Origin of the sequence: Streptomyces sp. NPDC020845 (genome assembly GCF_044334165.1) — a bacterium.
In the GTDB taxonomy this organism is placed as follows: domain Bacteria; phylum Actinomycetota; class Actinomycetes; order Streptomycetales; family Streptomycetaceae; genus Streptomyces.
This window is the reverse complement of the sequence record NZ_JBIRSJ010000003.1, coordinates 396,851-454,521: the sequence shown is the minus strand read 5'-3', so window position 1 is coordinate 454,521 and position 57,671 is coordinate 396,851. Positions and strand designations below refer to the sequence as shown.

27 protein-coding genes (1 of these 27 cut by a window edge) are annotated in these 57,671 nt (G+C 71.9%); 12 read left to right on the top strand and 15 right to left on the bottom strand.

The window, feature by feature from the left end; translation table 11 throughout:
• On the bottom strand, positions 1–347 hold the beginning of the coding sequence (locus tag ACH4U7_RS09195) for an alpha/beta hydrolase (RefSeq protein ID WP_398527330.1). 610 nt of this gene lie to the left of the window's left edge; the window shows 347 of its 957 coding nt (coding positions 1–347); it begins with the start codon at positions 345–347; its stop codon lies beyond the left edge, outside the window.
• A 187-nt stretch (positions 348–534) separates the two neighbouring features.
• Here ACH4U7_RS09195 and ACH4U7_RS09190 point away from each other — a divergent pair, with 187 nt between their 5' ends.
• Entirely contained in the window at positions 535–2,631 is a 2,097-nt protein-coding gene (locus ACH4U7_RS09190) for a hypothetical protein (protein ID WP_398527329.1), read from the top strand.
• Between the two features lie 31 nt (positions 2,632–2,662).
• Here the strand turns inward: ACH4U7_RS09190 and ACH4U7_RS09185 are convergent, their stop codons facing one another.
• From ACH4U7_RS09185 to ACH4U7_RS09165, 5 genes are all read right to left on the bottom strand, one after another.
• Complete coding sequence (locus tag ACH4U7_RS09185; protein WP_398527328.1) at positions 2,663–4,711, bottom strand: RICIN domain-containing protein; 2,049 nt, start codon at positions 4,709–4,711, stop codon at positions 2,663–2,665.
• Between the two features lie 74 nt (positions 4,712–4,785).
• Positions 4,786–6,873, bottom strand: coding sequence for a beta-galactosidase (locus ACH4U7_RS09180; protein WP_398527327.1), 2,088 nt, complete (start codon positions 6,871–6,873; stop codon positions 4,786–4,788).
• Positions 6,874–7,009: 136 nt separating this feature from the next.
• On the bottom strand, positions 7,010–8,356 hold the full coding sequence (locus ACH4U7_RS09175; protein WP_398527326.1) for an ABC transporter substrate-binding protein: 1,347 nt from the start codon (positions 8,354–8,356) through the stop codon (positions 7,010–7,012).
• Positions 8,357–8,388: 32 nt separating this feature from the next.
• On the bottom strand, positions 8,389–9,336 hold the full coding sequence (locus tag ACH4U7_RS09170; RefSeq protein WP_398527325.1) for a carbohydrate ABC transporter permease: 948 nt from the start codon (positions 9,334–9,336) through the stop codon (positions 8,389–8,391).
• 3 nt (positions 9,337–9,339) lie between these two features.
• Positions 9,340–10,263: a carbohydrate ABC transporter permease gene (locus ACH4U7_RS09165; protein ID WP_385612990.1), complete on the bottom strand. Its 924-nt coding sequence runs from the start codon at positions 10,261–10,263 to the stop codon at positions 9,340–9,342.
• A 308-nt stretch (positions 10,264–10,571) separates the two neighbouring features.
• On the opposite strand from ACH4U7_RS09165, the gene ACH4U7_RS09160 reads away from it, so the two are divergent.
• Positions 10,572–11,588, top strand: coding sequence for a LacI family DNA-binding transcriptional regulator (locus ACH4U7_RS09160; RefSeq protein ID WP_398527324.1), 1,017 nt, complete (start codon positions 10,572–10,574; stop codon positions 11,586–11,588).
• A gap of 17 nt (positions 11,589–11,605) precedes the next feature.
• Here ACH4U7_RS09160 and ACH4U7_RS09155 read toward each other — a convergent pair whose 3' ends face one another.
• The 4 genes from ACH4U7_RS09155 to ACH4U7_RS09140 all read right to left on the bottom strand — a co-directional run bounded on the left by ACH4U7_RS09155 (position 11,606) and on the right by ACH4U7_RS09140 (position 33,431).
• Entirely contained in the window at positions 11,606–13,885 is a 2,280-nt protein-coding gene (locus ACH4U7_RS09155; RefSeq protein WP_398527323.1) for a WD40 repeat domain-containing serine/threonine protein kinase, read from the bottom strand.
• Positions 13,886–13,983: 98 nt separating this feature from the next.
• Complete coding sequence (locus tag ACH4U7_RS09150; protein ID WP_398527322.1) at positions 13,984–18,960, bottom strand: beta-ketoacyl synthase N-terminal-like domain-containing protein; 4,977 nt, start codon at positions 18,958–18,960, stop codon at positions 13,984–13,986.
• On the bottom strand, positions 18,953–31,483 hold the full coding sequence (locus ACH4U7_RS09145; RefSeq protein ID WP_398527321.1) for an amino acid adenylation domain-containing protein: 12,531 nt from the start codon (positions 31,481–31,483) through the stop codon (positions 18,953–18,955). Before ACH4U7_RS09145 ends, ACH4U7_RS09150 begins: the two co-directional genes overlap by 8 nt.
• A gap of 88 nt (positions 31,484–31,571) precedes the next feature.
• The gene (locus ACH4U7_RS09140) at positions 31,572–33,431 is read right to left on the bottom strand and encodes an acyl-CoA dehydrogenase family protein (protein WP_398527320.1); all 1,860 of its coding nucleotides are present in this window, start codon (positions 33,429–33,431) and stop codon (positions 31,572–31,574) included.
• Between the two features lie 369 nt (positions 33,432–33,800).
• Between ACH4U7_RS09140 and prcB the strand changes: the two genes are divergently transcribed.
• On the top strand, positions 33,801–34,646 hold the full coding sequence (gene prcB, locus ACH4U7_RS09135; RefSeq protein WP_398527319.1) for a proteasome subunit beta: 846 nt from the start codon (positions 33,801–33,803) through the stop codon (positions 34,644–34,646).
• Between the two features lie 143 nt (positions 34,647–34,789).
• Positions 34,790–36,406, top strand: coding sequence for an FAD-binding oxidoreductase (locus ACH4U7_RS09130; RefSeq protein ID WP_398527318.1), 1,617 nt, complete (start codon positions 34,790–34,792; stop codon positions 36,404–36,406).
• A 117-nt stretch (positions 36,407–36,523) separates the two neighbouring features.
• Here the strand turns inward: ACH4U7_RS09130 and ACH4U7_RS09125 are convergent, their stop codons facing one another.
• Positions 36,524–36,805, bottom strand: coding sequence for a DUF1876 domain-containing protein (locus ACH4U7_RS09125; protein WP_398527317.1), 282 nt, complete (start codon positions 36,803–36,805; stop codon positions 36,524–36,526).
• A 113-nt stretch (positions 36,806–36,918) separates the two neighbouring features.
• Positions 36,919–37,182, bottom strand: a complete 264-nt coding sequence (locus ACH4U7_RS09120; RefSeq protein ID WP_398527316.1) for a hypothetical protein — start codon at positions 37,180–37,182, stop codon at positions 36,919–36,921.
• Positions 37,183–37,350: 168 nt separating this feature from the next.
• On the opposite strand from ACH4U7_RS09120, the gene ACH4U7_RS09115 reads away from it, so the two are divergent.
• The 6 genes from ACH4U7_RS09115 to ACH4U7_RS09090 all read left to right on the top strand — a co-directional run bounded on the left by ACH4U7_RS09115 (position 37,351) and on the right by ACH4U7_RS09090 (position 48,278).
• On the top strand, positions 37,351–37,920 hold the full coding sequence (locus ACH4U7_RS09115) for a hypothetical protein (protein WP_398527315.1): 570 nt from the start codon (positions 37,351–37,353) through the stop codon (positions 37,918–37,920).
• A gap of 176 nt (positions 37,921–38,096) precedes the next feature.
• Positions 38,097–40,340: an MMPL family transporter gene (locus ACH4U7_RS09110; RefSeq protein WP_398527314.1), complete on the top strand. Its 2,244-nt coding sequence runs from the start codon at positions 38,097–38,099 to the stop codon at positions 40,338–40,340.
• A gap of 115 nt (positions 40,341–40,455) precedes the next feature.
• Positions 40,456–41,706, top strand: a complete 1,251-nt coding sequence (locus ACH4U7_RS09105) for a sensor histidine kinase (protein ID WP_398527313.1) — start codon at positions 40,456–40,458, stop codon at positions 41,704–41,706.
• Positions 41,707–41,850: 144 nt separating this feature from the next.
• Complete coding sequence (locus ACH4U7_RS09100) at positions 41,851–46,080, top strand: FtsK/SpoIIIE domain-containing protein (RefSeq protein ID WP_398527312.1); 4,230 nt, start codon at positions 41,851–41,853, stop codon at positions 46,078–46,080.
• Between the two features lie 142 nt (positions 46,081–46,222).
• Positions 46,223–46,510, top strand: coding sequence for a hypothetical protein (locus tag ACH4U7_RS09095; RefSeq protein ID WP_398527311.1), 288 nt, complete (start codon positions 46,223–46,225; stop codon positions 46,508–46,510).
• A gap of 43 nt (positions 46,511–46,553) precedes the next feature.
• Positions 46,554–48,278, top strand: coding sequence for a protein kinase (locus ACH4U7_RS09090; protein ID WP_398527310.1), 1,725 nt, complete (start codon positions 46,554–46,556; stop codon positions 48,276–48,278).
• Positions 48,279–48,378: 100 nt separating this feature from the next.
• Here the strand turns inward: ACH4U7_RS09090 and ACH4U7_RS09085 are convergent, their stop codons facing one another.
• Together ACH4U7_RS09085 and ACH4U7_RS09080 are read right to left on the bottom strand one after the other, a co-directional pair.
• Entirely contained in the window at positions 48,379–49,329 is a 951-nt protein-coding gene (locus tag ACH4U7_RS09085; protein ID WP_398527309.1) for a helix-turn-helix domain-containing protein, read from the bottom strand.
• Positions 49,330–49,583: 254 nt separating this feature from the next.
• A complete protein-coding gene (locus ACH4U7_RS09080) occupies positions 49,584–50,552 on the bottom strand; it encodes a helix-turn-helix domain-containing protein (RefSeq protein WP_398527308.1) in 969 nt (322 codons plus the stop codon).
• A 215-nt stretch (positions 50,553–50,767) separates the two neighbouring features.
• On the opposite strand from ACH4U7_RS09080, the gene ACH4U7_RS09075 reads away from it, so the two are divergent.
• Together ACH4U7_RS09075 and ACH4U7_RS09070 are read left to right on the top strand one after the other, a co-directional pair.
• Entirely contained in the window at positions 50,768–55,507 is a 4,740-nt protein-coding gene (locus tag ACH4U7_RS09075) for a putative T7SS-secreted protein (protein WP_398527307.1), read from the top strand.
• 19 nt (positions 55,508–55,526) lie between these two features.
• Positions 55,527–55,949, top strand: coding sequence for a hypothetical protein (locus tag ACH4U7_RS09070; RefSeq protein WP_398527306.1), 423 nt, complete (start codon positions 55,527–55,529; stop codon positions 55,947–55,949).
• A 38-nt stretch (positions 55,950–55,987) separates the two neighbouring features.
• Here the strand turns inward: ACH4U7_RS09070 and dacB are convergent, their stop codons facing one another.
• The gene (dacB, locus tag ACH4U7_RS09065) at positions 55,988–57,574 is read right to left on the bottom strand and encodes a D-alanyl-D-alanine carboxypeptidase/D-alanyl-D-alanine-endopeptidase (RefSeq protein WP_398527305.1); all 1,587 of its coding nucleotides are present in this window, start codon (positions 57,572–57,574) and stop codon (positions 55,988–55,990) included.
• Positions 57,575–57,671: the final 97 nt, after the last annotated feature.

Genomic DNA, 57,671 nt, shown 5'->3' with positions numbered 1-57,671 from the left:
GGGGAGACCACCACGGCGGCAAGGTCACGGCACAGCCGCAGGTTGAAGGCGTGGTCCACGTCCGGCGAGCCCAGCATGAAGCCACCGCCGTGGACGCTGTAGACGGCGGGCAGCGGCCCGGCGGCGCCCAGCGGCCGGTACGTACGCAGCGCCACATCCGGCGCGCCCTCCCGTCCGGGCGCCACCGCCTGTCCGACCTCCACCCCGGTGCTGTCCACGGCCGCGAGCCGCCCGGCGACCTCCCGCGCCTGCGCGGCCCGCGCGGCGGCCAGGTCGGAGAGGTCGACCGGGGGGATCAGGGCGACGGCCGCGGCGAGTTCGGAGTCGAACGGGTAGTCGTGGGCCATGTCCCACACCGTGCCACGAGGTGGCCGCACGGGTCATCAGACAGGCGTCGGGACAACAGCCCCCGTCACCCGACTTCCGTGCGGCCCCATGGGCCACATCCGCCCCAGGCGTTCATGGAGCGGCGGCTGGTCGTCCGGCGGGGGAATTCACTCGGCGCCGGCCCCGCCGATCAGGCACCATGGCCCGGTGACCAGCAGCTCCCCGACGCATCCGGCTCTCCTGGAGCGCTTCCAGGCCGTGCTGTCCGACATCTCCGAGGGTACGGAGGGGTCCATCGACGACGTGCTCAACGCCCTGACGCACCTCGACGCGACCGGCGACGCCGCCGACGCCACGGCGGCGCTGCGCATGCTCGGCGAGCGGCCGGGCGTCGTCCTGCGTCTTGACGGGCAGGTGCGGTGGTCGCAGTTGCGCGGGGAGTGGTCCAACTCCGGGCACCCGGGGGCGACGGCTCCCCCCGCGCCGCCGGCGTACGACCGGCCCGTGGCGCTGGCGTTCGCCTGCTCGCACAGCGACGGGCGGGTCCGCGAGCGCGCGGTCCGCCGGATCGTGGAACGGCCGAGCCCCGAGCTCATGCCCTTCCTGGTGCTGCGCACCGGCGACTGGGTCCGTCAGGTGCGCGAGCGGGCCCGGGCGGGCCTGACTGACCTGCTGTCCCGGGACCCGGCGCGGTTCGTCCCGGCCGCCGCGCCGACCGCGCTGCTCGCCGACCGCCGCCGACGCGGCGACTTCGCTCGCCGACAGCTCCTCGCCGCGCTGCTGTCCGCCCCCGGAGCGGCCCTGTTGCAGAGGCTGCTCGCCTCGCCGCTGCCCGAACAGCGGCGGTTCGCTCTCGAGGTGGCGGGCGCGACGGGCCGCCTCCCCCTCCGGGCCCTGGTCTCCCTGGCGGAGGGCGACACCGATGTGCGGATACGGGCCCGGGCGGCCGAGGCGGCCGCCCGCGAGGCGGTCTGGACCGACCGGGCCGATCTGCTGCGGCGGTTGGCCGCCGCGCGCCACCGCGAGGTGCGGGCCACCGCCCTGACCGGGCTGATCCGCACGGGACACCCGGACGAGGCCACGGCGGCGCTGGACGACCCGGCGGGCCTGGTCCGGGCCGTGGCGCGGGACGCCGCCCGCCGCACCGGCGCCGACCCGCTGGCCCACTACCGCGCGGCGGTGAGCGCCCCGCAGCCGCCGGCCGGGGCCGTCGACGGGCTCGCCGAAACCGGAAGCGCCGCCGACGCCCCGCTGCTTCTCCCCCTGCTCGACCACCCACAGGCCCCGATCCGCGCCCATGCGCTGCACGCGCTGCGGACCTTCGGCGCCGCGCCGGTCGACCGTGTCATCCCCCTGCTGCGCGACCCCTCGGCCAAGGTGATCCGCCAAGCCGTCACCGCACTGCGCCCGCACACCGCAAAGCTGCCGCCCGGCCTGGCCACCGCGCTGCTCACCGACTCCCGTGCGGCCGTACGCCGCGCCGGCCACCGGCTGCTGTCCGAGCCCGACCCGGTGTCCCGGCTGCGTACGCTCCTGCCACTGGCCGCCGACCCCGACCCCCGGCTGTCCGCCCGCGTGACCGCGGACATCACGGCCCTGGCCCACGGGCTGCATCCGAGGCCGGAACGCGGGCGCTGGGTGGCGCCCCTCGACACCACGGCCGAACAGCGCGCCGATCTGCTCGCCCTGACCGACGCGGCCACGGCCGCCCTCCCCCACCGCACCCGCCAACTGCTGTACGAGGGGCTTGACCCGACCTCGTGGACGGCAGAGTTGCTCAGGGCCCGCCACGGCCCGCATCCCGATACGGTCAACCCGCTCCTCGAGCTGAGGGCCACGTACACCTCCCAGGATCCCTGGGCCACGGCCGAGCTGATCCGGGACGTGCTGGATGCCGTCCTCGAACACGCCACGGCCCCGGCCGGGGAGTGGCCGACCGGGGACGAGTGGCCGACTCTCCTCCCCGAGTGGTTCGTCCAGCGCTGCGCCCCCGAGCCCCCGCCCCCGCCGGAGCGGGCGGATCCCGCCACCTGGCTGGCCCGGTGGCGCGGCCTGACGCAGCGTCAGCGACAGGCCGAGGCGATCGCGGGCGCCACGGCGGACTGGCGGCTCGCCGACTGGCTCGACCTCTTCGACCCCGAAGGGCTGGCCGACTCCCGCAGCTGGCGCTTCTGGGACGTCGGCACCACAACAACGACCACCGGCTGGGTACGGGTGGGCGTGGACGGCCATCCGTACGGTGGCCGGAGGGCGCTGTTGTGGCTCATCGAGGCCGCCGGGGGCTATGACATCGATCTGCCGTGACCGCGTCGGCCCGCGCTGACGGGGACGCCGGTCAGCTCACGTCGGTCACCTTCCAGCGCTGGTTGGCGCCGGAGTTCGGCTGCCAGGTGGAGACGGTGGCTCCGTCGTGCGTGGCCTGGCCGGAGACCTCCAGGAGGGTGCCGGTGGCGGCGTTGACGAGGGTCCAGGTGCCATCGCCGGTCGTCGACATGATCCACTGGGTGGCCTTGTCGCGGTCGCCCTGGTCTGGCTCCAGGACGGCGGCGCCGTTACGGACGGCGAGGCGCTTGCCGTCCGTCAGGTTGGTGAACACATACCGCTGCCGGTTGCCCTCGCCGCTGATCTGACGGAGCTGCCAGCGCTGGGTGGTGTCGGCCGCGTCGGCGCTCGCGGTCCTGATGACGAGGCCGGTGCCGCCCTCCGCGACGGTGAGCTCCTTGCCGCTCTGCGCGCCGGTCAGCCGGTAGGTGTGGCCCTCGCGAAGCAGCGCGGCGTCCTTCGCGGTGCCGGAGACCCCCTTGACGAGGAAGGAGGTCACCGATTGGGCCGGGACGATGAAGGTGGCGCGCCGGTCGGTGACCCGGATCGGGCGGTGCCGCTCCAGCTTGCCCTCGGCGCTGGTCACAACGGGGGTGACGGTGGCGCCACGCGCGACGTCGGCGAACTTGGACAGGTCGATGGTGACGGTGCGCTCGGCGGTGGTGCTGTTGACGTGGACGACGGTGGCGCCGTTGCCCCGCTGGGAGACGGCGGCGGCGCTGGAGGTGTCGTCGACCTTCACCAGCCGGTCACCGGGCTTGATGTAGTGGGTAAAGTTCCGGGCGGTGTCGAACTTGGTGTTGGTGCGGATCGGGCAGGTCTTGAGGGTGTCCTTCGAGGTGCAGCTGAACGGGAGCTGGATGCTGCCCCAGTTGCCGCCCTTGGCGGACTCCCCGCCGGGCTTCATGTTGTCGTAGTCCTCGACCGGCTGCCAGAAGACCCAGGCCCGGGGCTCGAGTTCGCGCAGGTCGTCGACGATGTGCTGGGCCAGTCCGAGGCCGGGGCGCATGTCCTGGAAGTCCTGGCCGTCGCCCCAGTCGCCTTCGACCTCGCTCATCCACAGCGGCTTGTCGGCCGCCTTGGCCAGGTCGCGTACGGCGGTGCGGCCGCCGGTGCCGTAGGTGTGCACATTCATCTGGCCGACCAGGTCACGCACCTCCTTCGGGTACGTGTTCCAGTTCTGGGCGAAGATGTTCGGGTTCGTCTCGTCCATCGCCGAGATCTTCGCGCCGGTCCTGGCCTGCTGCAGGGCAGGGGCCAGGGCGCGGATCACCTTCTGCTGGAGCTCGGGGCCGATATGGGCCCCTTCCTGACGGCCGCCGACCGGCTGGCCGTCGGCGCCCAGGCGGGTGCTCCAGTAGCCGGTGTTGGGCTCATTGAACGGGTCGACGGTGTCGACCTTGATGTCGTGCGCCTTCTCCAGCCGCTTGGTGGCACCGGCCAGATAGGCGGCGAAGTCGTCGACGGAGTCGGACTTGAGCTGGTCGGCGGTGGCGTTGAAGCCGCCGGAGACGTAGCCGCTGGTGGTCATGAACCACGGCGGGGAGTTGCTGAACGTCTCCCAGTGGTCGATGTCGCCCTTGATCCGGTCCACCCACCAGCGCTGGTTGGCGTCGGCGTCGGGGTTCCAGTCGGCGGGGTCGTCGGCGCTCCACCAGTCGGTGTCCTCACGGGTGGTGCCCTCGGGCGCCTTCCACCAGCCCGGGACCGCCCCTCCGGCGCGGAGGTAGTCCTTGACGTCCGGGGCGTTGCCACCGCCGATGTTGTAGCGGGCGATGTTCAGGGCCAGGCCGTCGTCGCCGAAGAGGAGCGAGGCCAGCTTCTGGCGTATCTCCTCGGGGTAGCCGCCGGTGACATTGGCGAACCACACCAGGCTGGTGCCCCAGCCCTCGAACTTCTGCTGCTGGTAGGAGGGGTCGGGCCGGACGGTCACGGCGGAGGCCGCGGCCGCCGTCTGGGCCTGGGCCTGCGGGGAAGGTGCGCTGATCAGGGCGGCGCCCGTGGCCAGGGCGGTGACGCCGACGGCCCCCAGGAGGCGTCTTGTGCGGGTACGGCGTTCCATCGTGTGCTCCCAACTGGTCGGTGGTCGCTTCGGTGGGACGGCATGCCCAACGGACATGCCCGTGTGGGGGTTTGTCAGGAGGCGGGCTGTCGCACCACGGCGACCTCCCGCGGCCGCAGGGTGAGCGAGCCGTCGGCCGCCGTGGCGCCGCCGGTCAGCGGCTCCCCGGTGAGGGCGGGCAGGCTCACCTGCTCGTCGGTGCGGTTGACGAGGAACAGATAGCGGGCATCGGCGGTGCGGCGCACCGTCAGCTCGACGCGCCCGCGCACCTCGGCGGGCAGTTCGCTGTGGACTCCGGCGCCCTCCAGCAGGCCCGGCAGAAGGCGGGCGAGCCCGTCGGGGCCCAGCCGGGTGGAGACATACGCGGCCGAGCCCTGGCCCGCCGCGCGGCGGGTGATGGCGGGGCGGCCGGCGTAGCTGCCGGTGCGGTAGTGGGCGAGGGTGTGCACCTCGGGGTCGGTGACGGTGATCTGGTCGGTCCACAGGGTGCCGGTGGCCGGGGTTTCCGCACCGTCCAGGCCATCCCCACCGTCCAAACCGTCCAGTTCGACGGTGTCGTCGGCGAGCAGCGGGCCGAACTCCTCGATGCGGATGCCCAGCAGTTCGCGCAGGGCCCCGGGGTAGCCGCCCAGCCAGACGTGGTCGTTCTCGTCGACGACGCCGGAGAAGTACGTGGTGACCAGGTGGCCGCCAGTCTCCACGTACCGCGTGAGCTCCTTGGCCAGGGCCTGGGGCACCACATGCAGTACGGGAGCGATCAGCAGCCGGTACTCGTCGAGCTCGGCCCGGGTGGTGATGACATCGGCGCGGATGCCCAGCGCGAGAAGAGCGGAGTACCAGTCAAGGGCCTCCTGGCGGTAGTTGAGCCGGGAGCTGGGGTGGGAGTCCTGCTCGCTGGCCCACCACGAGTCCCAGTCGTATACGATCCCGACCCGCGCCCGCTCGCGTTCGGCCCCGGCGACCGGCGCCAGCGCCTGAAGGGTGGCGCCCAGCTCGGTCACCGCGCGGAAGACATCGCTGTCGGCCCCGGCGTGCGGCACCATCGCCGAGTGGTACTTCTCGGCCCCGGCCGCCGACTGCCGCCATTGGAAGAAGCAGACCGCGTCGGCGCCGTGCGCGACGTGCAGCAGGGAGTCGCGCGCCAGGTCGCCCGGGCGCTTGGCCACGTTGATGGGCTGCCAGTTGACCGCGCTGGTGGAGTGCTCCATGAGGAACCACGGGCGCCCGCCCGCGATACCGCTGGTGAGGTTGGCGGAGAAGGACAGCTCGTCGCGGTCCTGGGGGCCGGGGAGGACATAGTGGTCGTTGGAGACAAAGTCGATCTCGTCGGCCCAGTCGGGGTAGTTCATCCCCTTGGTCTCGCCCATCACCATGAAGTTGGTGGTCACGGGCACGCCCGGGGTGATCTCGCGCAGGATGTCCCGCTCCGCGCGCAGATACTCCTTCAGCGCGTCGGAGGAGAAGCGCTTGAAGTCGAGCTGCTGGGTGGGGTTGGGGTGGGACGCGGCCAGCCGGGGCGGCAGGATCTGCGCCCAGTCGCTGTAGCGCTGGGACCAGAAGGCGGTGCCCCAGGCGTGGTTGAGCGCGTCCAGGGTCCCGTAGCGCGCCCGCAGCCAGTCGCGGAAGGCGCGGGCGGCGTCGTCGGAGTAGTCGTAGATGTTGTGGCAGCCCAGCTCGTTGGACACATGCCAGGCCACCAGGGCGGGGTGGTCGGCGTAGCGCCGGGCCATCTCGGTCACCAGGCGCAGCGCGTGCTCGCGGAAGACCGGCGAGGTGGGGCGCCAGTGCTGGCGCGCCCCCGGCCACACCGTCTCACCGGAGGCGGTGACCGGCAGGATCTCCGGGTGCGCGGTGGTGAGCCAGGGCGGCGGGGACGCGGTGGCGGTGGCCAGGTCGACCCCGATGCCGCCCGCGTGCAGAAGGTCCATGACCTCGTCGAGCCATCCGAAGTCCCACTGGTCCGGGGCCGGCTGGATGCGGGCCCAGGAGAAGATCGCCACGGAGACGGCATTGACGCCGGCCTGGCGCATCAGCCGGACGTCCTCCTCCCACACCTCGCGCGGCCACTGCTCGGGGTTGTAGTCGGCGCCGAAGACCAGTCGGGGGGAGGCGGGGTCACCGTCCGCCCCGTGCGGCAGCCGGGAGAGGAGGGTGGAGATCATGGTGGTCCTTCCGGTGTACCGCACGGGACGGCGCGGCGTTGGTGCTGGTGGTGCCGGTGGAGCTGGTGGTGCCGGTGATGCTCAGGGCGTACGGCAGCAGGGACCGCGGCATCGCGTTCCCTGCTGCCGTAGGGCCTTACTCGGAGACCGTGAAGCCCTGCTCCTTGCCGTACTTGACGGAGGCGTCCTGCCAGGCCTTCAGCCCCTTGGTCAGCGGGGTGTTCGAGACGTAGGACTTGCCGACGCTGTCGTTGAAGATCGAGTTGGCGTACACCTGGTAGGGCAGGTACGACCAGCCGCTGCCGACGTTCGCGGCCGACTCGGCGAAGATCTTGTTGGCCTTCTGCCCGCCGAAGTACGGGAACTCGGTGTTCTGGAACGCGTCGGACTGGAGGTCGGCCGTGGTCGCCGGGAAGGCGCCGCCCTTGAGCCGGGTCTGCACGCCCTTGCCGGCGTTCGCGTACTCGACGAAGGCGTAGGCGAGCTCCTTGTTCTTGCCCGCCGAGGGCAGGGCCAGCGAGCTGCCGCCGTTCTCCGCGGTGGTCTTGTCGCCCTTGGTCCACTGCGGCAGCGGGGCCACGCGCCAGTCGCCGGAGGCGTTCTTCACACCGGAGACGAAGTTGGCGGGCATCCAGGCGCCGGTGGTCAGGGTGGCGATGTCGCCGTTGCCCAGCCCCTTGTACCAGTCGTCGGTCCAGCCGTTGACGGGCGCGAGAAGCTTCTCGTCGATGAGCGTCTGCCAGGTCTTGGTGTAGGTGGCGGCGCCCTTGTCGGAGAAGTTGATCTTCACCTTGGTGCCGTTGTCCTCGACCTTGTACGGGCGCGAACCGGCCTGCCACAGCAGGCTGGTGGTCATACCCGCCTCGCCGATGTCGCTGGTGATGTAGACCTTCGGGTCGGCCTTGTGCAGCTTGCGCGCCGCGTCGACGTACTCGTCCCAGGTGGTGGGCACCGCGACCTTGTACTTGTCGAAGACCTTCTTGTTGTAGAACAGCGCCATCGGGCCGGAGTCCATGGGCAGGGCGTAGATGGCGTCGCCGGACTTCACCGAGTTCCACGGGCCGGGCGAGTAGGTCTTGGAGAGCTTGTCGGCGCCGAAGCCGGACAGATTGTCCAGCGACTTGGTCAGCGCGAACTGGCCGAGCGCGTAGTACTCGATCTGCGCGACGTCCGGGACGCCCTTCTTCGCCGCTATGGCGTTCTGCAGGGCGGTGTACTGGTCCTTGTTGGTGCCCGCGTTGACGAGGTTGACGTGGACCTTGGGGTGTTCCTTCTCGAAGTCCTTCACGACCTGCTTGAGCGTGGGCTCCCACGCCCAGACGGTGATGGAGCCACCCTTCTTCAGGGCCGCCTGGATGTCCCCGGCGGACACCTTCTTGTCGCTGGAGCCGCCGTCGTCGGAGCCGCCACAGGCGGTCGCTCCCAGGGCGAGGGCGCAGACGAGGCCGATGCCGCGCAGCAGGCGGCGCGTGTTCTTGGGCATGGTGCTTCCACTTCTTCGTGGTGGGGTGAGGGTTATTCCTTGACGCTTCCGGCGGCGAGTCCGGACTGCCAGTACTTCTGCAGCAGCAGGAAGGCGACGATCAGGGGGAGGATGGTGATCAGCGAGCCGGTGATCACCAGATTGAAAACGACATCGCCACCGGCCGTCTGGGCCTGGGCGTTCCAGCTGTTCAGCCCCACGGTCAGCGGATACCAGTCCGGGTCCTTGAGCATGATCAGCGGCAGGAAGTAGTTGTTCCAGGTCGCGACCATCGTGAACAGCAGCACGGTCACGATGCCCGGTGCCAGCAGCGGCAGGCTGACCCGGAAGAAGGTCCGCAGCTCGCTCGCGCCGTCGATGCGGGCGGCCTCCAGCAGCTCGGTGGGGATGGCCTCGGTGGCGAAGACCCACATCAGATACAGACCGAAGGGCGAGACGAGCGAGGGGACGATCACCGCCCAGGGGGTGTCAGTCAGCCCCATCTTGCTGAACATCAGGAAGGTGGGGACGGCCAGCGCGGTGGTCGGTACGGCGACGGCCCCGATGACGACGGCGAACACGGCGCGTTTGCCGGGGAAGGTGAACTTGGCCAGGGCATAGCCGCCCAGGACCGCGAGGAAGGTGGCGCCACCGGCGCCGAGCCCCACATACAGCAGGGTGTTCAGCAGCCAGCGGACGAAGACCCCGTCGTTGTAGGTGAAGGTCTCACGGACGTTGTCCCACAGGGCGAAGTGGTCGGCGAACCACAGCCCGGAGGAGTCGGCCAGCCCTTCCTGGGTCTTGGTGGAGCTGATGACCAGCCATATCAGCGGCACCAGGGAGTACAGCAGGACCAGACCGGTCAGCACGGTCAGCAGCACACTGCGGCGGGGGCGGCGCCTTCCGGCGGCCTTGCGCGGGGTGCGCAGCCGGGGCGCGTGGCCGGAGGATCCGGCCCGTACGGGCGTGGGCTTGGAAGCGGTGGTGGCGGGGCTGCTCATGGTTCACGCTCCCTTGCGCATGCCGCGCAGCTGGACGACATAGGCGACGACCATCGTGATCAGCCCCATGACGATGGCGACCGTCGCGGAGTAGTTGTACTGCTGGCCCCTGAAGGACAGCGTGTACGTGTAGTAGTTCGGGGTGTAGTCCGTGGTGACCGCGTTCAGCGCCAAGGGCCTGAGGACGCTCGGCTCGTTGAACAGCTGGAAGCTGCCGATGATCGAGAAGATCGTCGCGATGACGAGGGCGCCGCGGATCGCGGGGAGTTTGATGGCGGTGATGACGCGGAGCTGTCCGGCGCCGTCGATCTCCGCGGCCTCGTACAGGGAGTGCGGGATCACCCGTAGCGCCGAGTAGAAGATCAGCATGTTGTAGCCGACGAACTCCCACGTGACGATGTTTCCGATTGACGCCAGGATCAGATCGGGCGAGAGCGGATCGGGCAGCGAGACACCGAAGGTGTCGTTGATGTCCCCCACCAGGCCGAAGCGGGTGCCGTACATGAAGGCCCACATCAGCGTGGCCACCACGGCGGGCACCGCATAGGGCAGGAAGATCGAGATCCGGAAGAAGTCCTTGCCGTACAGCCGCCCGCTGTCCAGCGCGAGTGCGACCAGCAGGGCGATGCCCAGCATGATCGGTACCTGGACCGCCAGGAACAGCCCCACCCGGGTCACTCCGGACCAGAACTGATCGTCCTGGAGCGCCTGCTGGTAGTTGTCAAGACCGACGAAGGTGTTGCCGCCGATCAGCTTGTCCTGGAAGAGGCTGAGGTAGATCGAATACCCGATGGGAGCCAGGAAGACCAGGGCGAAGACCGCCACGAAGGGGCCGACGAACCCCCACCCCGTCCAGGACCGTCGGTCCCGTTTCAGCGAAGCCCGTGCCGTGCGGTCCACGGCCGCCGGCGGTTGCAGCGTCGTCATGTCGATCCTCGTTCATCCCTCTCGGAGCCCGGAGGCCCGGCGCCCACGCAATGTTTACGCAAACACCACGCCCTGGAAAAGACCTTGACTGGTGTTATGTTTACGTAAACATCTGGTGGCGGCATGTCTACACTGCCCGAATGTCGACGGTCAAGGGTCGTCGTACGACGATTCCGCAACACTGCGGATGAAAGGGGGCAAGAGTGGATACAACGGACAGCGAATCGGCGAGTACACCGCAGATCCGGGCTGGCGCTGGGGCGGGGGCCGGGACCACGCGCGCCGACCGGCGGGTCCAGCGCGCTTCCATGGCGGATGTCGCCCGCCTGGCCGGTGTCTCCTCGCAGACGGTCTCCCGGGTCTCCAACGGCTACTCGGGGGTGACCGAAGAGACCCGGCAGCAGGTGCTCGCGGCGATGAAGGAGCTGGGCTACCGGCCCAACAGCGCCGCCCGGGCGCTCAAACGCGGCGAGTTCCGCACCATCGGCGTCATCACCTTCTCCCTCGCCACCACCGGCAATGTGCGCACCCTCGAGGCCATCGCCACCTCCGCGGCCCACGAGGGCTACGCCGTGACGCTCCTGCCCGTCGCGGTCCCCACCCAGGACGAGGTGCGCGGCGCCTTCTCCCGGCTCGGGGAGCTCGCCGTCGACGCCGTCATCGTCATCATGGAAGTGCATCTCCTCGACACCGCCACCGTCTCGCTGCCGCCCAACGTCCAGGTCGTCGTGGCCGATTCGGACGCGGGCGACCGCTACAGCGTCGTCGACACCGACCAGGCCGGCGGCACCCGCGCCGCCGTACGCCACCTCCTCGACCTCGGCCACCGCACGGTGTGGCACCTGGCCGGCCCCCAGGAGTCCTTCGCCGCGCAGCGCCGCGCCGACGCATGGCGCGTCACCCTCACCGACGCGGGGTGTCCGCCACCGCCCCTGGTCCGGGGCGACTGGTCCGCGGAGTCCGGCTACCAGGCCGGACTCCGCCTCGCCGACGAGGCCGACTGCACGGCGGTGTTCGCCGCCAACGACCAGATGGCGCTCGGCCTGCTGCGGGCCCTGCACGAACGCGGCCGGAGAGTGCCCGAGGACGTCAGCGTCATCGGCTTCGACGACATCCCCGAGGCCGGCTCCTTCCTGCCGCCCCTGACCACCGTCCACCAGGACTTCGCGGAGGTGGGGCGGCGCTGTGTCGAGGGGGTGCTGCGGCAGATGCGGGAGGACGGGGAGGACGTGGCGGGCCCTGGCACCACGCTGGTCCCGACCCGGCTCGTGGTGCGCGGCAGCACGGCGTCACCGCCGCCGCAACAGCAGCAGCGGCGGCGGTAGGGGCAAGGTGAGCAGGGTCAAGTGAGCTTCCAGAGGGCCAGGTAGTAGTCCAGGGATTCGACCAGGAGCTTGTTGTCGGGGCTGAAGGCGAGGGCGTCCGCGAAGGCATCACCCGCCCCGGCCTCCGACAGGGCCTCCGCTGCCGACTCGATGGATCTGTCGAACGTGCGGATGGGGTTCCAGGTGGCGGTGGACCAGACCTGGACCGCCCCGCCCCGCTCGCTGGCGGCCAGGGACTTGCCGTCCGGGCTGAAGGCCACGGACCCGATCATCTGCGAGGTGAAAGTCAGGGTCTCGATCTCCTTGCGGCTGCCTGTGTCCCACAGCCTGACTCCTTCGGTCCCGGCGTCGGCCGCGACGACCTTGCCGTCCGGGCTGAGCGCGAGGTCGTACAGGCCGTCCTTGCCCCCCTGGACGGTGGCGGTGATGCTCCGCCGGCTGATGTCCCAGAAGTGCAGCTTGTTTTCCGTGGTGGAGGCGATAAGGGTGCGGCCGTCCCGGGTGAACACGACGGACGCCACCCATCCCTGGTTCACATCCGTCGTGGGGCCCATGGGGTCGACGAGGGTGGCGACCTTGTCGCGGGACCTGACATCCCACACCGTGATGGTGGTGTTCGAGCTGTACGCCAGGGTCTTCCCGTCCCGGCTGAACGCCACCGAGTCGTACTCGGAGTCCTTCTGGTACTTGTCGCCGTGGAGCGTGGCCACCTTATTGCGGGACGCGACGTCCCACAGCGTGATCGTCGCGTAGTCGTCGATGGCGGCGAGGAGCGAGCCGTCCGGGCTGAACGCCACGTCGCCGATGGAGTTGTCGGCCCCTCCCACGCCGGGAAGGATGGCAGCCGTCTTCAGGCTGGGGCTGTGCCGCAGCTCCACGCCGCCGTCCAGGTCCCCGATGGCGATGAACCTGCCGTCCGGGCTGAACTCCACGGCGGTCAGCATGGAGTCGAACTTGTCGGACAGGGTGACCAAGGGCGTCCGCCCGGCGGCGGTGCCCCCGGACCCCGACGGGCTCGGGCTTTTTGCTTGTGATGGCGATGTGCTCGACGACTGGGACCCCCCGGAACCCCCCTTGGCCGAGGACCCGGAGAACCGGTCCACGGCGAGCGGGACGGCGACGGCGGCAGTGACACCGGCGCCCAGCGCGCCGAGCAGGAAAACGCGACGACTCGCGCGCCGAGCCCCCGCAGCAGGGTCCGCCGGAGGGGCGGCTGGAGGAGCGGGGTGCGGTGGGGCCACGGGCGGGTCCGCCGGGCGGTCGGGGTGCTGTGGGGCCGCGGTCGGGACCACGGGCGGGGCCGTGGGAGGGTCTACGGGCAGGCGCGCGGTGCCGTCCGCTCCTGGCTCCGCCCGCAGGACGACCGTCCCGGCCCCGGATTCCACAAGCGCGCCCCCGTCCTCGGGCAGACCGAGGACCCGGGCGATCTCGGCCTGCTGCGCGTCGATCAGGTCGTGTACGGCGGCGGGCCAGGGCCGCGCGGACGGGGCGAGTTGCCCGATGAGCTCAAGGATCCCGGCCGGAGTGGGCCGCTGGGACGGATCCTTGTCCAGACACCGTTCGACGAGCCCTCGCAACTCGTCCGGGACCGGGGCGAGATCGGGTTCGCTGTGCACGACGTTGTAGAGCATCTGCAGCGTGGAAGAACCGGCGAACGGGGCCCGCCCGGTGCACGCCTGGAACAGCACCGCACCGAGCGAGAACACATCGCTGGCCGGGGTGAGTTCACGGCTCTCCGCCTGTTCCGGGGACATGAAGGCGGGTGAGCCGACCAGCCAGCCCGTATGAGTGATCTTGGTGATGTTCTCGCTGTCGATCGCCCGTGCGATGCCGAAGTCGATGACCCGGGGCCCGTCGGCGGCGAGCAGCACATTGGACGGCTTGAGGTCGCGGTGGATCAGCCCGGCCCGGTGGATCTCGGCCAGGGCCGCGGCGAGCCCCGCGGCCAGGCGCACCGTCGACTCGGGCGGCAACGGAGCGACGTTTTCGACGACTTGCCCCAGGGCTGGGCCCGGTACGAACACCGAGGCCAGCCACGGCAGCGGCGCGTCCGCGTCCGCGTCGACCACGGCGGCCGTATACGCCCCGGACACCTTGCTGGACGCCTCCACCTCGCGGCGGAAGCGCGTACGGAACCCGTCGTCCTCCACGAACTGCGAGCGCACCACCTTGACCGCGACCAGGCGCCCGTCCGGCGCGACACCGAGCAGCACCCGCCCCATGCCGCCCCGGCCCAGCTCGGCCACCAGCCGGTACGGACCGGCCACCGGCCGGTCCGCCTCCCCCATCAGCTCCATCGGCCCTCTCCGACTCGTCGTTGCCTGCGGACAGTGGATCCTGTCACGCCCCATGTGTGCAAGGGATGTTGTCGCAGGCAGGCGCAGGCAGAGGCCGCTCAGCTCCCCGGGTTCTCCGGGCGCCCCGGGCTCTCCGGGCCGTCCAGGGCTCGGCGCACCTGGTGGGCCAGGGCCGAAGCGTGGGGCTCGGTCAGCATGGTCCAGTGCTTGCCCGAGCACGGCAGTACGGTCAGCCCGCCGGGGTGCAGCGCGCTCAGCCAGGTGCGCAGCCGCGCCTCGGTCCGGTGGGTGAGCCCGGCCTTGAACAGCACCGTACGGCACGCCACCGGCCTCGGCCGATAGCCCAGCATGGCCCGCAGATAGGCCCGGAAGACCCGGCTCGCCCCGGGCACCGACCGCACCGCACGGCCCGCGGGCCCGACCTGGAGGGCGACCAGCGCCTGGTGCCACAGGCCCGCGGCGAGGTGCTGGGGAGCGGAGCCCAGGGGGCGGCCGCCGCTGTCCGGCGCGAAACCGTCGAGGAACAGAAGCAGTTCCACCCGCTCACCGGCCCGCTCCAGCTGCGCCGCCATCTCATGGGCCACCAGACCGCCCACGGACCAGCCGCCCACCGCGTACGGGCCGTGCGGCCGCACCGCGCGCAACACGCGGACGTGGTGGGCGGCCAGCTCCTCGACGCGGTCGGGGGTGGGCGCGCCGCCCAGCAGCCCCGGGGCGTCGATCCCGTATACGGGCCGGTCCCCGCCGACGGCCCGGGCGAACTCGCGGTAGCACAGCGCGCTTCCGGCGGCGGGGGCGGCGAGGAAGAGGGGCGTGCCGTGGCCACCCTCCCGGAAGCGGACCAGTTCGCGGGGGCCTGATGGGGTCCGCCGCGGCCGGGTGTCCCCGGTCTCTCCCACGGCCCTGGCGTCCTGGGCGTCCTGGGCCAGCGCGGCCAATCGGCCAAAGGTCGGCTGTTCCAGGAACTCCGCGAGCGGGACGGCGATCCCCAGGTCTTCGTGGACCCGGCCGCGCAGCCGTACGGCCATGAGCGAGTCGCCGCCCAGGGCGAAGAAGTCGTCCTCGTCACGGGCCGAGGACGTGCCCAGGAGCCGGTTCCAGATGGACGCCAATCCCGCCTCTGCGGCCGGAACTTGGGCGTCCGACACCACTCGCGGACCCTGCACGGTGTGCGGGTGCCGGCCTGGCCCGCCGGAGGGGTCCGATACCTCGTCGACCGCCGCTTCGTCGACCGCCGCTTCGTCGACCGTCGCTTCGTCGACCGATGCCAGCAGGACCGCGTGGTCCGCCGAGGGCCGCTGCGCCACCGCCACATCCGAGAACCCGGCGTCATCGAGCGCCCGCCGCCAGCCGTCGGCGGGCAGATGGACGGAGTCGGTGCGCAGGTCGTCCGCGAAGTCCCACCAGCCGGGCGCCAGGCCCCACATGAAGTGGGTCCACAGCGCCACCCGGGTGACCTCGACGGCCCCCAGCCAGCCGCCCGCGGCCAGCAGCCCCCGCAGCCGACGCAGCGTCGCGGGCAGATCGGGCACCACATGGAGGGCGTTGTAGGCGAGCACGACGTCGAAGCCACCGGCGGGGAACCCTTGGGCGCCGAGGTCCTTGCCGAGGTCGAGCCGGGCACACCGGACCTGTCGCTGCCCCAGCTCGGCCGCGCGTTCCCGGGCCCGGCGCACGGCGAGGCCGCTGATGTCGGTGAAGGTGTAGAGGTCCTGGGGGTGGGCCGACCAGGACTCCAGCACCCGCCAGGTGAGTTCCCCGCTTCCGCCGCCGACCTCGAGCACACGCAGCGGCCGGTCCGCCCCGCGCGACCCCCGACTCGTGGCCACGGCCGCCGCCAACCGGTCGAGGCAAGGCCCCGCGTCGGCGACGTCAACCGAGTTGTCCATCAGACAGGCGCGCAGAAATGTGTCGTTGCCGTCCGGATAGAGCACGGAGACCGGCTCGCGGTCGCCGGCCAGCACCTGGGGGTACGTGTCCGCGCAGTGGTCGAGCATCCGGCGCAGCCCGCGCACCTCGTCGAGACCGGCCGGGTCGAGCGCTGGGCGCAGCCGCTCCTCGATGTCGTCGGGGACCAGGAGGCGGCGTCCGCCCGGGGCCGTGTTCGTCGCGTCCGTCGCCTCCGCCGTAAGGGAGCCGTGTTCGGTCATGGCCCGGACCATCAGCCGGGCCGGGCCGGTCAGCTTTCCGTCCCCGGCGAGGCGATCCGTCAGCTCCGCTTCGCCCACGGCGTCGCCGGGCGCGAGGCGGCCGATCCGCAGCCCGAGCCGGGTGGCCAGGGCCGCGGTGTACGTGTCGAGCCGGTGCACCAGGTCGGGCCGCTCGGACAGCGTGGGCCGGTCCGCGGCCGGTGGGTCCTGCAGGCCCTCGGCGAGCCGCCGCGCTGTCGCCGCGTACGCCTTCGCCACGTACGGCAGGCGCGGGGCCGGGCCCGATACGGCAGGAGTCCGTACGACCTCGCCCGCGGGCCGGCCGATGCCGGTACCGGTGCCGCAGGGCCTGGAGTCCAGGGGGTGGGGCGGCAGGGAGCAGCGCTGCCGGGACCCGCCCGCGAACTGCCCGGCCGCCACGCTCAGCCCGGCCTCCCAGAGCCTGCCGACCGCCTCCAGGACCCGCGCCTCGGCGTCGTCCGTCGCGCCGTCGAGCAGCGGGACCATGCGGTGGCGCGCGGTGCGGCGGGGGTGGTCGCGCACCGCCCGGCTCATGGAGGCGCCCGGACCCAGTTCGACGAACACCTCGGCGCCGCCCGACAGCAGCGTGTCCAGGCCCTGTCGCAGCCGTACGGTGTCCGTCAGCTGGGCGGCCCAGTAGTCGGCCGATGCCATCTCCTCGGGGGTGGCCCAGCCGCCGGTCACGTTGGACACCAGGGGTGTCCGCGGTGCCTTCGCGGTCAGCCGCGCCACGCGGGCGCGCAGCGCGGCGGCGGCCGGGGCCATCTGCGGGGAGTGGAAGGCCCTGCGGGTCTCCAGCAGGCGGATGGGCCGGCCGTCCAGCAGTTCGGCGAGCCGCTGGACCGCCTCCGGCGAGCCGGAGAGGATGAGTCGGTCGTGGCCGTCCACGGCCACCGCGGGCCGGGGCCCGGGCAGTTGGGCCAGCGCCTGGGTCACGGCCTCGCGGGCGCCGTCTCGTATCAGCTCGACGGCGAGCATCCGGCCGGGGGCGGTGTCCCGGGTGGCCAGCGCGCGGGTGTGCACCAGGCGCAGCGCGTCGGGGAGTTCCCACACCCCGGCCGCGAGGGCGGCGGCGTACTCGCCGATGCTGTTGCCCATCACGGCGCTCGGCCGGATGTCCCAGCCGTCCAGGGTGCGGGTGAGGGCGTGTCCGAGGGCGAAGAGACCGAGCTGCTGGTGGACGGGGTCGTGGTACCACTCCGCCGGTGTCCGTGGGCTCAGCAGGGGCGACAGGTCCGTATCGGCCTCCTGCCGGGCCCATGCGCGTACCTCGTCGAATGCCTCGGCGAACGCGGGCAGCACGGCGTACGCCCCGGCGGCGGCTCCGCCCGGGCGCAGGGTGCCCTGCCCCGGGTAGAGGAAGGCGACCCCGGTCGGCTCGGGTGTCGCCGGACCGTCCGGCAGGGGCTCCCCGAGCGCTTCGGCGGCCCGCGCCACATCGCGGGCGACGACGGTGACGCGGTGTACGTACCGGCGCCGGCCGTCGGCGAGGGTGCGCGCCACCTCGTCCAGCCGCGGCATCGGGTCGTCCCGCAGCCGCTGGGCCAGCTCGGTCCGGGCGGTGCGCAGCGCTTCGGGGGACGCGGCGGACAGCGCCAGCAGGCGCGGCCCGCGTGCGCCCGTGCGGGTGGCGGGCGGTGTCGGGGCGGCCTCCAGGACGGCGTGCGCGTTGGTCCCGCCGACGCCGAAGGAGCTGACGCCGGCGAGCGCCGGCCGGCCCTCGGGCCATGGGCCGTGGCGGTCGGCGACGGTGAACGGTGTGGTTTCGAGCTTCATCAGCGGGTTGGGCCGCCGGAAGTGCGCGGTCGGCACCAGCTCCCGGTGCCGGAGCAGCAGCGCCGTCTTGATCAGGCCGCTGACGCCGGAGGCCGAGCCGGTGTGCCCGATGTTGCCCTTGACCGCGCCCAGGACACAGGTCCCCACCGCGTCCGTGGTGGTGCGGAACGCGGCGGTGAGCGCGGCCACTTCGACCGGGTCGCCCAGCCGGGTGGCGGTGCCGTGTGCCTCGACGTGGCCGATGTCCGCGGGGTCGACATCGGCCCGGCCCAGGGCCGCCAGGATGACATCGCGCTGCCCGCCCGGCGAGGGCGCGGTGAACCCGGCCTTGTCTCCCCCGTCGTTGTTGATGGCCGTGCCCCGGATGACGGCCACCACCTGGTCGCCGTCGCGCAGCGCGTCCTCCAGCCGGCGCAGCACCACCACGCCCGCGCCCGAGCTGGAGACGGTGCCCGCGGCGTCGGCGTCGAACGGGCGGCAGTGTCCGTCGGGCGACAGGATGCCGCCCTCCTCGTACACATAGCCCGTCACCTGCGGGAAGAAGAGCCCCACGCCCCCGGCCAGAGCGGCGTCGCACTCGTATCCGAGCAGGCTCTGCACCGCCTGGTGCACCGCGACCAGCGAGGTGGAGCAGGCGGTCTGCACCGTCAGCGCGGGACCGGTGAGCCGGAGTTTGTACGCGGCCCGGGTCGCCAGGAAGTCCTTGTCGCGACCGAGGGTCTGGCTGACGAGCTCTTCCTGCGAGGCGCCCAGGGGCACGGCGTCGCATCCGGCGAACACCCCGATCGGGCCCGGGAAACGGTGCGGGTCGATGGCCGCGTCGTCCAGGGCGGTGCTGGCACACTCCAGGAACACCCGCTGCTGTGGGTCGATGCCACGGGCCTCGCCGAGGCTGTAGCCGAAGTACGACCAGTCGAAGCGGTCTGCTCCGGCCACCACTCCGCGCGCGGCCACGAAGTCCGGCCGCTCCGCGAGCCGTCGGTCGACACCCGCGGCGGCGAGCTGGTCCGGGGTGAACCGGGAGACGGTGTCCCGGCCGGCCACCAGGTTGTCCCAGAACGCGCGGACGTCCCCGGCGCCCGGCAGTCGGCAGGCCATGCCGACGATGGCCACGGCGTCCTCATGCATCGGTCTCATCCCCCTTCCGGCCGGTCGTCGGGCGTCGGTCGCGCTGCCTGGCCCGGCGGCCCTTCCGAGCCCGCTCCCGGAAGTCCTCCGCCGCGGACGCCGCGTGTTCGCGCTCGCGCTCGTCAGGCCCGTCGATCGCCCGGGCCATGGCGTGGACCGTGGCGTGTTCGAAGAGCCGCTGGACGGGCAGCTCGATGCCGAAGGCGCCCTCCAGCCGGCGTTGCAGGGCGGCCAGGCGCAGCGAGTCGCCGCCGAGGTCGAAGAAGTTGTCGTGGACTCCGACGGTGTCCACGCCCAGCACCTCGCGCCACAGGGCCGCGATACGTCGCTCCCGGTCGCCCTGGGGCGCCACGGCCGGGGCCGCGCCCACCAGATCCGCGCGCCCGGGCCGGGGCAGGGCCGCGTGGTCGACCTTGCCGTGCGGGGTGAGCGGCAACTCGTCGAGCCAGACCAGGGCGTCCGGGACCAGTGGCGGCGGCAGCGTCTCGCGCAGCGCCGCGAGCACGGCCTGGGTTGTTTCTGTGGTTGCGGCTGTGGTTGCGCTCGCGGGCCCGGTTGCGGGTGCGCTCACGGGCGGAGTTGCGGTTGTGTTCGCGGGAGCGGTCACGGGCGCGGGGGCCGCGTCGGGGTCGGCGCTGGGCACCGCGTACGCCACCAGGCGCGCGGACGCGGCCTCGAAGGCGCGTACGGCGGCCTGGGCGACCAGCGGATGCGCCGCCAGCCGGGCCTCGATCTCCTCCGGCTCGATGCGGTGTCCGCGCACCTTGAGCTGACGGTCCGCCCTCCCGATGAACTCCAGTGTTCCGTCGGGCAGCCAGCGCCCCAGGTCACCGGTGCGGTAGACGGGCCCGGGCACGCCCTCGGGACCGTCGGGGAGAAACCGCTCGGCGGTCAGCTCCGGGCGCCGCCAATAGCCGAGCGCCACTCCGCCGCCGCCGATGAGGATTTCGCCCTTGACGCCGACGGGGCAGCGGTGGCCCGACTCGTCGACCACGTAGACGCGTACCCCGGCCGCCGGACGGCCGACCCGCCCCGGGCGGAAGTCCGCCTCTCCGGGGGTGACGGTGTGGCAGGTCGCGGTCACGGTCGCCTCGGTCGGCCCGTAGCAGTTGACCAGGCCGTACGGCAGGCCGGGCGGTGGCGCGGAGCCGAGCGCCGCGCCACCGTAGACCAGTTGACGCAGCGCGCGGGGCGGCTCGCCGTGTGCCCAGATGGTCTCGGCGAGCGCCGCGGGCACGACGGCCACGGTCACCCGATGGGTGTCCAGCCACCCGGACACCTCGCCCGGGAACACCGTGCCGCGGTGCGGTACGAGCGCCGCGCCCGCGGTCAGGGTCGGCCACATCTCGGAGACGGCGGCGTCGAAGCCGACGTTGATGAGCTGGCTCACCCGGTCGGCCGACCCCAGGGCGAGCAGATCGGCGAACCACAGGGCGTGCTGGGCGAGCCCTCCGTGGCGGACGACAACGCCCTTGGGCAGGCCGGTGGAGCCCGAGGTGTAGACGACATACGCCGGGTCGTCAGCACCGGGCGGCTCGGGCGCGTCGCCCGCGGCGCCGCCATCCGCCGTGTTCCGGGTCGCCTCGGTCACGTCGAACGCCGTTATCTTGTCCGGCAGTTGTGGGAGTGGTGCGCCGTCGGTGAGGACCACCCGCGCGCCCAGGTCGTCGAGGATGTACGCGACACGCTCCGGCGGGTAGCCGGGGTCCACCGGGCAGTACGCACAACCGGCGTACCACGCCGCCAGCATCGCCACGACCAGGTCGGGCCCCCGGCCGAGCAGCACGGCCACGACCGGTTCGCCTTGGCGCGCCGGTTGCTCGATGCGCGCCGCGAGCCGGCGGGCGCGGGTGTCCAGCTCGGCGTAGCTGAGCGGGCCCTCGGGGGTGTCGACGGCCGTGGCGTCCGGTGTGGCCCTGACGCGTGCGGCGATCAGCCGCGGCACGGTCGTGGGCGGCGCGGCGGCGGGCCCTTCCTCGAGCGCGGCGAGCGCGGCGCGCTCGTCGGTGCCGATGCGGGGCAGCGAGGCCAGCGGGCGGTCGGGCCGGTCCACGAGGTCGGCGAGCACCGCGGCGGTCAGGGCCGCCAGGCGTTCGGCCTCCGCGCGGGCGATGCGATCGCCGCGGTAGGCCAGCAGCCCGCGCAGGGTGCCGTTCTGCTCCTGGAAGGACACCGTCACGGCACCCTTGGCCGCCCAGTCGGCGCCCTCGCCACTCAGCGCGAACCGCCGCAGGCGGTGGCCGCCGAGCGACGGGGCCCGGGACTCGGGGACGACGGGGGTCAGGGCGAGATCGGCGTAGGGGGTGATGCCGTAGCGGCGCTCAGGGTTGAGTGCGGCCACGACCTGGTCGAACGGCACATGCTGATCCTCCAGCGCCTCCAGCACCCGCTCCCGCATCCCCCGCAACAACGAACCCACCGTCGTGTCCCCGTCCACCACGGACCGGATCACCACCGTGTTCGTACACGGCCCCACCACCGAACCGAAACGCTCACCCGCGCGATTCGCCACCGGGCATCCGAACGTCACATCCCGCTCACCACTCCACCGATGCAACGCCCCCGCAAACCCCGCCGCCACCGCCATGAACCACGACACACCCTCCCGCTCCGACACCCCACGCAACCGCCCTAATACGCCCCTGGTCAGCGGGACTTCCACCACTCCTGACGGCTCCGCCACTCCGGGGCCCGGCCACGACACATACGCCGGCGCCCCCGCAAGCCGTCCACGCCAACGCTCCACCCCCGCACGACCCGCCACCGAACCCACCAACTCCCCCTGCACCCGCACAAACTCCCGATACTGCACCACCTCGGCGGCAGCCCCCTGCCGGAGTACGGGAGTGTGCGCGGTGTCGGCCAGAGCGGTCAGCAGGTCGCGGAGCAGCCCTGCGAGCTCCCCGGCGTCCCGTCGGCCCAGCTGGTCACCCCGGTACGACAGGGCCACGCGGTCCCGCCCGTCCTCGCGGAAGACGGTGACGGTGACCGGGAACTTCTGCTCGGCGGCGAGCTGACTGCTCATCACCGGGGTCAGGACGGTGCCGCCCAGAGGGTAGCCGTCGTCCACCGGCGCCAGGTTGAGTACCGCGCCCGCGTAGGGGGTGATGCCGTAGCGGCGTTCGGGGTTGAGCGCGGCCACGACCTGGTCGAACGGCACATGCTGATCCTCCAGCGCCTCCAGCACCCGCTCCCGCATCCCCCGCAACAACGAACCCACCGTCGTGTCCCCGTCCACCACGGACCGGATCACCACCGTGTTCGTACACGGCCCCACCACCGAACCGAAACGCTCACCCGCGCGATTCGCCACCGGGCATCCGAACGTCACATCCCGCTCACCACTCCACCGATGCAACGCCCCCGCAAACCCCGCCGCCACCGCCATGAACCACGACACACCCTCCCGCTCCGACACCCCACGCAACCGCCCTAATACGCCCCTGGTCAGCGGGACTTCCACCACTCCTGACGGCTCCGCCACTCCGGGGCCCGGCCACGACACATACGCCGGCGCCCCCGCAAGCCGTCCACGCCAACGCTCCACCCCCGCACGACCCGCCACCGAACCCACCAACTCCCCCTGCACCCGCACAAACTCCCGATACTGCACCACGTCATCGCCCAGCCCGCCCGCGCCCGTGCCCTCGTACGCCGCGTTCATGTCCTGGACGAGGGGCACCAGGGACGGGCCGTCGCATACGAGGTGGTGCAGGCACAGCACGAGCAGCTGGCCGTGTTCGCCGAGGTCGATCAGGGCGGGCCGCAGCAGTCGGCCGGACGCGAGGTCGAAGGGCTCCCCGGCGATCTCGCGGACTCGTTCGCGCCACCGCGCGTCCTGCTCCGCCGGGTTCATGCCCGACAGGTCGACCTCTTCCAGGGGCGGCGACCAGGGTTCCCCGATCCGCTGCCACAGCCTGCCGCCGCGCTCCACAAACCCGGTGCGCAGCGCCTCATGGCGAGCCACGACGGCGTCCAGGGACCGGCGGAGCCGCCCTGGGTCCAGGCGTCCGCCGCGTACCCGCCACACCAGAGGCATCGCATAGCGGTCGGGGCCGGCGGACAACTGCTCGTCCAGGGCGATACGGCGCTGGAAGTCCGACGCGGGCACGAGCTCCCCGTCCGCCGAGTCAGCCGTGTCCGCGGTGTTCGCGGTGTTCGCGGTGTTCACGGTGTTCGCGGTGTTCGCCAAGTCAGCCGCGTCCGCCGTGGACCCGGCCTGGCCCAAGTAACGGTGTCCGTAAGCCGCGTTCACCTCGTCGATCCGGTCCGCCAGGTCCCCCAGCCGCGGGTTCTCGAACACCGTGCGCACCGGCAGGTCGACGCCGAAGCGGTCCGTCACCTGGGACAGCAGGGTGGCCGCCAGCAGGGAGTGTCCGCCCGCCTCGAAGAAGGAGGTGTCGGCGAAGACCTCCGGTACGGGCAGCAGCTCGGCCCACAGCGGGGCGAGGGCCTTCGCCGTCTCGGTGCGCGGGGCGCTGCCCGCCCCGTCCGTCAGCAGGGTGCTGCGGGCGGCCAGCTCAGTGAGGTCCACCTTCCCGTTGACCGAGAGGGGGATACGGTCCGCCACCTTGAACACCGAGGGCACCATGTACTCGGGCAGCCGCTCGGCGAGCCGGGCGCGCAGCTCTCCCGCGCTCGGCACGTTGGTGGGGCACCAGACATGGGCCACCAGGCGGTCGGTGTCCGCCCCGTCCGCGGTGACCACGGCCTGCGCCACATCGGGGTGGCCGGTCAGGCAGGTCTCGACCTCGCCGGGCTCGATGCGGTAGCCGCGCACCTGTAGTTGGTCGTCCATCCGGCCCAGGTACTCCAGTGTGCCATCGGGCAGATAGCGGCCCAGGTCACCGCTGCGGTAGAGGCGGCCGGAACCGTACGGGTCGGGTACGAACCGCTCGCGCTCCAGCTCCGGCCGCCCCACATACCCGGCCGCCACCCCCTCGCCGCCGACGCAGATCTCCCCCACCGCACCGACCGGCAGCAGCCGGTGCCGGCCCGCGGTGGGGTGTGGGTCGAGGAGGCGGACGGTGGTGGTGGGGATGGGTGTGCCGATCGGGCTGCGGTCGGCCGCGATGTCCTCGGCGGTGATGGTCCGGGCGGTGACATGCACGGTGGTCTCGGTGATCCCGTACATGTTGACCACCTCGGTGCCGGGGTGCCCGGCGGGCCAGTCGCCGAGGGTGGCCGGAGCGAATCGGGCGCCGCCGAGGATGGCGTACCGCAGGCTCGCCATCCGCCGCGCCTCGGTGTCCGTGACCCGGACCAGCTGCGCGAACATGCCCGGGGTCTGGTTGAGGACCGTCACCTGGTGGCGGCGTACCAGCTCCGCCATGCGCCGTGGGTCGCGCAGTTCGTCACCGTCCGGCACCACGAGCCGGCCCCCGTGTACGAGACAGCCGAAGATCTCCCAGACGGAGAAGTCGAAGGCGTACGAGTGGGCGAGGACCCATACGTCGTCGGGCCCGAAGCGGAACGGCAGCCGGTCGGCCGCCACCAGCCGCACCACATTGCGGTGGGTGACCCGTACGCCTTTCGGGCGGCCGGTGGTGCCCGAGGTGTAGATGACGTAGACGAGGTCGTCCGGGGTGGGCTCGGGCAGGGGTTCCCGCTCCGCAGATGCGGCGAAGTGGCCTGAGTGGTCGATTTCGTCGAGGCGTACGGTCGGGCCGGCGAAGCCGGGATCAGTGGTGTGTGCGGCGTCCGTGAGCAGCAGTGCCGCCGCGCTGTCGGTGAGGATGAAGGCCGCGCGGTCCGCCGGGGCGGCCGGGTCGACCGGTACGTACGCCGCCCCGGCCAGCAGCACGGCCAGGACGGCCTCGACCTGCCCGAGCCCCCGCTGGACGCTCAGTCCGACGGTGTCGCCGGGGCGTACGCCGTGGTCGGCGAGGACCCGGGCGGTCCGCTCGGCGCGCTGGACGAGTTGCCGGTAGGTGAGCGTGCCTTCGCCGTCGGCCAGGGCCACCCGGTCCGGGTGATCCGCGGCCCGCTCGCGCACCAGATGGGCGAGCGTGGTGTGCGGGTAGTCGGCGGCCGTGTCGTTCCACTCCTCGATCTGGCGGTGGCGTTCGGCCTCCGTGAGCGGTTCGAAGGCGCCGAGGGGGGTGTCGGGCCGGGTGGTGGCGTCGCGCAGCAGGCGCTGCCAGTGCTCCGCGAAGAGGCGCATCCGGGCCGGGTCGTAGTACAGGCCGTTGAACACCAACCGCCCGCCGATCCCGACCCCGTCCCTGACCCCGTCCCTGACCCCGACCCCGACCCCGTCCCCGTCCCCGACCTCGTCCCCGCCTGTGTGTCGCAGTGTCAGGAGCAGATCGCATTTGCCCAGGCCCGCGACGGGGGTGGGCGGTTGGCCTTCGGGCGCGTCGTGCTCGAAGTCGAACACCACGTCGAAGAGGGCGGTCCTGCTCATGTCCTTGGGCGGGGCGACACGCCGCGCCACCTCGTCGAACGGTGCGAGCCCGCAGTCGCGCACCTCTCTCAGCCCCGCCTCGCACAACCGCGCCCAGGACGCGAAGGACTGCTCATGGCCGCCGCGCAGCCGCAGCGGCAGGAAGTCGTCCACCGGGCCCACCACATGGGCCGTCGTGGTGTTACGGCGCGGGTTCGCCACGCCGACGGTGAGATCGGTCTGCCCCGAGTACCACATGAGCAGGGTGGTGTACGCGGCGAGCAGCGCGGCCTCGGTGGTGACGCCCTCGCGCCGCGCGAACTCGGCGAAGCCGGCGCCGTCCGGGAGGTCGACCGGGAGGGAGTGTTCCTCGTAGATGTGGACGGCGGCCCTGGTCCGGTCCTCGGGCAGCCGCAGGGCTCCGCTCCCGCCGTCGAGCAGTTCGGCGAGGCGGGCCGTGTGACGCTCTTCGGCCTCGGTGTCCCGCGCCTGCCACCACTGCACGAACGAGGGCGGCGCGGAGGGCAGTTGGTCACCGTCCAGCAGGGTCACGATCTCCTGGCCGACGGTACGCAGCGAAGCGCGGTCGGCCACGGCGAGATGCGCGACGAGCACCAGGGCGCACCCCTCGCCCTCGCCGCCCCGCTGCGCGACCGCGAGCCGGAACAGCGGTCCTTCGGTGAGGCGGAAGGGGCGGCGCAGCCAGGCGGCGACTCCGTCGGGGGCGGTGTCCGTCAGGGTGGCGCATTCGACGGGCATCCGCTCATGGACGCGCTGGGTGCAGGTCCCGTCGAAGAGGTGCAACGTGGTGCGCAGCGCCGGGTGGCGATCCAGGACCGCCGCGACCGCCCGGCGCAGCTCGGCCTCGCCGGGGGTGGTGTCCAGGGCGAAAAGCTGGGACACGTTGTGGTAGACGGGTGCGTCCTCGTACACCGTGCCGCGCTCGAAGTGTTCGACGAAGGCCATGCGCTGCTGATGCGGGGTGGCCGGGTGCTCCTCGTACGGGGCCGCCTGGCCGGCCTCCCCCGCACATTCGTCGTAGGCCCGCTCCAGGTCCCGCAGGAAGACCGGTTCGGAGCCGATGTCCCACACCAGGTGGTGCAGACAGCACATCAGCAGCTGGTCCCGGCCGTCCTCCGCGAGGTCCACCAGCATGACGCGCAGCAGCCGCCCCGAGGCGATGTCGAAGGGCTGCTGAGCGAGGGCGTCCAGTGCCGCGCGGGCGTCGGCCAGGCGTGCTTCGTCCGTGGCGCCCTCGGCGGCGCGGTGCACCACCTCCGGGACCCATGGCTCGCCGATGACCTGCTGCGGTCTGCCGTCCGGCTCCCGTTCGACGAAGCTCGTACGCAACGCCTCATGGCGGGCCACGACCCGGCCGAGCGCGGTGCGCAGGGCGGCCGGGTCGAGGCCGCCCCGGACCCGCCAGGCCAGCGGCACGTTGTAGAACGAGCCGGTGCCGCGCAGCCGTTCGTCCAGCCAGATGCGCTCCTGGAAGCCGGACACGGGGAAGCGGTCCCCCGATTCGCCGGACGCTCCCTCCTCCGATGGCTGCTCCGGTACGTCTTCGGACACCTCAGCGGGGGCGCGGCGCGCGTCGAGCTCCTGGGCCAGGGCGGTCAGGCGCGAGTGTTCGAAGACGGTGCGCAGGGAGATGTCCACGCCCAGCTGCGCGGCGACCCGCGAGACGAGGCGGGTGGCGAGGAGGGAGTGGCCGCCCAGCGCGAAGAAGTCGGGGCGTGCGGCCGGATCGACCTCGCTCCGCAGCAGATCCGACCAGATGGCGGCGAGTTCCCGCTCGGTGTCGGTGACCTCGACGGCTGTCGCCTCGCCCGCCCGCGCCGTGTCCGTCTCGCCGCCGACCTCCGGCGTGGCCCCGGCCGGGTCCGCCACGGGCGGAAGCTCGGCGCGGTTGACCTTGCCGTTGACGGACAGCGGCAGATGGTCGAGCACGACGTACGCGGACGGCGTCATGTAGTCGGGCAGCTGCTGCTCTGCGTACGCCTCGATGGCCGCGGCCAGTTCAGGGTGCGGCTCCGGGCGGATCGGCTGGTTGGTGAACGCCTCCGCCGGGGCGTCAGCGGCGGTCGTACGGCGCCTGGGGTAGGTGTCGGAGACGAAGTCCGGCGCCTTCGGCCCGGCGCTCCCGGGCAGTGCCGCGGGGTCCAGGAAAAGCACGTCGAGACTGCCGTCCCCCGCTGCCTCCGCCCAGGTGAGCACCGTACGGAGGCCGAGGCCCCGGCCGAGCGCGGCGAAGTCCTCGGGATCGGGGCAACTGTCATCCGAGGCGCCGCCGTCACGAACGCCTTCGTCGAAGACACCGCCGTCGAGGGCGTCGCGGGCCGCGGCGACGCCAGTGCCCGCACACACCTCGTGCTCGGCCCGCAGCAGCGGGAGCACCCTGGCGTTGGGCACCCCCGTGAGCCGTAGCGCGGACGGCTGTTTGTCGCGCAGATAGCGGCCCACATCGGCCAGGTCGGCGACGTCGTGGCCCCAGCGTGCCACCGTGGCGTCGGCGCATGAGTAGGGCTCGGCGTCGGCGGACGCCTTGCGCACCACGGCCTCGTAGCGGAACTGGGTGAGTTCGTTGTGCGCACGGCCGCGTTTGATCCGCACATCGACACCGGCGACCTCGGGCAGCGCGCCCAGGTGTTCGGTGAAGAACTCCGGCTCCACGAGGAGTTCCTTCTCGTGCAGCACCGCCCGCTCCACCGCGCGCTTCAGCCCGGAGAGGTCTTCGGAACCGTCCTCGGCCGCCCCGCGCCGCAGTTCCACGCCGGTGCGGAACTCCCGTAGCAGCCGCTGGGGCCGTACGTCTCCGACGAAGAGGTGTCCGCCGGGCGTCAGGGCGTGCAGCGCGCCGCGCAGCGCCGCGGACAGGTAGGCGGCGCTCGGCAGGTACTGCACCACCGAGTTGATGACGACGCAGTCGAAGTGTTCCAGCGGGATGCCCGACAGATCGCGGGCCTCGCGCCGCAGCAGCCGTACCCGGTCCGCGATCCGCTCGTCCTCGCGCACCTTCGCCGCCAGCCGGGTCACGGCGCGCTCGGAGAAGTCGGTGGCCCAGTACTCGGCGCAGTGCGGGGCCAGCCGGGCGAGGAGCAGCCCGCTGCCGGCCCCGATCTCCAGGATGCGGCGCGGGCGCAGCGCGAGGACGCGGTCGACGGTGCGGTCGCGCCACTCCCGCATCTCGTGGCGTGGGATGGGCGAGCCGCGGTAGCTGTCCATCCAGCCGCCGAAGTCCTCGCCGAGCGTGGCCTGGTCGCCCTCGCGGTACATGTCCTCGTACACGCCCTGCCACTCGCGGACGCGTTCGGCCTCGTGGACATCGCCCCCGCCGCCACTCCCCGGCGCGGCGGTGTCCTGTTCGGCGGTGGGCACCAGATAGGCCACCAGGCGCTTTCCGCCGCCCGGGGCGGCCTGGGGCACGACGACGGCCCGCGCCACGTCCGGGTGGCGTTCCAGGCTCAGTTCGATGTCGTGGGGCTCGACCCGGAAGCCACGGATCTTCAGCTGGTCGTCGGCGCGGCCGAGGAAGCGGAGGGTGCCGTCGGGGGCCAGGCGCACCAGGTCGCCGGTGCGGTACATGCGGCCGGGGTGGAAGGGGTTGGCGCGGAAGCGCTCGCGGGTGGCTTCGGGGCGGTTGACGTAGCCGGCCGAGACGTGTGCGCCGCCCACCCACAGCTCGCCCGGGGCGCCCTGGGGTACGGGGCGCCCGTCGGCGTCGAGCACGTACAGGGTGGCGTTGTCCATCGCCCGGCCGATGGGGACCGGGCCCTCCGGCGCCCGGGTCATACGGTGGCGGGTGGCGAACGTCGTGGTCTCGGTGGGGCCGTAGCCGTTGACGACGACGATGCCCGGGCAGGTGTCGAACACCCGGGCCACGGCCGCCTGGGACACCACATCGCCGCCGGTCCACACCTCGCGCAGACCACGCAGAGCGTCGGGCTCCTCCTCGGCCAGGGCGGCGAAGAGCCCGGCGGTCAGCCACGCCGCGGTCACTCCGTGGCGCGCGATCGTCCCGCGCAGCGTGGCCGGGAGCAGCGCCCCCGGCGGCGCCACGCAGATCCGCCCGCCGGACAGCAGGGGCACCCACAGCTCGTACAGCACGGCGTCGAAGGCGTGCGGCGAATGCCACAGGACCCGCTGGTGCGCTCCGCCCGACCAGCAGCGGTCGTGGGCGAGGGCGGCGATGTTGCGGTGGGTGAGCTGGACGCCGGAAGGCACCCCGGTGGAGCCGGAGGTGTACATCACACAGGCCGACGCGTCCGGGGACACCGGCTCGTACGGCGCCGGCGGCACGGGCGGCGCGGCCCGTTCGAGCTCGGCCACGTCGGCGACGGGCAGTCCCCCGTCGGCCTGCTCGCGCACCACGGGCAGCTCGCGCGTGGCGCCGTCGACCAGCAGCAGGTCGCCGCCTGCCTCGGAGATCAGGGTGCGCAGTCGGGTGGCGGGCTGCCGCTCGTCCAACGGCACATAGGCCGCGCCCGTCTTGACGATGGCCAGCAGGGCGACCAGCAGCTCGACGGACCGCTCCATGAACACCAGGGCGGTGGCGCCGGAGCGCACACCCCGCTCGCGCAGCAGCCCGGCGAGCCGGTCGGACCGCGCGTCGAGCTCCCGGTAGCTCAGCTCCGTATCGCCGTCGGCCACGGCCACCGCGTCCGGGGTACGGGCGGCCTGCCGCCGGAACAGCTCGCCCAGGGGTGCCTCGGGGAGCGGCCGAGGGGCCTCGTTCCACACGTCGAGGAGCCGGCCGCGCTCGCGGGTGCCGGTGCACTCGAAGCTCGCCACGGGGCGGTGGACGGTGTCGGGGCCGAGCGCGTCCAGCAGGGTGGCCAGCCGCTCGTGGTGGTCGGCGAGGGCGGCGTCGTCGCACCGGTCGGGGTGCGCGTCCAGGGTGAGCCGCAGCTCCCCGCCACCGGTGCTGCCGGTGTTGCCGGTGTTGCCGGTGTTGCCGGTGTGCTGGAAGCAGCACAGGGTGAGGTCTTCGGTCGGCATGATGGAGAGGTTGTGCAGGGTGCCCGACGCACCGCCGAGGTCGATCGTGCCCAGCGGCGGTATCAGGTTGACCAGCGGTCCGGCGACCCGTCTGCGCTCGGGCCAGCCGAGCTCCCGGCGCAGGTCCTCGCCGCGGTAGCGCTGGTGCGCCACCGCCTGTGCCACGGCCTCGTGGGTGTCGGCGAGCAGCCCGGCCCAGGTCGTGGCGGCGGTGATGCGCAGCCGCAGCGGAAGGACGTCGGACATCATCCCGGGGAACCGCTCGGCGCCGGGCGTGGCGCGGCTGCGGCTGGCCAGGCCCACCACGATGTCCTCACGGCCGGTCATACGGGCGGTGTACGCGGCGACGGTGGCGATGAGCGCCCGGGGGAAGTTGGTGCCCGCCTCCCGCGCCGCCGCGCGCAGGGCCCGGTGCCTGTCGGCGGGCAGTGTGAAGGCCATCCGCCGCACCTCATGCGCGGCCGGGGCGGTGCCGTTCGCCTGGTTCAGGGCCGTACGGCTCCCGTCCGTCAGCTCGAGGGGCGCCGGGCGGTCGGCGAAGCGGTCGAGCCAGTAGGCCCTGCCGGCCGCGTACTCCGCCGAGCTGCGGTAGTGGGCCGCCTCGTCCAGGGCCTCGCCGAGGGTCTGGAACCGCGCCGGGGGGAGCGGGCCGCCCGCCCGCAGCGCGCGGTAGACCTCGGCGACACGCTGGGCGATGAGGTTGAAGGCGTATCCGTCGGCGACCACGTGGTGGTAGCGCTGTGCCCATAAGGTGCGCCCGGGGGCGACTTCGAGGACCGCGAAGTCGCTGACATGGCCCGCCTCCAGGTCGAAGGGGATGTGCAGGAACCGCTGCAGCCATGTGTGCGCCGCGGCCATCGGGTCCGGCTCGGCGGTGAAGTCGTGCACGGCGATATGCGGGGCGGTGGGTTCCAGCAGGATCTGCCCCGGCGGGTCCGACCTGCCGTCGAAGCGGACATGCAGTCCGTCGACCTCCATGACCACGCGTTTGATCGCGTCGATGAGCAGGGCGGTGTCCACCGCTCCCTGGATGTCGAGGTATTGGAGGCAGTTGTAGACGGGGCTGGTCGGATCCAGGTTCTGTGCGTACCAGATGCCGGACTGGGCCGGGGACAGGGGGTGGGTCGGACGGGAAACCATGGCTGTTCCTGCTTCCTCTTCCTGCGCGCCGGGGTGCGGGTGCCGGGTGCGGGTGCTGGGGTGCGGGTGCCTGGGCCTGCCGATCCGGTTACGACACGTCGGGGCCGGACGCGTCCGGGACGGACCTGTCGGGGTCCGTCACGTCGGGGTCCGTCACATCGGGATCCGTCACATCGGGGTCCGTCACATCGGGATCCGTCACATCGGCGACGATGTCGTCGAGCAGCCCGCCGTGGCCGTCCCCGGTGATCCACCGCTGGGCCACCCGGCCGGTGTCGGGCCGCTCCTCCTCCAGCGCCTCGCGCGCGTATTCGGCGATCCGGCGCAGGGCCCCGGTGCAGTAGATGTCGGCCAGGTCCTGTGCCTCGGTGTCGTGTTCCGCGGTACGCCGGGCCGCCCGTGCGAGGACGAGGCTCGCGGCCATGATCTCGGTGGCCCAGCGGGCGACGGCGATCAGCGTGTGCTCCTGTGCGAACAGCGTCTCGTCGTCCGGGTATGCCTTCGCCAACGCGGCGCAGCGGGCGCGGAACTCCTCGACGGAGTCGTGCAGTTCGGCCAGATGGCGCTGGTTGCGCGGAGTGAGCGCGGCGGCCAGCAGCTCCCTCGCTTCGGCGGCCTGCTCGGCGCCCTGGCCGTCGTCGAGGACGCCCGAGCGGTGGTAGGAGAAGATCGCCAGCTTGGAGAGCCAGTAGTCCAGCTGGAAGTCCACCCCGCCCGAGATCCGCAGGTTCCTGGCGTCGCGGAAGGAGCGCTCCAGGGGGACGGGCGGCGCGCCGCGCGCCGCCTTGCTGGCCGCGGTCTCGTAGCCCTCCGCCGCGAACAGCGACATGGTGCGGTCCACGACGCCCCAGCACAGCAGCGAGCACAGGTTCTTGGCCACGACCTGCTCGAACAGCGGGTTGAGGCCCGCGTCCTCGCACAGCAGGCTCCACTCGGCGACCGCTTCGAGGGCGAAGGTGTCGGCGAGGGACTGGCCGATGAGGTGCTGGATCTCCTCGTACTCCGCCAGCGGGACACCGTCCACGCGGCGGCGGCGCACAAACCCGCGCGACCACTCCAGGCACAGCTTGGCGATCGCGAGCGACGGCGCCGCGATGAGATACATCCGGCCCAGGATCGCCAGCCCGCCGGCCTGGGCGGTGATCCGTACGTCGTGGGCGCTGGGCTTCTCCACGAAGACGTGGTCCCGGGGCACGCGCACCCGGTCCAGGGTGAACCCTCCGTTGGGGAAGCCCTTGATGCCCATGAACTCGTGCTCGGCCGACCGCCGCACTCCGGGCGCGTCCGGGTCGACGACCACCAGTCTGCGCATCTCCCGGCCGTCCTCCTGGACGGTGGCCACCACCCCGAGCAGTTCCGCGAAGGGGGCGTTGCCGCTGAACACCTTTTCGCCGCTGACCAGGTAGGCATGGCCGTCCTCGGTGGGGACGGCGACGGTCTCCCGCCGGAGATTGGCCGCGCCGGAGGGTTCGGTGTCGGCGAACGCGGATATCAGCCCGCGCGCGACGCGCTCGCTGAGCATGTCGCGCAGCGGGCCCTCGGGAAGAATCTGGACCAGGGGGGCGAAGCCGATCGAGTTCTGTACGGCGACCACGAGACCGAGCGGAAGCGACCAGCTGGAAATGGCCTGAATGACGCGGAACGCATTGAGGTCTGACAGGGCGAGTCCGCCGAGCTTCCTGGGGCTCTGCAGTTTCAGGTAACTGCTCTCCCGTAGCCGTTTGATGGCCTCCCGGGGCAGTTCTCCGGTCTTCTCCACAAGGGCGGGATCCACTAACCCGCGGGCGAACTCCTTGGCATCGGCGACCAGTGCGTCGCCCTGTTTACGGTCGCTCTCCGGCTGTGCCGGAAACGGATGAACGAGATCCAGTCTCAGTGCGCCACGGAAGATCTCCTCCAGGAAGCTGGTCCTCCCCGGCACGTTGATGGCGTTGAGCGGACGAGACATGAGGCATCCCTCCTGCGAAAAGACAAAATCAAGCCAGCGCACGGACGCGCGCTCGGCGATGTGATCAGGAGTAAGAAGAAATTGGGAAAGGGATCGCAGAACCGGACAGGGGTACGCGCATCGGGAACCGGCGCGGTGGGCGACCTCGTGCCGGACTTCGGAAATCTTCCACACCCTCGTACGGCCGGGCGTCCGAGGTCAACACCTCGGGTATGGCAGCGAAATGACAACTTCTCCCGACAGCCCCCGCCACACGGCCGTATTTATCGGGGCGCAACTACCGTGACTCTCTTCACGGATTGCCCGGGGCGGGGGTGGGGTAATGTGCGGCCAGCAGGAGCCGCCGATGCCTCTCGGGAAGGAACGTGCATGACCTTCGACGCGCGAATGACCGGCGGCCTGCCGGCCGCTTTCCTGGCCGCCGAGACCTCCTCCTTCCTGGATTTCCTGAAGGCACAGGCTCCCGAGCTCCTGCCCGCCGAGCGTCAGCTGCCGCCCGCCCGGGGCGACTTCGAGGCCCCGCATGGCACGACCGTCATCGCCGCGACCTATGCGGACGGTGTGCTGGTGGCCGGCGACCGGCGCGTCACGATGGGCAACCTCATCGCGCACCGCGAATACGAGAAGGTCTTCCCGGCCGACGAGCACTCGGCGATCGCCATCGCCGGCACCGCGGGCCTGGCGGTGGAACTCGTCAAGCTCTTGCAGCTGGAACTCGAACACTACGAGAAAATAGAAGGCACGGCCCTCTCCCTGGACGGCAAGGCCAACCGGCTGACCAGCATGGTCCGGGACAATCTCAGCATGGCCATGCAGGGCATGGCGGTGGTCCCGCTCTTCGCGGGCTATGACGTGCACAAGGGTGTCGGGCGTGTCTTCTCCTACGACGTCACCGGCAACCGCGCCGAGGAGCGGGGCTTCGCCACCACCGGTTCCGGTTCGGTCCACGCCCGGGGCTCGCTGAAGAAGCTCTACCGGGAGGCCATGCCGGAGCGCGATATCGTCACCGCCGTCGTGCAGGCGCTCTACGACGCCGCGGACGAGGACTCCGCCACGGGTGGCCCCGATCTCACCCGGCGGCTGTTCCCCCTCATCGCCCTCATCACCGAGGACGGGTACCGGCGGCTCGACCAGGACGAGGTCGCGGCGGTCGCGCAGGCCGTCGTCGAGGGGCGCCACTCGGCGCCCGACGGGCCACAGGCACCGGTCCTGTAGTCCGCACACATCCGCGCCACACCAAATAGTTCCTGTCGTTTCACACTGCCTTGGTTTCACACTGCCTTGGTTTCATGCCGCCTTGGTTTCATACCGCCTTGGTTTCATACCGCCTTGGTTTCACACCACGAGGAGATACGAGCATGTCCGGGGTCAACCGCCGTCAGCTGCTGCGGACCGCCACCGCCGCCGCGTCCGGGGTCGTCGCAGGGTTGGGCCTGGACACCCCGGCCAGTGCGGCCGAGGGCGCCGCGGAGGCCGGCTGCACACCCCCGCTCGGCCCGGTCAAGGCCGGCCCCGACGACGGGCGTTACGCGTATCTGGTGCGGCGCGGCCAGAAGCGCTGGGTGGGCACACCGGACCACGTATGGGTGGTCGGCTCGACCGAACAGGTCGTGGCGGCGGTCCAGGAGGCCGTGGACTCCGGCAAGCGGATCGCCGTGCGCAGTGGCGGACACTGCGCGGAGGGGTGGGTGGACGACCCGGCCGTGCGGGTGCTCATCGACATGTCCGGGATGACGCAGGTCTCGTACGACCCGGCGCGCCGCGCCTTCGCCGTGGAGCCCGGCGCCACCCTGGGCGAGGTGTACCGGCGGCTGGTGCTGGGCTGGGGGGTGACGATTCCGGCCGGGTGGTGTCCGGGTGTCGGTGCGGGCGGCCATGTCTGCGGGGGTGGCTACGGTGTGCTGTCCCGCGCCATGGGGCTGGTCGTGGACCATCTGTACGCCGTTGAGGTCGTGGTGGTCGACGGATACGGCAAGGCGTCGGCCGTGGTCGCCACGCGTGAGGCGAGTGACCCGAACCGCGAGCTGTGGTGGGGCCATAGCGGGGGCGGTGGCGGAAACTTCGGCGTGGTGACCCGGTACTGGCTGCGCACCCCGGGCGCGGAGGGCTCCGACCCGGGGCAGCTGCTGCCGCGGGCGCCCAAGAGCGCGATCGCCTTCTCCAGCCAGTGGCCGTGGCAGGCCCTGAAGCTGGACGAGCCGAAGTTCACCCGGCTGATCCGCAATCACATGGACTGGTGCGAGCGCAACAGCGCGGTCGGCGCGGCGGCCACCCGGCTGTACGCCGACCTGACGGTGGGCCGTAGGGCCAACGACCTCAACCTCGCCAGCGGCCAGGTGTTCGGCCCCGACGCGGCCGAGCTGCTGGACGACTATCTCGCCGCCCTCGGCGCGGGCGTGGGCACCCCGCTCAATGTGACCAGGACCGAGCAGCCCTGGCTGGCCGCGGCGCTGGACGGCCCGAACTCGGACATCTACCGGCTGAAGATCAAGTCGGGCTATCTGCGCAAGGGTTTCTCCGACGCCCAGCTCGCCGCCATCTACGAGAATCTGACCCGTGAGCAGGACCCGAAGCTGCTCTTCGGCTCGGTGGGCATCGCCAGTTACGGCGGGCAGATCAGCGCGGTGGCCCCGGACGCCACGGCGTTTCCGCACCGCGACGCGGTGATGCGGGTGCAGTACACCGCGGCGTGGGACGACCCCGGCCAGGATGGCGCGTACGTCGAGTGGCTGCGGAGGCTGTACCGCGAGATCTACGCCGATACGCACGGGGTGCCGGATCCGAAGGACGGCGCCTACATCAACTACCCGGACGACGACCTGGCGGACCCCGCCGTGAACACCTCGGGCGTCCCCTGGTCCACGCTGTACTTCAAGGACAACTACCCGAGACTGCAGAAGGTCAAGGCCGCCTGGGACCCGAAGAACATCTTCAGCCACACGCTGGGCATCGAGCCCCCGAAGGCCACCCGCTGACCGCCACCGGGTGACTGCCCCCTGACGGCCACCCGCGACGGACGACGCCGACGCCCACGAGGTGCGCGCCGGCGTCCGCCCGGCACCGCTCAGTGGTTCAGCGGTGTGCAGTGGTGTTCATTGGTTCAGATGCAGCGGATGTGACACACGGCCGGACACCGCGTCGATCTCTCCATGCGCCTTCTCCAGCAACTTCGTCGCCAGCTCGTTGAGCGCCCTGGCGCCCGCGATCTCCTCGCCGACCCGCGGCTGGTTGGCGTCGGCGGGGGCCCGGCTGGCGGCCCCGTGGCCCCGCACCTCGCTCCCGTCCGCGAGCCGGACCAGGGCGGCGGCGCGGGTGTGGCGGCTGTCCTCGGTAAATTCCAGTTCGACATGCCAGCCCACGGTGGTCTGTGGCATGACGATCACCTCCGGAATCGCTCCTGCCAGCAAGTATCCACTCCCAGCGTGCATCCACTGCCCCACGCCCGCACCACCTGGCCCACACCCGGGCCACGCGGCGCGCTCCGCGATCAGGTGGCGAAGATCAGCCAGAGATCCCAGCCACCGTCCTTGGCCCGGCACTCATAGGCGTCGGCCCCGCCGGGGTTGTGGGGCCACAAGTACTCCTCGCCGACGGCCACGCACTCCTCATGGGTCGTGTAGTGGCCGAAGTACTGGTAGTAGTCCATGACGGTGGAGCTCGTGGCCTCGGCGTGGTGACCGGCCGACGCAGACGTCGCGGACGTCGCGGCCACTGCCACCGGGCCGCCGAAGAGCGCCAGACCGACCGCCACGGCCGCGCCAACTCCTAAGGCGCCCAAACGAGTTCTCATGGTTGTCCCTCCCAGGAAATGGTCAGTGCCCCCTCATTCGCCCCTCATTGAAAGAGAGAATCATCCGCTCGACAAGACCCGTGAAAGTTAGGTGAGGCAAACCTAACTCTCCCCCTACGCTGTTGCCTCATGGACTTCTGGGAACTGACAGGCGTGAGCCTCGGCTACGCGCTCTTACTGGTCGCGCTGTTCACCATCGTCATCGTCGGATCTCTCCACATCGCCCGGGACGCCCTGCTCTCGGACTACCCGCCCGCGATCCAGGAGCGGTACGGGGAGCAGAGCGCACGAGGCCGGCGCACCGCCGCCGCGGCCGGGCTGTTGAACCTCCTGGTGTTCCTCGCGGTGCCCCTGCTCGGCGTCCTGGAGCTGCACGACCGGGCGGACGGCTCGCTCGGCTTCTGGCCGCCGTTCGCCCTCGGCACGGTCTGCTTCCTCGCCCTTGTCCTCTTCGACCTGGTGGTCCTGGACTGGCGGCTGTTCTGCCGCGTCCAGCCGCGCTTCATGGTGCTGCCCGGCACGGAGGGCATGCCCGAGTACCGCGACTACGCCTTCCACGTCCGTGTGCTCGCGCCCCGGCCCGTGCCGTGGCCGCTGGTGGCCATCCCCGGATACGGCGTGGCTGTCGGCGCGGCTCCTCAGTCCAGCCCGCGCAGCGCGCCAAGACACGCTCATGTGCCTCCCTCGTCGGGGCGCTGACCGGCTGAGGCAGATACCGGTGGCGACGGGGGTCATGCCCGGGAACGAACTGGTAGGCGCCCGGTACTGCATTCTCAGTACCCACGATTGTCGGCAGCCGCACGACGACGGACGGGCCGCGCGCCGGGAGCCTGGAGGGGTATCCCGAGATCAGACGATGCGGAGACCTCCGTCCCATGGCTGCTTTTCTCTCTCGACTGGGCCGACTGGCCTTCCGACGACGCTGGTGGGTCACCCTGTTGTGGGTGGCCGTGCTGGGCGCCGTCGGCTTCGGCGCCGTCAAGGCGCCCGCCGCCCCCGACACCGGGAACTCCATGCCCGGCATCGAGTCCCAGAAGGCGTTCGACCTGATGGACCAGCGCTTCCCCGGCGCCAAGGCCGACGGGGCGAGCGCCCGGATCGTCTTCGTCGCCCCGCACGGGGAGAAGGTCACCGCGACCGCCAACCGGGCGGCTGTCGAGAAGGTCGTACACGAGGTGGCCGACGGCCGGCAGGTCGCCGGAGCGGTGGACCCCTTCCAGGCGCGGGCCGTGAGCAAGGGCGCCGGGACCGCGTACGCGACCGTCACGTACAAGGTGAAGGCCGACGACCTCACCGACGCGTCCAAGAAGACCCTGGAGGACGCCGTCCAGCAGGCGCGCGACGCGGGGCTGACCGTCGAGGTCGGCGGCAACGCGCTGGCGACCCAGCCCGCGGCGGGCGGGGCGGCCGAGGGCATCGGCATCGCCATCGCCGCGGTCGTACTGCTGATCACCTTCGGCTCGCTGGCCGCCGCCGGGCTTCCGCTGCTGACCGCGGTCGTCGGCGTCGGCATCAGCATCGCTTCGATCATGGCCCTGGCCAGCACCTTCGGTCTGTCCGGCACGACCGGCACGCTCGCCTCGATGCTGGGGCTCGCGGTCGGCATCGACTACGCCATGTTCGTGGTCTCCCGCTACCGCGAGGAGCGGGCCCGGGGACACGAGCCCGAGGAGGCGGTCGGGCTGGCCGCGGGCACGGCCGGGTCGGCGGTGGTCTTCGCCGGGCTGACCGTCGTGATCGCACTGGCCGGGCTTTCGGTGGTCGGCATCCCGCTGCTGACCAAGATGGGCCTGGCCGCCGCGGGCGCGGTCGCCATCGGTGTCCTCATCGCGCTGACGCTGATCCCGGCCCTGCTCGGCTTCCTCCCGCGCGCCGTACTGTCGCGCTCCGCCCGGCGGGGCGGGAAGGCCAAGAAGGCCAAGGAAGGCAGTGAGCACAACGGGGGCAGCCGCTGGGCCCGGTTCGTGCTGCGCCGTCCGCTGCCCGTACTGCTGGCCTGTGTGGCGGGGCTCGGGGCGATCGCCATACCGGTGACGGGCCTGCAACTGGGCATGCCCGGGGACGAGGCCAAGCCCACCTCGACCACCGAGCGCCGCGCCTACGACGCGCTGGCCGAGGGCTTCGGCCCCGGCTTCAACGGACCGCTGACCATCGTCGTCGACGCCAAGGGCACGGCAGGCGCCAACAGCACGGCGGACACGAAGGCCGCCGCGCGCACGATCGCCGACAGGATCGCCGCCACCAAGGGCGTCGTATCCGTCTCGCCGCCCCGCCTCAACGCCGCGGGTGACACGGCGGTCTTCTCCGCCACCCCGGCCACCGCCCCCACCGACGAGAAGACCAAGGACCTGGTGCGCACCATCCGTGCCGAACGGCCCGCGCTCGAGTCCGCCACCCATGCGAGCTTCGAGGTCACCGGCTCCACCGCGGTGAACATCGACGTGGCCCAGAAGGTGCAGGACGCGCTGATCCCGTATCTCGCGGTCGTGGTGGGCCTCGCCTTCCTGCTTCTGCTGGTGGTCTTCCGGTCCCTCCTCGTGCCCCTCAAGGCGGCCGCCGGCTTCCTGCTGTCGGTGCTCGCGGCCTTCGGCGCGGTGGTCGCGGTGTTCCAGTGGGGCTGGGGCGCGAGCCTCCTCGGCGTCGAGCAGACCGGCCCGATCATGAGCCTGATGCCGATCTTCCTGGTGGGCATCGTCTTCGGTCTCGCCATGGACTACGAGGTCTTCCTGGTCACCCGCATGCGCGAGGCGTACGTCCACGGGGACCGGCCCGGCCAGGCGATCGTCACCGGGTTCCGGCACAGCGCCCGGGTGGTGGTGGCGGCCGCGCTGATCATGATGGCCGTGTTCTCCGGGTTCGTGGGCTCCGCCGAATCCATGATCAAGATGATGGGGTTCGGCCTGGCCACGGCCGTCCTGTTCGACGCCTTCGTGGTCCGTATGGCGCTCGTACCCGCCGTCCTCGCGCTGCTCGGCGACCGCGCCTGGTGGCTGCCGCGCTGGCTGGACAAGGTGCTGCCGAACATCGATGTGGAGGGCGAAGCGCTCAGCCGCCGCTCCCCCGTCGCCGCGGTCCCGGCCCCCGACACCGCGACGGAGCGGGAATCGGCACGCGTCTGACCCGACCCCGCCCCGCGCCCACCAGGGCCGCCCGTGGCCACGTCCCGGGCGGCCCTGTCGGCCGTTCGCCCGCGACGTCGGCCACCATGGACCCAGGCCCCGACCGGAGACCCCGATGACCACCAGCTTGGAGCGCTATACGGAGCGCCATCACCTTGCCTTCGACCTGATCGTGGCCGGGGTGCTGTTCGGCTTTGTCATCCTCGGCGCCGCGCTCGGCACACCGGGCACCGCCCATCCGAGGACTTTGGTCCCGGCCCTGCTCCTCGGGGGCGTCTCCTGCGCCGCCCTGGTGGGGTGCCGCAGCCACCCGCGCACCGCCGTCGCCGTGACGGCGGTCTGTGTCTCGGCCGCGAGCGCGGTCGGGTATCTGCTCACCCCACTGCTGCTGGCCCCGGCCATGACGGCGCTCTACTGGCTGGCCACGCTGACCGAGCGGAAGATCACCTACGCCTACTGCGTCGCCACCATCGCCGCGCTCGTGACCACCGCGATGATCACCGACTCCGGCCACCACGCGCTGGTGCTCAAGACCATCGGTCCGGCCGTGTGGCTGCTGCTGCCCGTCGCCGCCGGGCGCGCGGTCCGGATCCGGCGTGCCTATGCGGAAGCCGTCATGGAAGCCGCGCAGGCCCGCGCCGAACACGCCGAGCGCACCCGCGAGGAGGAGGCGCGACACCGGGTCGCCGAGGAGCGCATGCGCATCGCCCGCGAACTGCACGACGTGGTCGCCCACCACCTGGCCCTGGCCAACGCCCAGGCCAGCACGGCCGCGCATCTCGCCCGTAACCACCCCGACCAGGCCCATAAGATCCTCACCGGTCTGGCCGCCACCACCTCCTCCGCGCTGCGCGAACTCAAGGCCACCGTCGGCCTGCTGCGCCGTACGGACGACCCGGACGCGCCCCTGGAACCCAGCCCCGGACTCGACCGGCTCCCCGAGCTGACCGACGCCTTCGCCTCCGCCGGGCTCCCGGTCACAGTCACCCTGCGCGGCGAGCCGCGGCGGCTGTCCCCGGGAGTGGATCTGACCGCGTTCCGGATCGTGCAGGAGGCCCTGACCAACGTCACCAAGCACGCCGCCGCGCACACCGCACACGTACGGCTCGACTACGCCCGCGACCGGCTGACCATCACCGTCACCGACGACGGAACCACCACGGCCACCGCGACCGCCGCGACCGCCGAGGCGCCGGCGCCCGGACACGGCTTCGGCCTCATCGGCATGCGCGAGCGCGCCCATTCGGTGGGCGGCGCCCTGACCGCGGGCAGCCGCCCGGAGGGCGGCTTCGAGGTCACCGCCGAACTGCCGCTGCACCCCGACGGCCCGCCGACCACTTCGGCGCCGGAGATACGAGAGGCCTGACCCGCCCTCGGCCGCCAACTCATTCGCATTGCGCCCTGGGTCAACGACTGTGCGCTCGCCGTCAATGCCTTCCCACCGGGCCTGCGCCAGACTCGACGCACCCCTTCGTCACCTGAACCTGACCCACCCTGGAGTGACTGCGCGGTGCGGATCGTCTATGCCGACGGCAAGACCGAGCGGGAAATGGAACTGCGTGTCGGCCGGCCGAACGCCACGCTGGCCGACCTCGCCGCGACTTTGGACATACCGGCCAGCGGACTGAGCATCGACGGCCGGACCGCGCCACCGGAGACGGGTCTTGGCGAATCCGGCCTCGCCCATGGATCGCGGGTGGCCCGCGCGGGCTGGGGCTCGGCGGGCGGGCCGCGGGTGGCGGTCGCAGTGCTGCGGGTGGTCGGCGGTCTTGAGGCCGGGCGCAGCGTTCCGCTGCGGGTGGGCAGGACGGTCATCGGCCGGGGCGCCGAGGCGGATGTGCGCGTCGTGGCCACGGGGGTGTCCCGGCTGCACGCCGCCCTGGAGATCTCGGCCGACGGGCAGGTGCACATCACCGACCTGGGCACGGTCAACGGCACCGACGTATGCGGCGAGCGGATCTCCAAGGCCGTCCGGCTCCAGCCCGAGGACCTGGTCTCGCTGGGCGGCGAGGTGATGGTGCGCGTCCTGCCGCAGGACCGGCTCGGCCCCGTACAGCGGGTCAACCCGGTCCGGGAGGTGGGGCCAGGTGGCACCCTGCCGTTCAACCGTCCGCCGCGCGGCGGCAGGCCGGGCGACCCGCCGCGGATCCCCACGCCGTCGTCGCCGCCGAGCGCGAACAAGGCTCCGTTCTCCATCGCCAGCATGCTCGGTCCGCTGGTCATGGCCGGTGCGATCGTCGGCATGACCGGCGACGTCCGCTACGCGGCCATCGCGGCGCTCACCCCGCTGATGTTCGTGGGGAACTTCTTCGAGGAGCGGCTGCGGGGCCGCTTCACCTTCCGGCGCGGGATGCGGGATCACACCGCCAAGGTCAAGGAGTTCGAGCAGGCGGTGGCCGCGCGCCACGCGGCCGAGATCCGTACCCGCCGGGCGGCCCACCCCGACCCCGCGGAGGTGGTCCACCGCGCGACCGCTCCGGGGGTCGCCCTGTGGGAACGGCGCCCGGGCGCACCGGACTTCCTCAAGACGGTGGTCGGCACCGCCGACCTGCCCTGGAACCCGCCGCTTGACACCGACTCCTCGGAGCCCGCTCCGGAGGTGGCGGACATCCTGGGCGCGCGCTGCGTACTGCCACAGGTGCCGGTCGTGGTCGGGGTGTCGGCCGGTGAGGCGGTGGGGTTCGAGGGGGACCGCCGGGCGGCCCTCGGCGTCGCCCGGTCCCTGCTGTGCCAGGCGTTGGTGGGGAGCGGACCGGCCGATGTGACGCTGGCGGTGTTCACCGACCCGGAGCGGCTGGCCGACTGGGACTGGACGAAGTGGCTGCCGCACGGCGCGGATCCGCAGTCGGGGACGTCACGGCTGGTGGCGGTCGGGCCCGAGCAGTCCGACACGTTGGCCCGCGGTCTGCTGTCCGCCGCGCCACGGCGTACGGAGGGCGGCGCCGGGCCGGTGCTGCTGGTGGTCGTGGACGGCGCCACACTGCTGGAGGGCCGGCCCTGTCCGCTGCGGGACCTGCTCGCCGACCGCACCCTGCGCTGCGGTGCCCTGGTGCTCACCACCCGGCTGCCCGCCCTGTGCACCTCGGTGGTCACCGCCGCACCCGAGGGCCGGGGGCGGATGCGTGACGTGGCCTCCGACGAGGTGGTGCCGGACGTACTGCTCGGCGGTATGCCGGTCGACGAGGCGCGCGCCACCGCCAGGGCACTGGCCCGCTTCGAGGACCCGGAGCTACGGGTCGAGGGCGCGGGGCTGCCTGACCGTATCTCCCTGCTGCCGCTGCTGGACCTGACCGCCGTCTCCGGGGCCGAGGTCGGCCAGCGGTGGAAGACACGGGCCCCGGCCCTGCGGGTGCAGGCCGTGCTCGGGGTCAGCGAACGGGACCTGTTCACCGTGGACCTCGACGACGACGGGCCGCACGCGCTGATCGCCGGGACCACCGGATCAGGCAAGAGCGAACTACTGCGCACCCTCATCGCGAGCATGGCCACCGACGCCGACCCCGAGCATCTGACCTTCGCGCTGGTGGACTACAAGGGCGGTGGCGCCCTGGACGAATGCGCGGAACTCCCGCACACCGTCGGCCTGGTCACCGACCTCGACGAGCAGCTCAGCGAGCGCGCCCTGCGCTGTCTGGACGCCGAGCTGCGCCACCGCGAACGGCTGCTGCGCGAGGTCGGCCTGAGTCATATCCGCGACTATCAGCGGCTGCGCGACACCGAGGACGCCAAGGATGCCGGCATGGAGCCGATGCCCCGGCTCGCCGTGGTGATCGACGAGTTCGCCACTCTGGTCAAGGCTCTGCCGGACTTCGTCGACTCGCTGGTGAGCATCGCACAGCGCGGACGCACCCTCGGCGTCCATCTGATCATGGCCACCCAGCGGCCCGCCGGCTCGGTCAACGACGCCATCAAGAACAACGTCAAACTCCGTATCGCGCTCCGCCTTGAGAGCACCGGGGACTCGGAGGACGTCATCGACAGTCCGGCCTCGGCCGGGATCGGCACCCGCCAGTGGGGCCGCGCCTACTACCGGCTCAGCGCGCGCGAGGTGCTGCCGGTGCAGACCGCGCTGTCCACCGGAGTCACCCCGCAGGCGGCGGTGACCGCCCCGGTGACGATCGCGCCGTTCATCCTGGGCATGCCGGTGCTGACGGCGGCCACCGACGGCACGGAGGGCGAAACCGATCTACGGCGGCTGGTCACGGCCGCACGACAGGCCGCCGACCTGTCCGGATTCGCCCCGCCACGGCGGCCCTGGCCCGATCCGCTGCCCAAGGTGCTGCACCGTGCCGACCTCCCCGCGGTCGCCGAACAGGGCCTGCACACCGAGGCCACCGGCCTGCCCGCCTGGGCGCTCGCCGACGACCCCGACCGGCAGCGGCAGTACGCGGTCGGCTGGGACCCGGCCGCCGGAAACATCGTGGTCTACGGGGGCGGCGGTTCGGGCACCTCCACCGCCCTGGCCGCGCTCGCCCTGGCCGTCGCCGGCTCCTGCCCGCCCGACCGGCACCACATCTTCGCCCTCGACCTCGGCGCGGGCGATTTGGCCCCGCTGGCCGCGCTCCCGCACACCGGCGCCCACATCGGGTCCGCCGAACGCGAGCGGCAGATCCGGCTGATCAAGCTGTTGCGCCGGGAGCTCGACGAGCGCAAGGCCCGCGGCCCGGCCGGCTCCCCGGACTGGCTGGTGCTGCTGGACAACCTCGGCGCCCTGATCTCGGACTTCGACAAGGACGTGGCGGGGATGAACCTGATCGAAGAGCTCGCCCGCGTCTACGCCGACGGCCCCGCGGTCGGCATCCGGTTCGCGGTCAGCGCCGACCGCTCCGGCGCCGTACCGACGGCCTGGTCCGCCCTGACCCAGACCAAACTGCTGCTGCGGCTGGCCGACCCCGCCGAGTACGGATACTTCGACATACCCCGCAACGCGGTCCCCACCTATGTGCCGGGCCGAGCGCTCGTGGCCGCCAACCGGCAGGTGATCCAGATCGGTTGGCCGGGCGAGGACCTGGCGACGGCCGTCGCGGAAACTGCCGCCCGGTGGACCGGCGCCCAGCGCAGCGCCCCCGAGGTCGGCCTGCTGCCCACCGACGTCCCCGCCACCGCCCTCACCACACCGGCCCAGACCGCCACCGACCCCTGGTGGCTCCCCGTCGGCCTGGACTCCGACACCCTCGGCAGTGCCGGACTGCGGCTGTACGAACGCGAACACGCCCTGATAGCCGGGCCGCAGCGGTCCGGCCGCAGCACGGCCCTGTGCACCATCGCCCGCCTCGTGATGTCCTCGGCGTCCACCGACGCCCCGCCCACGGTCGTCGGCTTCGCCCCGCGCCGCTCCCCACTGCGCGACCTGCCCGGCCTGGCCGCCCTGGTCACCACGTACGACGACCTCGAACAGGCCCTCACGGCACTCCCCCTCGACCGGCCCGTCCTCCTCCTGGCCGACGACGCCGACACGGTGGAGGACGAACGCGGCTTCCTGGAACAGTGGCTGTCCGCCCCCGCCACCGGCCACCACATGATCGCCGCCGGCCGGGCCGACACCCTGCGCCGCTCCTACGGCCACTGGACCCAACGCACCCGCGACAGCCGCTGCGGTGTCCTCCTGTGCCCCGACCACGACCTCGACGGCGATCTGCTGGGCACGCAGCTGCCCCGCCACGACCGCATGGCGCCGCTGCCGGGGCGTGGCTACCTCGTGGTGGACGGCGTGGCGGCGGGGGTGCAGGTGGCGAACTAACCCATCGACATGGGCATATGACGTCTTGCGCCGAGCGCACATGGACTGTGCGCTCCAGATCAATGACACGGCAAAGCCCGGGACCGGAGAATTTCGCGATAAGTCACCCTTCCGGGACCGACCTAAAAACAGGAGAAAAACCATGGCAGATGACAAGGTTTCAGTCGACCCCACCGCACACCTGGCAAGCAAGAAGTTCCTGACCATCATCGACGGCAGCTTCCAGGAGTCCATCAAACAGCTCTCCGACGCCGGGACCACCCTGAGCGACCCGAACCACTGGAGCGGCCCGTACGCCGCCCAGTTCCGTTCCTCCTGGGCCAGCGCCCAGACCGACCTGAACAAGATCAGGCACTCCCTGGACGAGTTCCAGCGGAAGTTCGACACGATCCTGAGGAACATCTCCCAGGCCGGCGGCCAGCACCACTGACCGCCCCGGAGCGTCACAGCGGAAACTCCCTAAGGAAACTCCCATGTCTGAGAGGGACCCGGTCCACCCCTGGACCGGAGAGCTGAGCAGCGCCGACCTCGAACGCCTCGGCGCGGAACCGTTGCGGCGGTCGGACCCGGTGGCGATCGGGCCCTACCGGGTGCTCGCGCGCCTGGGGAGCGGGGGGATGGGCCGGCTCTACCTCGGACGGGAAGCGGGCGTGGAGGGGGAGGCGGCGGCCCCGTACGGGGCCGCGGCGCTGGTGGCCGTCAAGGTCATCCGGCCGGAGCACGCCGAGGACCCGCGGTTCCGGCGCCGGTTCGAGCGCGAGGTCGAGGTCGTACGGCGGGTCCACGGGAAGTACACCGCGGGGCTGGTCGCTTCGGGCTTCGACGAGGAGGAGCGGCTGTGGATGGCCACCGCGTACGTCCCGGGGCCGGGCCTCGACGACACGGTACGCCGTTTCGGCCCGTTCCCCGCTCCGGTGGTGTGGCGGCTGGCGGGCGAGATCGGGGAAGCGCTCGCCACGCTCGCCGCCGCCGGGATCGTCCACCGCGATCTCAAGCCGTCCAATGTCCTGCTGGGCGCCGACGGCGCGCGGGTCATCGACTTCGGGGTCGCCCACACCACTGACGCCAGTGTGCTCACCATGACGGGTCAGCATGTGGGCACCCCGGCGTTCATGTCCCCCGAGCAGGCCGACGGCCGGGAGGCGGGCACCGCCTCGGACGTCTTCTCGCTCGGCTCGGTGCTCGCACACGCGGCGACCGGCAGAACGCCGTTCGGCGAGGGTTCGACGGCCGATGTCATCCACCGCGTGGTCTACTCGCCGCCGAGTGCGGATGTGCTGGCCAAGGTGACGGAGTCCGATCCGGCCCTGGCGGAGTTGATCGGCCGGTGTCTGGACAAGAGCGCGGAGGGACGGCCGAGCCCGCAGGAAGTCGTCGATACGGCGCGGCAGCACGCACCGGCCCAGGAGTGGCCGGCGTCGCTCGCCGAGCTGATCGGGGCCCGCTCCACCTGGAGCGGGCTCGCCGCCGCGGTGTCGCCGATGGACCAGCTGACGATCCTCCGCCGCGGCGCCCCGGTGCGTACGCTCAAGTCGGCGCCGCCCAAGAGCCGCCGTGGCCTGGTCCTGGCCGTGGCCGGGGCCGTCGCCGCCGTGGCCATCGGGGTGGTGGCCTTCGTCGTACCGGGGATGGGCTCGTCGGACGACGGCAAGAAGAACGTCGCATCGACGGCCACGAAGTCCGCACATCACCCGCAGGCGTCGAAGTCATCCACGGCGAAGCACTCGCCGAAGCCGTCGCCGACCGCGACATCCGCCCCCGCGAACCCTTCGGGCGGTGGCGGCGGTAATGGTGGCGGTGACGGTGGGGGCGGTATTGGTGGGGGCGGAAATGGTGGGGGCGGTGGCGGCGGTTCCGAAGAGAACCAGCCCCCTCCCAAGCAGCAGCCGACCAAGAACACCACTACTCCGGCCCCGCCGAAGCAGACGCAGTCTCCGCCCAAGACCCCGGCGCCGAAGCCCTGGAAGTCCTGCAACTACTACTCCGGCACCGCGCTCACCATGCAGGGCAGCCATGGAGCCGCCGTCCGCCAGGTCCAGTGCATCCTCAAGGCCCGAGGGTATGACATCGGGCCCCACGGCATCGACGGACAGTTCGGCCCCGATACGAAGGCAGCGGTCGTAGCCTTCCAGAAGCGTCACAACCTCAATCCCGACGGCAAAGTGGGAGAGGACACCTGGCCGGCGCTCCGCGCCTGAGCACAAACGCCGAACGGCCCCGTCGATATGCGGCTCCGCCGCGCGGCACAGCTGAGCCGGCGGTCCCCCGCCGGCTCAGCCACAGCACCACTGGCGACCGTTACCGAACGGCCACGGGCACACCCTCGCGCCTGCGGTACTCGCCCGGCGTGATCCCGTACTCCTTCTTGAAGGCCCGGTTGAACACCGCCGCGTCCTGGAAGCCCCACCGCGCCCGGATCACCGCCATGCTCTGCCCCGCGAGGCACGGGTTCGTCAGATCGGCCCGGCAGCGCTCCAGCCGCCGCTCCCGGACGAAGCCGCCCACCGTCTGCTCGTCCTGGCGGAACAAGTGGTGCAGATAGCGGACCGAGATGTGGTGCGCCGCCGCGATCGTCGTCGGCGACAGGTCGGGATCGCTGAGGTTGCGGTCGATGTACGTCTTGATCTCCCCCAGGAGCGCCACCTGCCGCGGCAGTCGCGTCGCGTCGTCCAGTACGTCGGTCACGCTGCTGAGAAACGCCACCGCCAGGTCGACCGCGGCGCGCCCCACCCAGGTCGCCTGTGGGATGTCCACCGCCGCGGCGGGTCCGGCCAGCCCCTCCAGGAACCGCGCGAGAAGGGCCGCCGGGCCCGTGTCCGAGGACACCGGCCGCGCCACCAGGCCGCGCAGCGCGTGGTGCGGCAGCGACAGCGCGCTGCCCGGCAGATGCAGGACCATCGCCCGGGGCGGTCTCGCCCGGTCGGCCGCCGCCGCGTCGAACGGCTCCCATGGGTCCCACAGCACGAGTTGGCCGGGCTCCAGACGGATGGCGCCGGACCGCCGGCCCAGTGTCAGCGGCCCGTCGGACACCAGGACCAGCCGCCACGCCCGCGGATCGCCGCTCCGGGCCGGCCGGCCTGTGTGCGACTGACTCGGTGTGGTCAGCGGAGGCAGTGTGGTCAGCGGAGACAGTGCGGGAAGGCGCAGTACGGACAGCCGCACCGGCCCCAGCTCCAGCTCGGCCCGGTGCCCGGGCCGGCCAGGAGTGCTTGCCGAGAAGGCAGTCGCCGTCGGCTGCCGTGAGCGCAAGAGCGATTGCGATGTAATGGTGTTACCTTTCCCCTATTTTGTCCCGCCCGCTGCGGCTCGCCCGACAGCCCGCCGAAGCACTCGGTCGAGGGGGTCATGAACCGGGCCCCGGTGTGCGCCGGGCGACGTGCCGCAGGGGCGCGGCAGGCACGGCATGACCACGGCGCACCTGAGAGGCGCGCCGACACCATTGCCTGCTCAACGAGTCTGCCGAGGTGGTGCGGGACGTGTCCTTAGCGCCCAGCGCCAGCCGCTTAGCGCTGAACGCCAGTCAGGTGCCGGAAGTCCTTGGGCGGCATGCCGTAGGCGGCACGGAAGGCGCGGGTGAAGTCGGCCGGCCGCCGAAACCCCCACCGGGCGGCGATGGCGTGGATGGGCCGCATACCCAGCGCCGGCTCGGCCAGCTCACGACGGGCCTGCTCCAGCCGCTGGTGGCGGATGTACGCGGAGACCGTCGTCTTCTGGTGACGGAAGAGACGGTGCAGGGAACGGACCGAGATGTGCTGAGCCGCCGCGATCTGCTCGGGGCTCAGCTCGGGGTCGGCCAGGTGCTGATGGATATAGCCACGGACGCGCATGGCCAGAGCGTGGTGAAAAGTCTCCGGCGCGCCTTGGGTGCCCCGCTGCTGGGCGAGCAGGGCGGTGGCCAGGTCGAGCGCGATAGCGCCCAACCGCGCGGAGTCCGACGCTCCGTAGGACGTGGTGTCGGTGACCAGGCCGGTGACGAACTGGGCGAGCAGGGCGCCCATCCCGGTCCGCCCCGGTAACCTCATCGCGAACTGCCGCTCGGCGAGGCCGCCCGGCAGCGGCAGCACCGCCCGCGGGATCAGCATCTCCGCGGCCGAGACCGTACCGTCCGTCGCGTCCAGCTGCCCCCGGTAGGGATGCGAACTGCTCACCAGCACCAGGTCACCCCGCCCGGCCAGAACCTCCTCGCCGCCCTGGGCGACCCCCACGCGCCCGGCCAGGGGCACCGAGAGATGGTAGATCTCCGGATCGGACTGCCTGATCAGCGCCGGGGTCCGGAAGGACTCCAGCGGCGGGCACGAGAACACGGAAACCCGGACGACGCCGAGGTCCAGCACCCGCAGCGTGCCGCGGAAGTCGGCCGCGTGCTCCGTACGGATGACATGCGGCGAGTGACTCGCGAACGCCAGATCGCGCCAGCTCTCGAACCGCTCCGCCACGGGTAGTTCATCACCCCGAAATAACGTCTCGATCATTCTCCGTGCCTCCCCCGTAGGTCCTGATGCCCCTGGCCGTCACCTCCTGACGGCTGACGGCCTGGCCCCGACTCGTAGCGAGTCTGGACGGCGAGCGAGTTGTTGCGCAGCCCCGAATCGTCGCGCGCAACAATCCTGACCTCGGCCGATCGCACCGAACAGGGGTCGGTACCCTCATCCGGAATGGTGAGGTCCTGCTACGGGGGTGAGGGCGCATGGGGCTCGGGGATTTCGTTCCCGATGGCGTTGAGGACTGGGTCGAGGACCGGGTCGAGGACGTCGGCGGGGCCATCGACGACGCGGGGCACTGGACGGCGGACCGGCTGGATGACGTCGGCTGGGAGGGCGGTGCCGACTGGGTCCGGGACAAGTCCGATTCGGTGGCGAACGCGCTGGGCGCGGATGTCGACGAGATGCAGCTGGGCGAGACCGAGGATGCCAAGAAGCTGATCCACGGCAGCCCTGGCAAGCTGCGCTCGACCGCGAATCATCTGGGCGACTTCAAGACCGCGTTCAACAACGTGGGCAAGGGGTTGCAGGGGCTGAGCTCGCAGTCACTCAAGGGGAAGTCGGCGGATGCCTTCCGGGAGAAGGTGTCGGTCGAGCCGAAGAAGTGGTTTACGGCGGCGGACGCGTGTGAGAAGGCGTCGGGGGCGCTGGAGCGGTTCGCGGGGACGGTGGAGTGGGCGCAGGGTCAGGCGGAGGAGGCGATCCGGCGCTATAAGAAGGGCAAGAAGGCGTCGGAGGATGCCCGTTCGGCGCATAACGACAAGGTCGGCGCGTACAACAAGGCGGCGGACGCGTACAACGCGCTTCCGGCCGATAAGCGGGATCCGTCCTCGCTGCCGGACAAGCCGGGTGCGTTCCATGATCCGGGGACGGCCGATATGAAGGCCGCGCAGGAGTTGTTGGCAGAGGCGCGGCGGCAGCGGAATGAGGCGCATGGGGTGGCGAAGGCCGCGGTGGAGGCGGCGCGGGACGCGGCGCCGAAGAAGCCGTCGTACGCCCAGCAGGTGGGGGACGGGCTGGAGGGGCTGAGCCTGGACACCAGCCATTTCCTGGGTGGTGTGGTCAAGGGGACGGCGGGGCTGGTCAATTTTGCCCGGTCGGTGAATCCGATGGACCTGTACAACATCACCCATCCCGCCGAGTACGTGACCAACCTCAACAACACCGCCGCTGGTCTGGTGCGGATGGCCAATGACCCGAGGGCTGCGCTCAAGGGCATGTGGGACGCCTTCCAGAAGGACCCGTCGGAGGGTCTTGGCCGTCTGGTGCCGGAGTTGATCGGCACGAAGGGGCTTGGCGGGGCGAAGGCGGCGGTCACGGCGGCGGAGCGGCTGCCCGCCACCCTGGCCAGGACCGAGCGGTCCGGGTTGCAGACGCTTGCCAAGGACGGACCGGCGCCGCACGCCACGCCGGACGGTGCGAAGACCACTGGGGGTACGGATCCGGTGGATCTGGCGACGGGGCGGATGTATCTGTCGCAGCGGGATGTGGTGCTGCCGGGGGCGTTGCCGCTGGTGTTCGTGCGGCGGGCGGAGTCGGGGTATCGGGCCGGGCGGTGGTTCGGGCCGATGTGGTCGAGCACGGCCGATCAGCGGCTGGAGATCGGTGCGCGGGGTGTGGTGTTCGTCGCCGAGGACGGCCTCCTGCTGTCATACCCGCACCCGGCCCCCGGCCTGCCGACGCTTCCGGAGTTGGGCCCGAGGTTGCCGCTGGAGCGGACCGTGGAGGGCGATTACACGCTCACCGATCCGGACACCGGCCGCACCTGGTACTTCACCGGCCCCGAAGGCGGCGGCGACGGCGAGGCCCTGCTGGCGGAGCTCAGCGACCGCAACGGCCACCGCCTGACCTTCGAATACGACACCGACGGCGCCCCGACCGGGATCGCCCACAGCGGCGGCTACCACCTCAAACTCACCACCGTCGACGGCCGTATCACCGCCCTCCACCTCGCGGGCGCCGCGCCCGACGGCACCGACCAGGAGCTCGCCCGCTACGCGTACACCGACGGCAACCTCACCGGTGTCACCAACTCCTCCGGGCTGCCACTGCGGTTCGAGTACGACGCCGAGCGCCGGATCATCGCGTGGATCGACACCAACGGCCGCCGCTACGACTACGTCTACGACCACAACGACCGAGTCATCGCCGAGGGCGGCACCGAAGGACACGTCTCGGTGCGCATCGGCTACGGCCCCACCGACGAGCGGACCGGTCACCGGGTCACCACCGTCACCACGCCCGAAGGCCACACCACCCGCTATCTGATCAACGACCGCTGCCAGGTCATCGCCGTGACCGACCCGCTCGGCCACACCACCCGCACCCGGCGCGACCGACACGGCCGCGTTCTGTCCCACACCGACGCGCTCGGCCGGACCACCAGCTACCGCTACAACGCGGCCAACCGGCCGGTCTCGGTCACCGCCCCCGACGGCTCCGAACGAACCGCCGCCTACAACGACCTCGGCCTTCCGGTGGAAACCACCGAAGCCGACGGAGCCATCTGGCGGTACGCGTACGACGAGCTGGGCAACCACACCGCGACCACCGACCCATCCGGCCACACCACCCGCTATACCTACGACGAGCACGGCCGGCTGACCTCCGTCACCAACGCGCTCGGCGATACGACCCGGGTGCGCTGTGACGCGGCCGGGCTCCCCGTAGAGATCACCGATCCGCTGGGCGCGGCCACCACCTACCACCGCGACGCCTTCGGCCGCCCCACCACCATCACCGACCCCCTCGGCGCCACCACCCGCATGGAGTGGACCGTCGAGGGCAAGCTGTCCCGGCGCACCGCCCCCGACGGCGCCGAGCAGCGCTGGACCTACGACGGCGAGGGCAACCTCACCGCCCACAGGGACGCGAGCGGCGGCCTGACCAGCTACGAGTACACCCACTTCGATCTGCTGGCCGCCCAGACCGGCCCCGACGGCGTCCGCCACGAGTTCACACACGACACCCGGCTACGCCTCATCCAGGTCACCAACCCCCAGGGCCTGACCTGGACCTACACCCACGACCCGGTCGGCCGACTACTCGCCGAGACGGACTTCGACGGCCGCACCCACACCTACGCATACGACCCGACGGGCAAACTGACCTCCCGCACCAATCCCCTCGGCCAGACCGTCTCCTTCGAGCGCGACGCCCGTGGCCGGGTCGTACGCAAGGACGCCGACGGCCAGATCACCACCTTCACCTACGACCCGGCCGGGCGGCTGACGGAGGCCGTCGGCCCGGATGCGGCGCTGACCTACCAGCGGGACCGGATGGGCCGGGTGACCACCGAGATGGTCGACGGCCGGGTGCTGACCCATGCCTACGACGCCCTGGGACGCACCGTGCGCCGCACCACGCCCTCCGGTGCCAAGTCCACCTTCGCGTACGACGCGGCGGGCCGCCGCACCACGCTGACCACCTGCGGCCGCACCCTGGACTTCACGTATGACGCGGCAGGGCGGGAGACCGCCCGCCGATTTGGGCCCAACGCCTCACTCGCGCAGATCTGGGACCCGGCCGGCAGGCTGTCCGAGCAGACCCTGACCACCGGCCCGGAGGGCGGAACCCTCCAGCACCGCGCCTACACCTACCGCCCCGACGGCCACCTGACGGCGGTCGACGACCAACTGCGCGGCCCCCGCACCTTCGACCTCGACGACGCCGGCCGGGTCACCACCGTCCGGGCCGAGCGCTGGACCGAGACCTACGCCTACGACGAGGCAGGCAACCAAACCCACGCCACCTGGCCGGACAGACACCCCGGAGCCGACACCACCGGCCCGCGCACCTACACCGGCACCCGCATCACCCGCGCGGGCCGCGTCCGCTACGAACACGACACCGCAGGCCGCCTCACCCTCCGCCAGAAAACCCGCCTGTCAGCCAAGCCCGACACCTGGCGCTACACCTGGGACGCCGAAAACCACCTCACCACCCTGACCACCCCCGACGGCACCCTCTGGCGCTACCTCTACGACCCCCTCGGCCGACGCACCGCCAAACAACGCCTCGCCGACGACGGGGAAACCGTGGTGGAGCGAGTCGACTTCACCTGGGGCGGCCACACCCTCGTCGAACAGACCACCACCGCACCGGACCTCCCCGATCCGGTGACCCTGACCTGGCACCACGACGGTGTACGGCCGGTGGCACAGACCGAGCGCATCGCCGAGGCCACCAGCCAGCGCGAGATCGACCGCCGCTTCTTCGCCATCGTCACCGACGTCGTCGGCACCCCCACCGAACTCATCGACGAGACCGGCGACATCGCCTGGCGCACCCGCACCACCCTCTGGGGTAACACCACCTGGGCCGCCACCAGTACCACCTACACCCCCCTCCGCTTCCCCGGCCAGTACTACGACCCCGAAAGCGGCCTCCACTACAACCACCACCGCTACTACGACCCCACCACCGCCCGCTACCTCACCCCCGACCCCCTCGGCCTCTCCCCCGCCCCCAACCCCACCGCCTACGTCCCCAACCCCCACCTGTTCATCGACCCGCTGGGGCTCGCTCCCTACGGCTCCAGCCCCGGGTGGGACGACGTGAGTTCCTCCGACGGTCCGGGGGATTTCCTGCAGGACAACAACGTTTGGGGCCGCCCGGACAACGAAAGGGTATTCGCCGGTCACGGCGGCATCCGAGCGGGTGACACCAGCATGGTCACGGTGCCCGAAGGCACGAGCGTCGCCACCTACAGCAAGCACGGCATGGACCTCCCCGAGGAGGTGGCCCGTATGGTCGAAGAAGGCAACCCCACCCCGACGCGGGTCTTCCAGCCGGGAGAGCAGCTACCGGACTATTCGCTGTTCCCGCCGGGTCGTTGGGGTGCCAATCCCACGAGTACGGTCGTGACTGAAGAGACCCGGCTTTCCCAACTGCTGGAGCCGAATATGGGCCGGGTACACTGGGCCGCTTGCCGCTCGATCATCTGAGAGCCAGGAGTCCACTGCGGTGACCCACTACGCGGACCTGTCCCCCTACGCCTACCCAGCAGGTTCGGTGCCCGAGGGGGTCGAGGCGGTCACTATCGGTTGGCTGGAGCCGGGCCAGGAATTCCCCCGGGGGGCGGCTCCGGAGGAATTCGTCCGGTCCCTCGCGCTGCTGTGCCGAGATGACCCTCAGATGATGATGCGCGGATGGCACCGCTGCGGCCTCCCGCACCCGGGCGGGGAGGACCCGTACCCGGTGGTCATCCACGTCGGGCAGGACCGGGTGTCCCTCGGCGATGCCGAGGTGCGGGTGGTGGGCCGCGACGGCAGGTGGCTGGTCGCGCCCAATCTCGTACACCACTACATCACCGCGCACTCCTACCTCCCGCCGGAGGAGTTCATCGAGGCGGTCATGGCACGGAGGACGGCCGCGCCGCGGGCATGACCCGGCGGCGCGGCCGCTCCCGCAACGGCTCAGCAGGCTCAGCAGCGCGTGGGCTTGGTCCAGGAACACTCCAGGTCCGCGGCCCCGCCCCGCTTGGATACGGCACTCGGTCGGACAGTGGTCGTCCGGTCCGCACCGGACTTCGCGAGCGTCACCACGATCGCGTCCTCCAGGCTCTTCACGGACGGGGCGAGGAAGTTGTTGAGGACGACGCTGTAGGCCAGTTCCCTGCCGTCCGCGTCGGTGACATACCCCGAGAGCGCGGAGGCGCCGGTCAGCGAGCCCGTCTTGCCGCGCGCGTTGCGCGCCGCCGGGGTGCCGCACATCCGTGAGCGCAGGGTGCCGCCCACGAACCGGTCCGGGTCGCAGGCCACCGGCAGCGAGGCGTACCAGTCGGCGTACCAGGGCTCATCGCGGACCGACAGCAGCAGTTCGGTCAGCCGCCCGGCCGCGATGTTGTCCATCCGGGACAGCCCGGAGCCGTCGACCTGGCGCACCGAGCCGGTGTCCACGCCCCGCTTCTTCAGCCAGTCGGAAACAGCCGAGAGGCCCGCGTTCCAGGTGCCGCGGCCGGCCGTCTCGTAGCCGATGGTCTTGGTGAGCACTTCGGCGTGGATGTTGTTGGACAGCTTCATGAACGGGATCAGGAGCTTTTTGAGGGGCATCGACTCATGCGAGGCGAGCGGCCGTGCGTCCGGCGGGGTGGCCCGGCCGAGGCGGGTGGCCCCGGTGACGTGGACGCCGTGGCGGGCCAGCGCGTCGGCGAACACCGAGGTGGCGTAGCCGGTGGGCTCCCAGACGCTGACCCACTCCTTGGCCGGGCTGCTTCCCGCGGGGAGGGCGCCGCTGACGGTGATGGTGTTGGAGCCGTGCTGCCGCTCGACGGAGAGGGTGGAGCCGCTGCCGGTGGCGGCGGTGGTGGCGCGGTTGTCGATGCGGATGTAGTCCGTCTTGGGGGTGAGCGTGACCTTCGGCTTCTCCCCCGGCGCCGCGCCGGGGGCGGTCTCGACGATGATGCTGCCCGCGTCGTAGTCGGTGTCGGGGGCGAGGGTCAGCGGGGAGATCTGGGCCGCGTAGTAGGAGGACTCGTCGTCGGCGGCCCAGGAGCGGCCGACGCGCTGGGTGTCGAACCGGGTGTCGTCGGCGATCAGCCGTCCGGTGACCCGGGTGATCCCCGACTCGGCGAGCTGCGCGGCGAGCCGTTCGTAGTCCGTGCCGAGCATCGTCGGGTCGCCGGTGCCGCGCAGGTACAGATCGCCCCGCAGCACCCGCCCCTGCCGGCTGCCGTCGGTGAGCACGTCGGTGCGGTAGGTGTAGTCGGGGCCGAGCAGCCCCATGGCGGCGGCCGAGGTGAACAGTTTGGTGTTGGAGGCGGGCATCAGCCGGTCGTCGGGGTGGTGTTCGTAGAGGACGGCGCCGGAGTCGGCGTCGGCGACCACCACCCCCGCCGCGCCGCCCTTCAGCAGCGGGTCGGCGAGGAGGGTGTCGAGGGCGGTGCCGAGGCCGGTGCGGGAGGTGTCCGCACCGGCCGGTGAACTCCAGCTGAGGGTGGCGACGAGGCCGATGACGAGGGGCCACATCCAGGCGCGCGTAAGGCGGTTCACGCGATCCGCAGGTCTACTCATGCCACCGCAGGATCCCGTACGGCGGCCCGCCGCGACAGAGCGCGGTGCGCGGAACCCTCGGGCCGCGGGCGAATAGCCCAGGGGCTACGTCTCCGTG

Excerpts from the sequence above, each read along its gene's own strand:
- ACH4U7_RS09185 (WP_398527328.1), bottom strand. The coding sequence starts at position 4,711 with ATGGAACGCCGTACCCGCACAAGACGCCTCCTGGGGGCCGTCGGCGTC.
- ACH4U7_RS09180 (WP_398527327.1), bottom strand. The coding sequence starts at position 6,873 with ATGATCTCCACCCTCCTCTCCCGGCTGCCGCACGGGGCGGACGGTGAC.
- ACH4U7_RS09175 (WP_398527326.1), bottom strand. The coding sequence starts at position 8,356 with ATGCCCAAGAACACGCGCCGCCTGCTGCGCGGCATCGGCCTCGTCTGC.
- ACH4U7_RS09170 (WP_398527325.1), bottom strand. The coding sequence starts at position 9,336 with ATGAGCAGCCCCGCCACCACCGCTTCCAAGCCCACGCCCGTACGGGCC.
- ACH4U7_RS09165 (WP_385612990.1), bottom strand. The coding sequence starts at position 10,263 with ATGACGACGCTGCAACCGCCGGCGGCCGTGGACCGCACGGCACGGGCT.
- ACH4U7_RS09160 (WP_398527324.1), top strand. The coding sequence starts at position 10,572 with ATGGCGGATGTCGCCCGCCTGGCCGGTGTCTCCTCGCAGACGGTCTCC.
- ACH4U7_RS09155 (WP_398527323.1), bottom strand. The coding sequence starts at position 13,885 with ATGGAGCTGATGGGGGAGGCGGACCGGCCGGTGGCCGGTCCGTACCGG.
- ACH4U7_RS09150 (WP_398527322.1), bottom strand. The coding sequence starts at position 18,960 with ATGCATGAGGACGCCGTGGCCATCGTCGGCATGGCCTGCCGACTGCCG.
- ACH4U7_RS09145 (WP_398527321.1), bottom strand. The coding sequence starts at position 31,483 with ATGGTTTCCCGTCCGACCCACCCCCTGTCCCCGGCCCAGTCCGGCATC.
- ACH4U7_RS09140 (WP_398527320.1), bottom strand. The coding sequence starts at position 33,431 with ATGTCTCGTCCGCTCAACGCCATCAACGTGCCGGGGAGGACCAGCTTC.
- prcB (WP_398527319.1), top strand. The coding sequence starts at position 33,801 with ATGACCTTCGACGCGCGAATGACCGGCGGCCTGCCGGCCGCTTTCCTG.
- ACH4U7_RS09130 (WP_398527318.1), top strand. The coding sequence starts at position 34,790 with ATGTCCGGGGTCAACCGCCGTCAGCTGCTGCGGACCGCCACCGCCGCC.
- ACH4U7_RS09125 (WP_398527317.1), bottom strand. The coding sequence starts at position 36,805 with ATGCCACAGACCACCGTGGGCTGGCATGTCGAACTGGAATTTACCGAG.
- ACH4U7_RS09115 (WP_398527315.1), top strand. The coding sequence starts at position 37,351 with ATGGACTTCTGGGAACTGACAGGCGTGAGCCTCGGCTACGCGCTCTTA.
- ACH4U7_RS09110 (WP_398527314.1), top strand. The coding sequence starts at position 38,097 with ATGGCTGCTTTTCTCTCTCGACTGGGCCGACTGGCCTTCCGACGACGC.
- ACH4U7_RS09105 (WP_398527313.1), top strand. The coding sequence starts at position 40,456 with ATGACCACCAGCTTGGAGCGCTATACGGAGCGCCATCACCTTGCCTTC.
- ACH4U7_RS09095 (WP_398527311.1), top strand. The coding sequence starts at position 46,223 with ATGGCAGATGACAAGGTTTCAGTCGACCCCACCGCACACCTGGCAAGC.
- ACH4U7_RS09090 (WP_398527310.1), top strand. The coding sequence starts at position 46,554 with ATGTCTGAGAGGGACCCGGTCCACCCCTGGACCGGAGAGCTGAGCAGC.
- ACH4U7_RS09080 (WP_398527308.1), bottom strand. The coding sequence starts at position 50,552 with ATGATCGAGACGTTATTTCGGGGTGATGAACTACCCGTGGCGGAGCGG.
- ACH4U7_RS09075 (WP_398527307.1), top strand. The coding sequence starts at position 50,768 with ATGGGGCTCGGGGATTTCGTTCCCGATGGCGTTGAGGACTGGGTCGAG.
- dacB (WP_398527305.1), bottom strand. The coding sequence starts at position 57,574 with ATGAGTAGACCTGCGGATCGCGTGAACCGCCTTACGCGCGCCTGGATG.